The 55,453-nt window shown below is 67.9% G+C and carries 56 protein-coding genes (2 of these 56 only partly in view); 23 read left to right on the top strand and 33 right to left on the bottom strand.

Translation table 11 applies throughout. The features are described from left to right. Together KVT39_RS16385 and KVT39_RS16380 are read right to left on the bottom strand one after the other, a co-directional pair. Positions 1–154, bottom strand: the 5' portion of a protein-coding gene (locus KVT39_RS16385) for an organic hydroperoxide resistance protein (RefSeq protein ID WP_034184286.1). It extends 266 nt beyond the left edge of the window; the window shows 154 of its 420 coding nt (coding positions 1–154); the start codon lies at positions 152–154; its stop codon lies beyond the left edge, outside the window. A 276-nt stretch (positions 155–430) separates the two neighbouring features. Next, complete coding sequence (locus tag KVT39_RS16380; RefSeq protein WP_105390146.1) at positions 431–895, bottom strand: RidA family protein; 465 nt, start codon at positions 893–895, stop codon at positions 431–433. Positions 896–1,110: 215 nt separating this feature from the next. On the opposite strand from KVT39_RS16380, the gene KVT39_RS16375 reads away from it, so the two are divergent. After that, entirely contained in the window at positions 1,111–2,076 is a 966-nt protein-coding gene (locus KVT39_RS16375) for a LysR family transcriptional regulator (protein WP_034184215.1), read from the top strand. Positions 2,077–2,107: 31 nt separating this feature from the next. Here the strand turns inward: KVT39_RS16375 and KVT39_RS16370 are convergent, their stop codons facing one another. From KVT39_RS16370 to KVT39_RS16355, 4 genes are all read right to left on the bottom strand, one after another. Further along, positions 2,108–2,815, bottom strand: coding sequence for an SDR family NAD(P)-dependent oxidoreductase (locus tag KVT39_RS16370; protein WP_131948844.1), 708 nt, complete (start codon positions 2,813–2,815; stop codon positions 2,108–2,110). A gap of 533 nt (positions 2,816–3,348) precedes the next feature. After that, positions 3,349–3,912, bottom strand: a complete 564-nt coding sequence (locus KVT39_RS16365) for a shikimate kinase (protein WP_217589598.1) — start codon at positions 3,910–3,912, stop codon at positions 3,349–3,351. After that, the gene (locus KVT39_RS16360; protein WP_217589596.1) at positions 3,909–4,556 is read right to left on the bottom strand and encodes a hypothetical protein; all 648 of its coding nucleotides are present in this window, start codon (positions 4,554–4,556) and stop codon (positions 3,909–3,911) included. The genes KVT39_RS16365 and KVT39_RS16360 overlap by 4 nt, the downstream gene beginning before the upstream one ends. A gap of 28 nt (positions 4,557–4,584) precedes the next feature. Beyond that, positions 4,585–4,995 carry a thioesterase family protein gene (locus KVT39_RS16355; protein ID WP_034184218.1) on the bottom strand — a complete coding sequence of 137 codons (411 nt, stop codon included), beginning with the start codon at positions 4,993–4,995 and terminating at the stop codon, positions 4,585–4,587. Between the two features lie 383 nt (positions 4,996–5,378). On the opposite strand from KVT39_RS16355, the gene KVT39_RS16350 reads away from it, so the two are divergent. After that, positions 5,379–6,491, top strand: a complete 1,113-nt coding sequence (locus KVT39_RS16350) for a 3-deoxy-7-phosphoheptulonate synthase (protein WP_063835079.1) — start codon at positions 5,379–5,381, stop codon at positions 6,489–6,491. A gap of 19 nt (positions 6,492–6,510) precedes the next feature. Here the strand turns inward: KVT39_RS16350 and KVT39_RS16345 are convergent, their stop codons facing one another. Continuing rightward, the gene (locus KVT39_RS16345) at positions 6,511–7,878 is read right to left on the bottom strand and encodes a glutamate--cysteine ligase (protein WP_217589594.1); all 1,368 of its coding nucleotides are present in this window, start codon (positions 7,876–7,878) and stop codon (positions 6,511–6,513) included. Positions 7,879–8,001: 123 nt separating this feature from the next. Further along, entirely contained in the window at positions 8,002–8,838 is an 837-nt protein-coding gene (locus tag KVT39_RS16340; RefSeq protein ID WP_034184220.1) for a helix-turn-helix domain-containing protein, read from the bottom strand. Between the two features lie 103 nt (positions 8,839–8,941). Here KVT39_RS16340 and KVT39_RS16335 point away from each other — a divergent pair, with 103 nt between their 5' ends. The 5 genes from KVT39_RS16335 (at position 8,942) to KVT39_RS16315 (ending at position 14,662) form a co-directional block, all read left to right on the top strand. Further along, on the top strand, positions 8,942–10,441 hold the full coding sequence (locus KVT39_RS16335) for an efflux transporter outer membrane subunit (RefSeq protein WP_051983821.1): 1,500 nt from the start codon (positions 8,942–8,944) through the stop codon (positions 10,439–10,441). A gap of 9 nt (positions 10,442–10,450) precedes the next feature. Next, a complete protein-coding gene (locus KVT39_RS16330) occupies positions 10,451–11,818 on the top strand; it encodes an efflux RND transporter periplasmic adaptor subunit (protein WP_034184221.1) in 1,368 nt (455 codons plus the stop codon). Next, the gene (locus KVT39_RS16325) at positions 11,815–13,353 is read left to right on the top strand and encodes a DHA2 family efflux MFS transporter permease subunit (protein ID WP_217589844.1); all 1,539 of its coding nucleotides are present in this window, start codon (positions 11,815–11,817) and stop codon (positions 13,351–13,353) included. The genes KVT39_RS16330 and KVT39_RS16325 overlap by 4 nt, the downstream gene beginning before the upstream one ends. 59 nt (positions 13,354–13,412) lie before the next feature. Further along, positions 13,413–13,841, top strand: coding sequence for a hypothetical protein (locus KVT39_RS16320; RefSeq protein ID WP_217589592.1), 429 nt, complete (start codon positions 13,413–13,415; stop codon positions 13,839–13,841). A gap of 86 nt (positions 13,842–13,927) precedes the next feature. Continuing rightward, the gene (locus KVT39_RS16315; RefSeq protein ID WP_081938595.1) at positions 13,928–14,662 is read left to right on the top strand and encodes an autoinducer binding domain-containing protein; all 735 of its coding nucleotides are present in this window, start codon (positions 13,928–13,930) and stop codon (positions 14,660–14,662) included. Here KVT39_RS16315 and KVT39_RS16310 read toward each other — a convergent pair. The 7 genes from KVT39_RS16310 to KVT39_RS16280 form a co-directional block, all read right to left on the bottom strand. Further along, the gene (locus KVT39_RS16310) at positions 14,585–15,367 is read right to left on the bottom strand and encodes a glutamine amidotransferase (RefSeq protein ID WP_105390137.1); all 783 of its coding nucleotides are present in this window, start codon (positions 15,365–15,367) and stop codon (positions 14,585–14,587) included. The genes KVT39_RS16315 and KVT39_RS16310 overlap by 78 nt on opposite strands. 21 nt (positions 15,368–15,388) lie before the next feature. Further along, complete coding sequence (locus KVT39_RS16305) at positions 15,389–16,033, bottom strand: glutathione S-transferase family protein (RefSeq protein ID WP_034184223.1); 645 nt, start codon at positions 16,031–16,033, stop codon at positions 15,389–15,391. Next, positions 16,027–17,265 (bottom strand): cystathionine beta-lyase, encoded by a 1,239-nt coding sequence (gene metC, locus KVT39_RS16300; protein ID WP_254640521.1) that lies wholly within the window; start codon positions 17,263–17,265, stop codon positions 16,027–16,029. Before metC ends, KVT39_RS16305 begins: the two co-directional genes overlap by 7 nt. After that, entirely contained in the window at positions 17,256–17,909 is a 654-nt protein-coding gene (locus KVT39_RS16295; protein ID WP_165948145.1) for a pyridoxal 5'-phosphate synthase, read from the bottom strand. Before KVT39_RS16295 ends, metC begins: the two co-directional genes overlap by 10 nt. An 8-nt stretch (positions 17,910–17,917) precedes the next feature. Further along, positions 17,918–18,820 carry a CoA ester lyase gene (locus KVT39_RS16290; protein ID WP_034184225.1) on the bottom strand — a complete coding sequence of 301 codons (903 nt, stop codon included), beginning with the start codon at positions 18,818–18,820 and terminating at the stop codon, positions 17,918–17,920. A gap of 49 nt (positions 18,821–18,869) precedes the next feature. After that, a complete protein-coding gene (locus KVT39_RS16285; RefSeq protein ID WP_105390133.1) occupies positions 18,870–20,012 on the bottom strand; it encodes an acyl-CoA dehydrogenase family protein in 1,143 nt (380 codons plus the stop codon). A gap of 459 nt (positions 20,013–20,471) precedes the next feature. Beyond that, positions 20,472–21,347, bottom strand: coding sequence for a lipid A biosynthesis lauroyl acyltransferase (locus tag KVT39_RS16280; RefSeq protein ID WP_217589590.1), 876 nt, complete (start codon positions 21,345–21,347; stop codon positions 20,472–20,474). A 140-nt stretch (positions 21,348–21,487) separates the two neighbouring features. Here KVT39_RS16280 and KVT39_RS16275 point away from each other — a divergent pair, with 140 nt between their 5' ends. The 4 genes from KVT39_RS16275 (at position 21,488) to KVT39_RS16260 (ending at position 23,499) form a co-directional block, all read left to right on the top strand. Then, a complete protein-coding gene (locus KVT39_RS16275) occupies positions 21,488–21,742 on the top strand; it encodes a hypothetical protein (RefSeq protein ID WP_217589588.1) in 255 nt (84 codons plus the stop codon). 336 nt (positions 21,743–22,078) lie between these two features. Continuing rightward, entirely contained in the window at positions 22,079–22,552 is a 474-nt protein-coding gene (locus tag KVT39_RS16270) for a universal stress protein (protein ID WP_105390131.1), read from the top strand. Between the two features lie 49 nt (positions 22,553–22,601). Beyond that, on the top strand, positions 22,602–22,877 hold the full coding sequence (locus KVT39_RS16265; protein ID WP_034184230.1) for a DUF1488 domain-containing protein: 276 nt from the start codon (positions 22,602–22,604) through the stop codon (positions 22,875–22,877). A 187-nt stretch (positions 22,878–23,064) separates the two neighbouring features. Then, positions 23,065–23,499, top strand: coding sequence for an Hsp20/alpha crystallin family protein (locus KVT39_RS16260; RefSeq protein ID WP_034184231.1), 435 nt, complete (start codon positions 23,065–23,067; stop codon positions 23,497–23,499). Positions 23,500–23,600: 101 nt separating this feature from the next. Here the strand turns inward: KVT39_RS16260 and KVT39_RS16255 are convergent, their stop codons facing one another. Further along, positions 23,601–24,266: a nitroreductase family protein gene (locus KVT39_RS16255; RefSeq protein ID WP_175749441.1), complete on the bottom strand. Its 666-nt coding sequence runs from the start codon at positions 24,264–24,266 to the stop codon at positions 23,601–23,603. Between the two features lie 230 nt (positions 24,267–24,496). Here KVT39_RS16255 and KVT39_RS16250 point away from each other — a divergent pair, with 230 nt between their 5' ends. Next, complete coding sequence (locus KVT39_RS16250; protein ID WP_034184294.1) at positions 24,497–25,147, top strand: BON domain-containing protein; 651 nt, start codon at positions 24,497–24,499, stop codon at positions 25,145–25,147. A gap of 55 nt (positions 25,148–25,202) precedes the next feature. After that, positions 25,203–25,442 (top strand): hypothetical protein, encoded by a 240-nt coding sequence (locus tag KVT39_RS16245; protein ID WP_034184233.1) that lies wholly within the window; start codon positions 25,203–25,205, stop codon positions 25,440–25,442. 86 nt (positions 25,443–25,528) lie between these two features. On the opposite strand, the gene KVT39_RS16240 is transcribed toward KVT39_RS16245, so the two are convergent. The 5 genes from KVT39_RS16240 to KVT39_RS16220 form a co-directional block, all read right to left on the bottom strand. After that, a complete protein-coding gene (locus KVT39_RS16240) occupies positions 25,529–27,277 on the bottom strand; it encodes a SulP family inorganic anion transporter (RefSeq protein ID WP_217589586.1) in 1,749 nt (582 codons plus the stop codon). Positions 27,278–27,463: 186 nt separating this feature from the next. Continuing rightward, positions 27,464–27,715: a hypothetical protein gene (locus KVT39_RS16235; protein WP_105390127.1), complete on the bottom strand. Its 252-nt coding sequence runs from the start codon at positions 27,713–27,715 to the stop codon at positions 27,464–27,466. A gap of 144 nt (positions 27,716–27,859) precedes the next feature. Next, positions 27,860–28,798, bottom strand: coding sequence for a TIGR00730 family Rossman fold protein (locus KVT39_RS16230; protein WP_105390126.1), 939 nt, complete (start codon positions 28,796–28,798; stop codon positions 27,860–27,862). A gap of 27 nt (positions 28,799–28,825) precedes the next feature. Then, on the bottom strand, positions 28,826–29,161 hold the full coding sequence (locus KVT39_RS16225) for a c-type cytochrome (RefSeq protein WP_105390125.1): 336 nt from the start codon (positions 29,159–29,161) through the stop codon (positions 28,826–28,828). A gap of 42 nt (positions 29,162–29,203) precedes the next feature. Next, a complete protein-coding gene (locus KVT39_RS16220) occupies positions 29,204–30,205 on the bottom strand; it encodes a nitroreductase family protein (RefSeq protein WP_217589584.1) in 1,002 nt (333 codons plus the stop codon). A 176-nt stretch (positions 30,206–30,381) separates the two neighbouring features. On the opposite strand from KVT39_RS16220, the gene KVT39_RS16215 reads away from it, so the two are divergent. Beyond that, positions 30,382–31,371 carry a zinc-dependent alcohol dehydrogenase family protein gene (locus KVT39_RS16215; RefSeq protein WP_217589582.1) on the top strand — a complete coding sequence of 330 codons (990 nt, stop codon included), beginning with the start codon at positions 30,382–30,384 and terminating at the stop codon, positions 31,369–31,371. A 34-nt stretch (positions 31,372–31,405) separates the two neighbouring features. On the opposite strand, the gene fnr is transcribed toward KVT39_RS16215, so the two are convergent. Both fnr and KVT39_RS16205 read right to left on the bottom strand, forming a co-directional pair. After that, positions 31,406–32,179: a fumarate/nitrate reduction transcriptional regulator Fnr gene (gene fnr, locus KVT39_RS16210; protein WP_217589581.1), complete on the bottom strand. Its 774-nt coding sequence runs from the start codon at positions 32,177–32,179 to the stop codon at positions 31,406–31,408. Between the two features lie 301 nt (positions 32,180–32,480). Continuing rightward, positions 32,481–33,128: a response regulator transcription factor gene (locus KVT39_RS16205; protein ID WP_175749511.1), complete on the bottom strand. Its 648-nt coding sequence runs from the start codon at positions 33,126–33,128 to the stop codon at positions 32,481–32,483. Between the two features lie 346 nt (positions 33,129–33,474). On the opposite strand from KVT39_RS16205, the gene KVT39_RS16200 reads away from it, so the two are divergent. Then, complete coding sequence (locus KVT39_RS16200; RefSeq protein WP_175749445.1) at positions 33,475–33,933, top strand: universal stress protein; 459 nt, start codon at positions 33,475–33,477, stop codon at positions 33,931–33,933. Positions 33,934–33,985: 52 nt separating this feature from the next. On the opposite strand, the gene KVT39_RS16195 is transcribed toward KVT39_RS16200, so the two are convergent. The 3 genes from KVT39_RS16195 to KVT39_RS16185 form a co-directional block, all read right to left on the bottom strand. Beyond that, entirely contained in the window at positions 33,986–34,819 is an 834-nt protein-coding gene (locus KVT39_RS16195; RefSeq protein ID WP_034184240.1) for a universal stress protein, read from the bottom strand. Beyond that, positions 34,816–35,319, bottom strand: a complete 504-nt coding sequence (locus KVT39_RS16190) for a universal stress protein (RefSeq protein WP_105390122.1) — start codon at positions 35,317–35,319, stop codon at positions 34,816–34,818. The genes KVT39_RS16195 and KVT39_RS16190 overlap by 4 nt, the downstream gene beginning before the upstream one ends. A gap of 191 nt (positions 35,320–35,510) precedes the next feature. Continuing rightward, positions 35,511–36,350, bottom strand: a complete 840-nt coding sequence (locus KVT39_RS16185) for a universal stress protein (protein ID WP_034184242.1) — start codon at positions 36,348–36,350, stop codon at positions 35,511–35,513. Positions 36,351–36,559: 209 nt separating this feature from the next. Here KVT39_RS16185 and KVT39_RS16180 point away from each other — a divergent pair, with 209 nt between their 5' ends. The 4 genes from KVT39_RS16180 (at position 36,560) to KVT39_RS16165 (ending at position 40,802) form a co-directional block, all read left to right on the top strand. Next, positions 36,560–37,057, top strand: a complete 498-nt coding sequence (locus tag KVT39_RS16180) for a hypothetical protein (protein WP_034184243.1) — start codon at positions 36,560–36,562, stop codon at positions 37,055–37,057. Beyond that, positions 37,047–37,793, top strand: a complete 747-nt coding sequence (gene phbB, locus KVT39_RS16175) for an acetoacetyl-CoA reductase (RefSeq protein ID WP_217589580.1) — start codon at positions 37,047–37,049, stop codon at positions 37,791–37,793. The genes KVT39_RS16180 and phbB overlap by 11 nt, the downstream gene beginning before the upstream one ends. Then, positions 37,790–39,604: an alpha/beta hydrolase gene (locus KVT39_RS16170; protein ID WP_105390119.1), complete on the top strand. Its 1,815-nt coding sequence runs from the start codon at positions 37,790–37,792 to the stop codon at positions 39,602–39,604. Before phbB ends, KVT39_RS16170 begins: the two co-directional genes overlap by 4 nt. A 157-nt stretch (positions 39,605–39,761) precedes the next feature. Continuing rightward, positions 39,762–40,802: a zinc-dependent alcohol dehydrogenase family protein gene (locus KVT39_RS16165; RefSeq protein ID WP_034184245.1), complete on the top strand. Its 1,041-nt coding sequence runs from the start codon at positions 39,762–39,764 to the stop codon at positions 40,800–40,802. Positions 40,803–40,881: 79 nt separating this feature from the next. On the opposite strand, the gene KVT39_RS16160 is transcribed toward KVT39_RS16165, so the two are convergent. Further along, positions 40,882–42,285 (bottom strand): MBL fold metallo-hydrolase RNA specificity domain-containing protein, encoded by a 1,404-nt coding sequence (locus KVT39_RS16160; protein WP_034184246.1) that lies wholly within the window; start codon positions 42,283–42,285, stop codon positions 40,882–40,884. 320 nt (positions 42,286–42,605) lie between these two features. Continuing rightward, positions 42,606–43,118: a lecithin retinol acyltransferase family protein gene (locus tag KVT39_RS16155; protein WP_217589579.1), complete on the bottom strand. Its 513-nt coding sequence runs from the start codon at positions 43,116–43,118 to the stop codon at positions 42,606–42,608. A 396-nt stretch (positions 43,119–43,514) separates the two neighbouring features. Here KVT39_RS16155 and KVT39_RS16150 point away from each other — a divergent pair, with 396 nt between their 5' ends. Beyond that, entirely contained in the window at positions 43,515–44,078 is a 564-nt protein-coding gene (locus tag KVT39_RS16150; protein WP_368858927.1) for a hypothetical protein, read from the top strand. A 40-nt stretch (positions 44,079–44,118) separates the two neighbouring features. On the opposite strand, the gene KVT39_RS16145 is transcribed toward KVT39_RS16150, so the two are convergent. The 5 genes from KVT39_RS16145 to KVT39_RS16125 form a co-directional block, all read right to left on the bottom strand. Beyond that, a complete protein-coding gene (locus tag KVT39_RS16145; RefSeq protein WP_034184247.1) occupies positions 44,119–45,243 on the bottom strand; it encodes an ABC transporter permease in 1,125 nt (374 codons plus the stop codon). Positions 45,244–45,245: 2 nt separating this feature from the next. After that, positions 45,246–48,050 (bottom strand): ribosome-associated ATPase/putative transporter RbbA, encoded by a 2,805-nt coding sequence (rbbA, locus tag KVT39_RS16140; RefSeq protein WP_254640520.1) that lies wholly within the window; start codon positions 48,048–48,050, stop codon positions 45,246–45,248. Further along, complete coding sequence (locus KVT39_RS16135) at positions 48,047–49,120, bottom strand: HlyD family secretion protein (protein ID WP_034184249.1); 1,074 nt, start codon at positions 49,118–49,120, stop codon at positions 48,047–48,049. Before KVT39_RS16135 ends, rbbA begins: the two co-directional genes overlap by 4 nt. Continuing rightward, a complete protein-coding gene (locus KVT39_RS16130; protein WP_217589578.1) occupies positions 49,117–50,616 on the bottom strand; it encodes an efflux transporter outer membrane subunit in 1,500 nt (499 codons plus the stop codon). Before KVT39_RS16130 ends, KVT39_RS16135 begins: the two co-directional genes overlap by 4 nt. A 165-nt stretch (positions 50,617–50,781) precedes the next feature. Beyond that, on the bottom strand, positions 50,782–51,387 hold the full coding sequence (locus KVT39_RS16125) for a LemA family protein (RefSeq protein WP_217589577.1): 606 nt from the start codon (positions 51,385–51,387) through the stop codon (positions 50,782–50,784). A 391-nt stretch (positions 51,388–51,778) separates the two neighbouring features. On the opposite strand from KVT39_RS16125, the gene KVT39_RS16120 reads away from it, so the two are divergent. The 3 genes in view from KVT39_RS16120 to KVT39_RS16110 are tightly spaced (at most 11 nt apart) and all read left to right on the top strand, a layout consistent with a single transcriptional unit that may run on beyond the window. Next, a complete protein-coding gene (locus KVT39_RS16120; RefSeq protein WP_368858926.1) occupies positions 51,779–53,806 on the top strand; it encodes a PAS domain S-box protein in 2,028 nt (675 codons plus the stop codon). 11 nt (positions 53,807–53,817) lie between these two features. Further along, positions 53,818–54,270 carry a response regulator gene (locus KVT39_RS16115; RefSeq protein WP_175749453.1) on the top strand — a complete coding sequence of 151 codons (453 nt, stop codon included), beginning with the start codon at positions 53,818–53,820 and terminating at the stop codon, positions 54,268–54,270. Further along, positions 54,267–55,453, top strand: the 5' portion of a protein-coding gene (locus KVT39_RS16110) for a PAS domain-containing protein (RefSeq protein WP_217589576.1). The gene runs 292 nt beyond the window's last position; only the first 1,187 of its 1,479 coding nucleotides appear in the window; its start codon is at positions 54,267–54,269; its stop codon lies off the right edge, out of view. The genes KVT39_RS16115 and KVT39_RS16110 overlap by 4 nt, the downstream gene beginning before the upstream one ends.

Raw genomic sequence — 55,453 nt, 5'->3', positions numbered from 1 at the left:
CGAACAGTTGTTCCGGGTTGGTGCCGGTGCCGGCGCTGCCCGGCGACGACAACTGGATGTCGAGGCGGCCGTCGGAACTGCGTGCCGAGCCGTCGCGGCCGCCCGAAGTCGTATGCGTCTTGCCCGTGTACAGCACTTTTTCGATCTTGCTCATCATTTGCTCCGTCAGTTGGCAGGTTTTTCTCTGATGCGATTCGATCGCATGCGATGGAGTTTCGTCGAGGCGACCACCCATGTCAAGCGTATTCGATTAAATCGCACGCGATATTTTGTATTTCAATGTATCCGGAGCGTGTCGGGCTTTGCGGGACAAGGCTTTCGGCCGATCGAGCCCCGATATGCAAGCTAACGGGGCGGGTGACGAACGCCGGGCAGGGCGGGCGGAAACGCCCTTGGAAATGGATTGCCGCCCCGCGAGACGGCCGATACGTCACGCCGGCTCGATCTCGGCGATCACGACGAGGATGACGGCCGCGTCGGCCGGCAACTGGCGCTGGGAGAACGCCGAGCGCGCGTGTCCCGCCTTGCCGCCCAGCGCGGCGGCGAACAGGTCGGACGCGCCGTCGATCACGGCCGGCTGCCCGTAAAAACCGTCGGCCGAGCTCACATGCCCCTCGACGCGCACGATCTTGCGCAGGCGGTCGAACCCGCGCAAATGCCTGCGGATCTGCGCGAGCACGTTCAGCGCCGCAAGCCGCGCGGCATCGCGGCCTTCGTCGACGCTCAACTGCTCGCCGACGCGGCCGGTATAGGCGATCCTGCCGTCGACGAGCGGCAGTTGTCCCGATACGAACAGCAGGTTGCCGGCTTCGCTTGCTGCCGTATAGCTGCCGAGCGGGTTCGGCGGTTCGGGTAATGCAAGGCCGAGTTCGGCCAGCTTCTGTTCGACGGTCATGTCGTTCTCCTTGCGGGAAAATGGATCGGGCGATCGGTGTTGCCTGTCGGTCACTCTAGTCATGCGGCCGAAGCCGGTAAATGTCAGCGGCGCAATTGATTCGGGACACGATGTAACGAATCACGCCACGCGCGCTCGCTGGTTTCCCGCGCGATCTTCATGCACACTCGTTGCTTCATCGCGCGCCCCACACCGGAGACGGCAGGAACCGCACCATGCAACGCAAATTCGACGACTTGCTGCTGGGCAGCATCGAGCTGTTCTGTCTCGCCGCCGAACTCGGCAGCTTCACGCTGGCGGCAACCGCGGCGAGCGTCACGCCGGCCGCGGTCAGCCGGTCGGTGGCGCGGCTCGAGGAGCGTCTCGGCGTGCGGCTGTTCGTGCGCACGACACGACAGATCCGCCTGACCGATTCCGGCCGGCGCTATTTCGAGCAATGCCGCGATGCGCTGTCGCAGCTCGTCGACGCGGAACGCGAAGCGACCGGCCAGCAAGCAACGCCGGCCGGCGTGCTCCGGATCAGCATGCCGACGCCGTACGGGCACTACCGCGTGCTGCCGCTGCTGCCCGCGTTTCGCGAGCGCTATCCGGACGTACGGGTCGAAACCCACCTGAGCAACCGCAACATCGACTTCGCCGAAGAGGGCTTCGATCTCGCGATCCGCGGCCGCGCGCCGGCCGATTCGAACCTGGTCGCGCGCAAGCTGGAGGATGCCGAACTCGTGATCGTCGCGACGCCCGGCTATCTGAAGCGCGCGGGCACGCCGACCGCCATCGACGATCTGCATGCGCACGAATGCATCCAGTTCGAGCTGCCGAGCAGCGGGCGGCCGATTCCCTGGCTGTTCGACGACGGATCGGACGAGATCGATATCGCGACGACCGGCAGCTACAGTACGTCGGGCGACGTCCTCGCCGGCGTGACGCTCGCGCGCAGCGGTGCCGGCCTGTTCCAGACCTACCGCTTCATCGTCGAACAGGATCTGCGCGCCGGTACGCTCGTGGAGGTACTGCCCGGCCTTGGCGGCCGGTCGCGGCCGTTCATGCTGCTGTACCCGCATGCGCGCTTTCTGTCGTCGCGCGTGCGTGTGTTCGTCGACTTTCTCGTCGAGCATCTGGAGCGCGCGCCCGCCGGGCAGGCGCGCGGTACACGCACCAAACGAGCCGCCGCATCGCGCTAGGCACGCCGGCTCGTTCTTTCGATGCCGATGCTCAGTGCCCGGCGCTCTGGCCGCCGTCGACGTGCAGGATCTCGCCGGTGACGAATGGCGCCGAGTCGAGATACAGGATCGCGTCGACGATGTCGCTCATCTCGCCCATGCGGCCGACCGGGTGCAGCGACGCGAGCGTCGCATGCGTTTCGGGCGCATGCATCGGCGACTTGATGATGCCCGGCGACACCGCATTGACGCGGATGCCGGCCTTTGCGTACTCGATCGCGAGCGATTTCGTCGCCGCATTCAATCCGCCTTTCGTCAGCGATGCGAGCACCGACGGCACGTTGCTGTTCGCGTGATCGACCAGGCTCGTCGTGATGCTGACCACGTGCCCGCTGCCGTGCTGCTGCATCGCGGCGATCGCGCGCTGCGTGACGTAAAAGAAGCCGTTCAGGTTGACGCTCGTGACCTGCGCGTAGTCGTCCGCGGTGTACTGCGTGAACGGCTTCGCGATGAACACGCCGGCGTTGTTGACGAGCGTGTCGACGCGGCCGAAGCGTTCGATCGCGGCGTCGACCACGCGACGCGCGACGGCCGGATCGCCGATGTCGCCCGCGACGGTGACGAGATCGGGATCGTTCGACGGCCCGATCGAACGGGAAGTCGCGACGACGCGATGGCCGCGTGCGCGGAACGCGTTGACCGTTTCCGCGCCGATGCCTTGCGATGCGCCGGTGACGATGATGACTCTGGATGTGCTCATGACATGCCTCGACAGGTGAATGGTGTTCGGCTGCAGTGCCGACCGGATCGATGAATCCGATGGGCGAACTGTAGGCGCGCCGATCGCGATTTCGAACACCCACCGTGGAGCAACAGTCTTGCGTCGCGGGAACAAATGCGGGGAGGGCCGGTTTTCTCGGGTCAGAGCGGCCGATCGACATGCAGATGCAGGCGACGCAAAGCGGCGCCCGACGTCGCGCGCAAGCGCGTCGATGCGCTGCACACGAGTTTTGAAGCGTGGCGCGATCTCACCTGGGGACCGACTTTCCCGCGGCTTGACGAGCCGATTTGTCGGTCACGGCACACGCAGTTGGATAAATCGATGCACGCATCCGGATAACTTTTCTTATCACAACAGCACTATTGCGAATAAAAACTCGCTGTTTCAGAAACGTGCCTGACGTCACCGTCCAGACCATTCCGATGCGACGCTCCATCGATTCGACGGCGGGGAAGCGGTCGTCAAGGCGCGGCTGCCCCGGCCGGCGACGGTCTTGAAACGAATGCACGCATTCAACCCGGTGCGCGCATCCGCGCCTGCAACACCGTCAACACTTCGGCCGTCGCACGCGCGACACCCTGCGCGGTCGTATCGACGAACGCATGCGCGCATTCGCGATACAGCGGGTCGCGCATGCGGTACAGCGCAGCGAGCGTTTGCCGCGGCTCGGCCACCCGCAGCAGCGGCCGCCGCGCGTCGTCGCGCGTACGGCGCCACAGCGTGTCCGGATCCGCATGCAGATAGATCACGCAGCCGCGCTCGCTCAATCGCGCGCGGGTGCGCGGATCCAGCACCGCGCCCCCGCCGGTCGCCACGATGACGTTCGGGCGCTGTGTCAGCTCCTCGACGATATGCGTTTCGAGCAGCCGGAAGCCGCCTTCGCCGACCATGTCGAACAGCACGGCGACCGAACGGCCGGTACGCCGCTCGATCTCGTCGTCGCTGTCGGCGAACGTCCAGCCGAGCGATGCGGCGAGCGCGCGGCCGAGCGTCGATTTGCCCGCGCCCATCATGCCGACCAGAAAGGCGCGCGCGGGCAGCGCGCGCACCTCGGCCGCCGCGACGACGGCGCTCATAGCCGCCGGGCGAGCGGCCAGCCGGCCCGCGTCGCCAGGCAGATCCGCCGCGCGCGCACCGCGTTCGACAGCGTGTCGAGCGCCGCGCCGGTCGACACGTCGTCGGCGTCGAGCAGCGCGCCGAGCACCTGCCCGTCCGGATCGCCGGTCGCGATGTGCTCGGCCGCATCCGCCGCGATGCTCCGCGGCGTACGCTCGGGCGTCCCGTCGCGTTCGGGCCGCCGCGCTCCGTTGCGCAGGTCGAGCCAGCGCACGACGAGGCCGCAGAACAGCGTGCCGCTCGGCACGGCTGCGTCGGCGCGCGGCTCCGCCATGTCGCCGGGTGCCGCGCACCGCGTGATCCAGCTCGCGAACTCGAGCAGCGACGCATCGTGCGCGAGCGTCGCCGCGTCGAGCGCGACGGTCACGCCGGCGTCCCGCAACCGGCCGAGCAGCGGCCGCACGCCGTCGTGTGCGCCACCGCACGGCTGCAGCAACACTTCCAGCTCGTCCTCGTGGCGGCTTGCGAGCGCACGGTGCCGGTCGAGCGCGGCCGGTTCGAGCAATGCATGCGCGGCATGCCGGACGATGACGATCGCGCGATCGTCGCGCCGCTCGACGATCGCGCCGATCCGGCGCCGCGCGCGCGCCACCGCGCAGCTCACGTGTCGCTCCCGACATGGCGCACGCGCATCACAGCGAACCCTGGAATTCGAGCACGCGCGTCTTGAATTCGTCGGGCACGGCCAGCGTCGTGTTGTTCGCGTAATCGAACATCACGTGCGTCGACATGCCGCGCGCGACGATCGTCTGGTCGTCGCGCTCCATCAGGTGCTCGAGATCGAAGCTCTTGCTGCCGAAGCGCACGATGCTCGACCGGATCGTCAGGTTGTCGCCGAACTGCGCCGGTGCGAGGTACTCGCACTGCGTCTTCACCATGATGTGCGGCAGCTTCTCGCTCCGCGGCAAGCCGAGGAGGTCGAACATGTAGCAGAGGTACGAATGCTGCAGGTAGTCGTAATAGACGGGACTGCTCACATGCCCCATCGAATCCGTATCGCGATACTTGACGTGAATCGGTGTTTCGTAATGACGCTTCGACATGGTGACTCTCCGGGATAACTTGGTTGATTTATATATTCGAACCTGACTGGCCTGTCAGGCACCAGAAAATTAATCGAATGCCTATCTGGCCGCCACTATCAGAACGAATAGCAATCTGCCGCCGAAGGCCGTGAAATCCGGCTCTCCGATTCCGCCAAAGCGCTCCCTTATTTCCATGTAAAACCGAATGTCCGACCCGACCCGCATTGCGAAAACAGCCGCGACTCATGTCGGAAAATATCGAATAACGCCCTTATTTCCGTCATTCATAAGGTTATGAATTAGAAACTGATAACTATGTTAGTTGCGCCACGAAAGAACCATTCAATAAAGTCGCGTTGTAGTAAAAAATCACCCGAATTATCGACAGGAGGGCAGTCCCCATGCATGCAAACGCCTGGACGACCGACCGTGACGCCGTGCTGCGCTTGCCGACCCCCGCGGATCTGGCAGGCACGCTGCAGCCGGCGTTGCGCGCGGCGCGCACCGTCCATACGACCCGCCGCGCGATCGCCGACGTGCTGAACGGTGCGGACGACCGTCTCGTGGTCATCGCCGGCCCGTGCTCGGTGCACGACCCGGCCGCCGCGCGCGACTATGCGGCGCGGCTCGCGCTGCAACGCGCGCGGTTTGCGGACGAGCTGGAAATCGTGATGCGCGTGTACTTCGAGAAGCCGCGCACGACGGTCGGCTGGAAAGGGCTCATCAACGATCCGCTGCTGGACGGCAGCGAGCGGATCGACGCCGGGCTGCATGCCGCCCGCGCGCTGCTGTGCGACATCAACGGCGCGGAGATGCCGGCGGCGACCGAATTCCTCGATCCGCTGTCGCCGCGCTACCTGGCCGATCTGGTCGCATGGGGCGCGATCGGCGCGCGCACGGTGGAGTCGCAGGTGCATCGCGAGCTCGCGTCGTCGCTGCCGATCCCGATCGGCTTCAAGAACGGGACCGACGGCAACGTCCAGGTGGCCGTCGATGCGATGTGCGCGGCCGCGCGCGCGCACCGTTTCCTGTCGGTCGATGCCTGCGGCCGGCTGTGCGCGACGGCGTCGTCCGGCAATCCGCATACGCATGTCGTGCTGCGCGGCGGACGCGAACCGAATTTCGACGCGGCCGCCGTGAATGCCGCATGCGAGCGCATGGCGGCCGCGCAATTCGCGCCGCGCGTGATGATCGACGTCAGTCACGGCAACAGCCGCCGCCAGTTCCGGAACCAGTTGGGCGTCGGCGCGGACGTTGCCGCGCAGGTCGCGGCCGGCGATACGCGCATCGTCGGCGTGCTGATCGAGTCGAACCTGATCGAAGGGCGGCAGGACCTGGTGCCCGGCGTTCCGCTGCGCTACGGGCAGAGCATCACCGACGCGTGCCTGTCGTTCGCCGACACCGCCGGGCTCTTCGAAACGCTCGCGCACGCGGTCCGGGCACGGCGGCGGGGCCATGCGCCGATGCCCGGCATCGAGTTCGCGCACGAGCCGCTACTTGCGTGCTGCGCATGAGCGGCCCGGCGCGACGTCATCAGATTTCGGCTTCGTCGTAGATCCGCGTCGCGTCGCCGGCCCACGCGTCGCGGTAGCGGGCGAGCCAGTGTTCGGCCTGGGTCGGCGCGCCGGCGACGATCTCGTCGAGCGGTGCGAGATACACCGATTCGTCGCGGCCGGCCGCGTCCAGGCGCGCCCGCGCGCGCAGGCCGCGATGCGCGATTGCGAGCGCATCGGCTGCGAACGCACGCAACAGGCGGCCGTCGACCGGTGTATCGAGCCCGAGACGCGGCACGTCGCGACGCAATGCCAGCAGCGCGCCGCGATCGATCGCGGCGGCCAGCGTCTCGGCGTCCGACAGCGCGGCCGGATCGTACAGCAGGCCGGTCCAGAATGCGGACAGCGCGATCATCATGTCGGGCGAGCCGGCATCGGCGCCGCGCATCTCGAGATAGCGCTTCAGCCGCACCTCGGTGAATACCGTCGTCAGGTGGTCCGCGAAATCGCCGAGCGTCGGCGTGTCGCCTTCGAGATGCGGAATGCGCCGCCGCATGAAATCGCGGAACGTCCGCCCGGTCGCATCCGCGTAGCGGTCGCCGCGCCGCACGAAATACATCGGCACGTTGTCGAGCAGCCAGCTCACGTAGCGCTCGAAGCCGAAGCTGCGCGACAGGAACAATGCCGGCGCGCCGCAGCGATCCTCGTCGGTATCGAGCCACGTATGTGCGCGCGTCGACAGCAGGCCGGACGGGCGGCCTTCGCAGAACGGCGAATTCGCGAACAGCGCGGTGGCGACCGGCTGCAACGCGAGCGACACGCGCATCTTGCGCGCCATGTCGCTTTCCGATGCGAAATCGAGATTGACCTGCACGGTGCAGGTGCGCTGCATCATGTCGAGCCCGCGCGTGCCGACGCGCGGCATATAGCGTCGCATGATCCCGTAGCGCTGCTTCGGCATCCACGGCAGCGCCGCGCGCGACAGGTGAGGGTGAAAGCCGAGCGGCGCACAGCGCAGGCCGAGCGGCTCGCACGCCGCGCGAGCCGCGGCGAGGTGCGCATGCAATTCGGCATGCGTGTCGTGCAGCGTGTCGAGCGGCGCGCCCGACAGTTCGAGCTGGCCGGCCGGTTCGAGCGAGATCGCCGCGCCGTCGCGCTGGATCACGCCGACGATCCGCCCGGCATCGACGATCGGCGTCCCGTCGCCGCGCAGCCGCTCGAGCACCGCGGCGATGCCGGACGGCCCGTCGTAGGGCGCGGCCGCGTGCGTCGCGCGAGCGACGACGAACTTCTCGTGCTCGGTGCCGATCCGGAATTGCGCGGCCGGCTTGCAGCCGGCGGCCAGATGATCGGCGAGTTGCTGCTCTGAGACGATCGGCGTGTTGTCCGATCCGACGGCATTCGACATCGACACCCTCCACATGGCGTATTGGGCGACCGACCGGCCGGTCGCACGGCGACTATAGCGGCGTCGATGCAGGCGCAGTACTGGCAGGGGTGATAGGGGGGGGCGGTGCGCAGCCGTGTCGTGCTACGGCTGTTTGCGCTTCGCGAAGTAATGCGCGGGCGAATCGCCGAACGCGCGGCGAAACATCGCGATGAAATTGCTCGGCGTCGCGTAGCCGAGCGCGTCCGCGATGTTGGCGACGCTGTCGCCGCTCGCGAGACGTTCGAGCGCATGCGTGAGACGCGCCTGCTGCCGCCATTGCGCGAAGCTCGTGCCGGTTTCCGCGACGAACAGCCGGCTCAATGTGCGTGCGGACAAGCCGGCCCATTCCGCCCACGCTTCGAGCGTGCGGCTATCGTGCGGCTGCCCGAGGATCGCGTTGGCGATCCGCAGAAGCCGCCGGTCGTGCGGCATCGGCAAGTGCAGCGGTTCGTGCGGCGCGCGGCGCATCTCGTCGAGCAGCACGACGCTGATGCGCGCCTGCTCGATGTCGAGCCGGTCCTGGTCGGCCCACGACACCGCGCGCCGCACGAGCGCGCGCATCAGGTCGGTAATCGCGATCACGCAGGGCTGGCCCGGCATCCGCCGGCTCGCGGCCGGTGCGATCACGACGCTCCAGCCGCTCAACGCACCGCTGATGCTGACCTTGTGCTGCTCGCCCGGCGGAATCCAGCCCGCGCGATGCGGCGGCAGCAGCCACGAACCGTGCGGCGTGCGCACGTGCGCGAAGCCGCTTTCCACGCAGAACACCTGGCCGCGCAGATGACTGTGCCAATCGACCTCGCGGGTGCCGAGCTGATACGCGTTGCTGCCGTCGTCCTCGCCCCAGACGGCGATCAGCGACGGGCCGTCCGCACGTTCGCTCGGATCGATGTCGGCGCGCTGTATGGCGCGCGGCGGAGAAGCATCTCGGATGGGCATGGCCGGAATTCATTATTTTTTGTCTAAACAACATTATCAGCTTTGTCAGGGTGCGTCCAACAATGCATGTCGTGTTCAAACCGATACGAAGCAGAGGAATGCGATGCATGCAGCACTTGCTCCCTGGACACGCGATGCCGGCGCGCTGCGCGTCGTGTCGCGGATGGCCGTCGCCGCGGCGCTCGCCGTGCTCGGCGCGTGCGCGAGCCGCGACGGGCTCGCGCCCGCCGGCACGCTGCGCGGCGCCGATACGCTTGCCGCGTCGCGCAGCCTCGCGCATGCGCCGGCCGCCGACTGGCCGGCCGCCGACTGGTGGCGCACGCTGAACGACGCGCAACTGAATGCGCTGATCGACGAAGCGCTCGCCGGCAATCCCGATCTCGCGACCGCCGATGCGCGCGCACGCGAAGCGCAGGCGCTGGTGATCGAGGCACAGGCCGCGCGCGTGCCGCACGTCGTCGGCCGCGCGAGCGCGAAGGGCGAACGGATGTCCGGCACGCAGTTCTCGGCGGGCGAAGGCGGCGGCTTCTTCAGCCACACGCGCGAGATGAATCTCGGCTTCAGTTGGGATCTCGATCTGTGGGGCGGCCGCCGCGCCGCATGGGAAGCCGCGCTCGGCGAAGCGCGTGCCGCGCGGATCGACGCGCAGGCCGCGCGCGTGTTGCTGTCCGTCAACGTCGCTCGCGCATACGTGAACCTCGCGTACGCGTTCGATCAGCAGGACGTCGCGCGTGCCGAATACGAGCGCGCCGACGAGGCGCTCACGCTGACGCGCCAGCGCGTATCGAAAGGCATCGACAACGTCGCGCAACAGCGCCAGGCGGAAAGCGAGGTCGCGGCCGCGACGCGCGAGCAGGCGCGCGCGGCGCAGACGATCGACAGCGCGCGCATCGCACTCGCGATCCTGCTCGGCGCGGGCCCCGATCGCGGGCTCGAACTCGTGCGTCCCGCGCCGCTGCCGGCCGCCGCGCTGGCGGTGCCGGCCGATCTGCCTGCCGCGCTGCTCGGCCGGCGCGCCGACCTCGTCGCCGCGCGCTGGCGGGTCGAGGCGGCGAGCCGCAACGTCGCGGCCGCCCGCGCGGAATTCCTGCCGAACGTGAGTCTCACCGCGCTGATCGGGCTCGCGACACGCGGCGGCGCATCGCTGTTCCAGGCCGCGTCGCGCACCTACAACGTCAGTCCGGCCGTGAGCCTGCCGATCTTCGACGGCGGCGAGCGGCGCGGCGTGCTGCGCAGGCGCGACGCGCAATACGACCTCGCGGTCGCCGGCTACAACAAGACGCTGATCGGTGCGATCGGCGAGGTGGCCGACGATCTGCACCGCCTGCGCTCGCTCGCCGTGCAGGCCGATGCACAGCAGCTTGCGTTCGACTCCGCCACCGATGCGTGGCGGCTCGCGGACGCGCGTTACCGGGCCGGCGTCGGCAGCTACCTCGACGCGCTCGTCGTGCGCCAGCAACTGCTGATCGCGAGCCGCGAGGTCGCCGCGCTGCGCGCGCAGCGCGCGGACCAGTCGCTGCAGCTCGTCGCCGCGCTCGGCGGCGGCTTCCGCGCCGAGCCGGACGACGCCGCGCTCGCCGCCACTCCTTCCCACCGTCCTTGACATCGAACCATGAGCAGCGACAACACCCTGCAGACTCCCGCGCGGCCCGCAGCCGCCGACCCCGCCAGCGCCCGCCAGAACCCGGCGGCCGACCACACCGGTGCGCCGCGCGCGCCGGGCGGCCCGGACGCGCGCACGCAACCGGCACCGGGCGGCGCCGCGCCCGCGACACCGCCGCCGCCCGCGCGACGCAAGCACCTCGTGCGCGCGCTCGTCGCCGTGTTCGCGCTCGGCATCGTCGGCTGGGGCATCTGGTACGTGCTCGTCGGCCGCTGGTACGAAGCCACCGACAACGCATACGCGCAAGGCAACGTCGTCGAGCTGACGCCGCAGGTGACGGGCACCGTCGTGTCGATCGACGCGGACGACGGCAATCTCGTGCGCGCCGGCACGCCGCTCGTCCGTCTCGACGCGAGCGACGCGCAGATCGCGCTCGCGGCCGCGCAGGCCGACCTCGCGGCAACGGTACGCAAGGTGCGCGGCCTGTACAGCAACGAGCGCGGGCTCGCGAACAGCATCGACGGCGCGCGCGCCGAACTCGACGCGCGACGCACCGCGCTCGACAAGGCGAAGGCCGACTACAGCCGCCGCGAGGATCTCGGCCGCTCCGGCGCGATCTCGCGCGAGGAACTCGCTCACGCACGCGATACGCTGACGTCCGCGCAAAGCGCGTACGCTGCCGCGCAAAGCGCGCTCGCGACGTTGAGCGAGCAGCATCAGACGAGCAAGGCGCTCGTCGACGACACCGCGGTCGCGTCGCATCCCGACGTGCAGGCCGCGGCCGCACGGCTGCGCGCCGCATACCTCGCACGCGCGCGCACCGACATCGTCGCGCCCGTCACCGGCTATGTCGCGAAGCGCACGGTGCAGGTCGGGCAGCGCGTGTCGCCCGGCGTGCCGCTGCTCGCGGTCGTGCCGCTGCGCGAGCTGTGGGTCGACGCGAACTTCACCGAGAAGCAGCTCGAGCACATGCGCATCGGGCAGCCGGTCGAACTGAGCGCCGACCTGTACGGCGACGCGGTGCGCTACAGCGGCCGCGTGCAGAGCCTCGGCGTCGGCACCGGCAGCGCGTTCTCGCTGCTGCCCGCGCAGAACGCGACCGGCAACTGGATCAAGATCGTGCAGCGGCTGCCGGTGCGCATCGAACTGACGGATCCGGCCCAGCTGGACGCGCATCCGCTGCGGATCGGCCTGTCGATGCACGCACGCGTCGACCAGCACGACCGCAGCGGTGCGATGCTGTCGCATCGCGAGCAACGCGCGCCCGTGTTCCGCACCGACGTGTACCGCGACGAGCTCGCGCGCGCCGACAGCCTGATCGCCGACGTCTTGCATGCGAACCAGCCCGCGGCGGTGCGCGCGGAGCGTGTGCGATGAGCGGCCCGATGGCGGCCGCCGATGCCGGCTTTCGTCCGTCGAGCGTTGCGCTGACGACCTTCGGCCTCGCGCTCGCGGTCTTCATGCAGGTGCTCGACGGCACCGTCGCGAACGTGTCGCTGCCGACGATCGCCGGCAACTTCGGCGTGAGCACGACGCAGAGCGCGTGGGTCGTCACGACGTTCTCGGTCAGCAATGCGATCGCGCTGCCGCTGACCGGGTTTCTCGTCAAGCGCATCGGGCAGGTCAGGCTGTTCGTGTGGGCGACGCTCGCGTTCACGTTCGCGTCGCTGCTGTGCGGCCTCGCGCAAAACCTGCCGCAGCTCGTCGCGTTCCGCGCGCTGCAGGGCCTGGTGGCCGGGCCGATGATCCCGACCACGCAGGCGCTGATGCTGTCGATCTACCCGCCGCAGCGGCGCGGCTTCGCGCTGTCGATGATTGCAATGGTCACCGTCGTCGCGCCGATCGCGGGCCCCGTGTTCGGCGGCTGGGTCACCGAGCATTACTCGTGGCGCTGGGCGTTCCTGATCAATTTGCCGATCGGCGTGTTCGCCGCGATGTGCGTATTCGCGCAGATGCGCGCGCGCGTCGAGACGACCGTCGCCGCGCGCGTCGACTACGTTGGCCTCGCCGCGCTCGTGGTCGGCGTCGGCGCGCTGCAGATCGTGCTCGACAAGGGCAACGAAGCCGACTGGTTCAACTCGACGTTCATCGTCGTGATGTCGGTGGTCGCCGCGTTCGGCATCGCGCTGTTCCTGATCTGGGAACTCAACGAACCGAATCCGATCGTGAACCTGCGGCTGTTCGCGCATCGCAACTTCGCGGCCGGCACGCTGACGCTCGTGCTCGCGTATTCGGCATTCTTCGCGGTCAACGTGATCGTGCCGCAATGGCTGCAGCGCACGCTCGGCTACACCGCGTTCTGGGCGGGGCTCGCGGTCGCGCCGATGGGCGTGATCCCCGTGCTGATGACGCCGTTCATGGGCAAGTACGCACCGCGCTTCAACATGCGCGTGCTCGTGTGCTGCGCGTTCGCGATCCTCGGCATGTCGTCGTTCCTGCGCGCGGGCTTCGTGCCGGACATCGACTTCACGCACATCGCGCTGATCCAGCTGCTGCAGGGCCTCGGCCTCGCGCTGTTCATCATGCCGATCAACAGCATCCTGCTGTCCGACCTGAAGCCGGACGAGATCGCCGCCGGCTCCGGCCTGTCGACGTTCCTGCGCACGCTCGGCGCGAGCTTCGCCGTGTCGATCACGTCGTTCCTGTGGGACCGGCGCGCGATCCTGCATCACGCGCAGCTCAGCGAACACGTGAGCGCGTTCGATCCGGCCGTGCGGGCCGAAGTCGCGCGGCTCGGCGGCGGCGATCCGCAGCGCGCGGCGACGCTGCTGGGCAACCTGGTCGATGCACAGGCCTACCAGATTTCGTTCAACGACATTTCGTTCGCGCTCGGCTGCGTGTATCTCGCCGTGATCGCGGTGGTGTGGCTCGCGCGCCCGCCGTTCGGCCCCGGCGCCGCCGCGAAACGATGAAGCGGGTGCTGCGCGGCCCGTTCCGACCCATGCTGTTCAATTCGATGGAGGTTGACCCGATGCATACCCACCACGCTGGAGAAACGCCGTCCGACCTGGCGACGCTTGCCGTGTTCGACGTCACGGAATTTCCGCTCGTCGTCGTGCGCAACGATGCGATCGCGGCCGGCTACGCACAGCGCTGGCTCGACGACATGCACACGCTGATGCGGCACGGCGAGCCGTTTGTCATGATCTTTCCGCCGGCCCGCCCGGACGAACCGCACGACGACCGCAAGGCGCGCGGCATGTGGCTCAAGCAGAACCGCGCCGCGTTCGCCGAGGTCTGCCGCGCGCTCGTCACGATCGAACCGGACCCGAAGGAACGCGACGCGGCCATCGCGAACGCGGCCGGCATCGAAAAGGCGTTCGGGATTCCGCTCGACGTGACGGCCTCGCTCGAAGACGCGAAGCAGGCGGGCCGGCGACGCCTGACTGAGGCGGTCTAGCGCGGTCCGTTCGCGCGCAACGCCTCGAACCGGTTGCGCAAGTCCGCCTGAATGCAGATTCCAACTAGATAAACGGGGTGGCTTGTATGAATGGACTGGATTGTCTGAAATGGTTGGTACCCGGCGACACGGATGCGTCATGGCAGCGGATGACCGACGCGGCCGCCGGGATGGGGTTCGACAAGGTCGTGCTGATCGTGTTGCCGTTTACCGGCGCGTCGTTCGATCTCGCGCGCAAGTGGAGCAGCGGCGTGCCCGGATGGACGGCGCTGTACCGGCAGCGCCAGTTCGACCGCGTCGACCCGATGCTGCGGCATTGCTTCCGCTCGGCGCTGCCGCTCGTCTGGGACGACGCGCTGTTCGCGCTGCCCGAGCAGCGGCCGTGCTACGAAGCGGCGTCCGCGTACGGCATGCGCAGCGGCGTCGTGCTGCCGGTGCGCGGCGCGAAAGGGGAGGTCGGCATGCTGTCGTGCGCAAGCGCGGACGACCTCGGCCGTACGCGCGAGCGCTGCGACCGCCATCTCGCGGCGCTGACGCTGCTGCGCGACATCGCGTGCGAAGCGATCGCCGGCACGCGTTGCCATGCACCGCCCGACAGCGTGCCGCGGCTCAGCCGGCGGGAAGTCGAATGCCTGCGCTGGCACGCGGCGGGCAAGACGTCGTGGGAAATCGGCCACATCCTGAACGTGACCGAGTCGTGCATCAATTTCCACTTCATGAACATCCGCCGCAAGTTCAACGTGTCACGTCGGCACGAAGCCGTGCTGCGCGCGGTCGAGTGGGGGCTGATCAACATCTCCGACGTGACGGTGCCCACCTGATGCGGGCATGCCCGCGAGCCAGCGATCGAGAAACGCGCTGAGCCACGCCGCCGTCGCGCGGTCGTGCCGCCGGCCTTCGTGCGCCTGCGTAGCGAGATCCTGCGCGCCGGGCGCCGACAGCTTGTGCGCGGCGGCCGTGCTCCAGCGCCGCATCATCGGATAGCTCACTTCCGGATGAAACTGGACGCCGTAAGCGTGCGGCCCGTAACGAACGGCCTGGTTCTCGAAATGCTCGCCGGTCGCGAGGATCTCGAGCCCGGCGACGCGCTCGAAGCCCTCGCGATGCCACTGGTAGACATGCGACGGCCATGAACCGAACCGTCGGCCGGCGGGCGTCGCGGCGATCGGCCAATAGCCGATTTCCGCGCGCCCGTCCCGATGTGCGCTCACGCGGCCGCCCAGATGGCGGATCATCATCTGTGCGCCAAGGCAGACGCCGAGAAAGGGCGCGGCCTCGCGCAGCGGCACGCCGATCCAGTCGATCTCGTCGCGAATCCAGCGATCGCCGTCGTTGGCGCTCATCGGGCCGCCGAACACCACGGCGCCCGCATGATCGGCCAGTGTCGCCGGCAACGGATCGCCGAGCGGCGGGCGCCGAATGTCGAGCGGATGGCCGCGGGCCGCGAGCAGCCGCCCGATCCGGCCGGGGCTCGACTGTTCGCGATGCAGGACGATCAGGATCGGACGAAGTGCGGAGTGCGTCATGTCGTGTGATTGAGTAGGAAGTCAGCCCGGCTGGCCGCGCAGCGCGTCGAACGACACCATCACCTGTTCGCGGTAGGCGGGCCGTCGGCACAGGCGGGCGTACCAGGCCTCGACGTGCGGCAACGGCGGCCGCTCGACGTCGAGCGAGAAATAGCGGAACAGCGTCGCGCCGGCCGGAATGTCGGCCAGGCCCGGCGTCGCGCCGCCCAGAAACGGTTGCGTCGACAACAGCCGGTCGAGCAGCCGGTAGTGCGTGGCGCTGCGCGCGGCCTTGTCGCGCACGATCGCGTCATCGCGCCGCTCCGGCGGTGTTCGCACCAGCGCCCAGAACAATCCGGTCATCACGTCGGGCTCGAGCGAGGTCTGCGACCAGTCCATCCAGCGCTCCGCGCGCGAACGGGCGAACGTGTCGCGGCACCAGAACGGATTGTTCGGCACGCGCGCGGCGAGATAGCGCAGGATCGTGTGCGACTCCCAGACGACGTCGCCGTCCCAGTCGATCACCGGGATCCGGCAGGTCGGGTTCAGCGCCGCGAACGCGGGCGTCTGCAGCGAGCCGTGCTCGCCGCCGGCCGGGATGTGCCGGTACGGCAGTCCCAGCTCGCCGATGAGCCATAACACCTTCTGCACGTTGAACGACGTGCGGCGGCCCCAGACGGTCAGCATCGCGCGGCATCCCCGCAGGCACCGGCATCCGCGCACGCCGCGTAGCGGTCGAGACCGGCGGAGAGATCGGCGATCAGGTCGTCGGCATCCTCGAGCCCGATGTGCAGGCGCACGCCGCGGCTGCCGGGCGGCCAGCGCTCCGCGAGACCGTGCGCATCCAGTTCGAACGGCAGCGCGAGGCTCTCGTAGCCGCCCCACGAATAACCGAGCCCGAACAGCGTCAGGTGGTCGAGAAACGCTTCGATCGCGTGCCGAGGCGCAGGCCGCAGCACGACCGAGAACAGCCCCGATGCGCCACGAAAATCGCGGCGCCACAGCGTGTGGCCGTCGTCGCCGGGCAGTGCCGGATACAGCACGCGCTGCACCTCGGCGCGCGTCGCGAGCCAGCTCGCGACCGCGAGCGCGTTGCGCTGGTGCTGCCGCAGCCGCACGCCGAGCGTGCGCAACCCGCGCAGCGCGAGGTAGACGTCGTCGGGGCCCGCACACAGTCCGAGATCGCCGTGCAGCTGCTTCAGCGCGGGCCACGCGCGCTCGTTGGCCGATACCGTGCCGAGCATCGCATCCGAATGCCCGACCAGATACTTGGTGCCGGCCTGGATCGACAGGTCGATGCCGAATGCATGCGGCCGGAAGAAGAGCGGCGTGGCCCAGCTGTTGTCCGCGATCACCAGCGCGCCGTGCGCATGCGCGAGCCGGACCAGCGCGGGGATATCGTGCATGTCGAACGTATAGGACCCCGGAACTTCGACGTACAGTGCCCGCGTGTTCGCGCGGAATGCGGCTGCGACGGGCGTGCCGGCGTCGTACCAGGTCGTCTCGACGCCGAGCCGCGCGAGCACACCTTCGCACGCATGACGCACCGGGCCGTAGACCGATGTGGTCATCAGCAGGTGATCGCCGGGTTTCAGGCAGGACAGCAGCGCAAGCGTGCACGCGGACAACCCCGACGGACACAGCACCGCGCCGGCGCCGCCCTCGAGGCTCGTCACCGCGCGCTCGAGCGCGTCCGTCGTCGGCGTGCCGCGGCGGCCGTAGATATACGGCTGCGTGCGGTTCAGCAGATCCGACACCGTCGGGCTGAGCACCGTCGACGCATGGTAGACGGGCGGATTGACGAAACCGTGCCACGCGGCGCTGTCGCGGCCCGCGTGCGCGAGCCGCGTGTCTTCGTGCAGTCGGTCATGCATGCCGTCGCGCGGCTGCGACGCGTGTGCGGCGGACTTCACGGCCATAGCGCGCACCGTTCCCAGCGCTGACCGGCGCGACGGTAGGCCTGCCGCGCGAAGCGCCGCGCGCTGTCCGCACGCCAGAATTCGGCTTCGTCCGGCGCCAGTGCGTACAGGTGCCAGTCGTCCGACGCGAGGGCCGGGTCGGCGGCCAGCCGCGCGAGCTGCGCGTCGATCGCGCGCGTCAGGTCGGCGGGATCGTCGAGCCGTTCGCTTTGCCGTCCGGCCAGGATGCTCGCGCGCGACCGCTCGGGGCGGCCCGCGAAATCGGCGCGGCCTTCGGCGGCCGGCAGCCGTTCGACCGGGCCGCTCAGCCGGATCTGGCTCGCGATCGCCGGCCAATAGAACGTCAGCGCGGCGTACGGCCGATTTTCGAGCTGGCGCCCCTTGGGGCTGCGCGTGCTCGCCGCGAAATGCCAGCCGCGCGCGTCGACGTTCAGCAGCACGACGGAGCGCGCATCGGGCCGGCCGTCCGGGCGGACCGTCGACAGCGTCATTACCTGCGGTTCGACAGCGCCTGCGTTAACCGCCTCGTCGAGCCAGCGCGCGAACTGCGCGTGCGGCGTGTCGGGCCAGTCCTGGGCGGGCACGTGCGGCGCCGCGTGCGCGAGTGTTTTCAGCGCCTTCAGGCGCGTTGCAATCGTATCCATGGCGTGGCTCATGCGATGCCGAATCGGGTCGCGCGGGCGATCAGCCGATGCGCGGCGAGATAGTCGGGGACTTCCGCGAGGAAACCGTCGACGACGGCCGCGGCGACGCGGCGGCCGCCGGATTCGCGCCGCGCCGTGTCGAACGCGTCGATCACGCGGCGGGCGAGGGCGACTTCGTCGGCCGTCGGCGTGAGCACGCGATTGACGACCGGCACGAACTGCGCGTTGACGATCGCTTTCGCCTGATAACCCAGGCCGCGCGACACGCGCATGTCGAGCTCCGCGCCTTCGTTGTCGGCATAGCTGTACGGGCAGTCGATCGCCGTGACGCCTACCGCCGCGCATTCGACGCGAAAACGCGAGCGCACATAGTCGAGCTCGCGGCCCGCGCGTGTGCGCTCGGCACCCATGTCGGCCACCATGTCCTCGGTCGCGACGAGCACGGCCGTCACGCGCGGGCTCGAACGCGCGATCGCCATCGTGTTCACGAGACCGAGCGTCGTCTCGACGTTCGGCACCAGTTCCGTCGAACCGGGCGCGATATCGTATTCGCGCTCGAAACGCGTTACGGCTTCGTCGAGCGCGACGACCTGCTCGGGCGTCGCGACATACGACATCATCACGATGTCCGGGCGGCCGCGCATCGCGGCGCGCAGGTCGTCGATCCCGCCCGCGTCGAGCGGGTTCACGCGCACGGACGCCAGTATGCCGGCGTCGCGCCAGCCCGCGAGCACGCGCTCGCTGAGCTCGCGCGCGGCCGGACGCCGGTCGGGCGGCGTAAAGGTTTCGAGTTCCTGGATCAGGACGTCAGCGCCGCTCGCGGCGCCGTCAACGAGTGCGTCGTGATCGGCGCCGGCGAGAAACAGCCAGGAGCGGCGCAGGCGGGAAGGGCGTCGGTTCGTCGGTGTCATGCGTGGTTTCCTGTAGGGCGCGTGTTGCGCGTATCGATGGCGCGGGCGTTCAGCCGGCGCGCATCATCTGGTTGAAGATGTTCTTGCGATGCATTTCCTCGGTCCCGCCGACGCTCATGAAGCCGAGCGCATCCGACGCGAACGCGGCCACCGGCCCGGCCTGGTAGCCGAGGCTGCCGTACAGCCGCACGAGGCCGAGCGCGCCGTCGACGAGATCCTGCGCGCCGACCAGCTTCGCGATCGAGCAGGTCATCAACGCGTGCGGGTGATCCGTCAGCAGCTGCGCGAGCGCGCCGCGCGCGAGCCACGTGCCGCGCTCGATGCCGATCTGCAGGTCCACGAGACGGCCCTGCACGTACTGATGCGCGTCGATCGTGCTGTCGAAGCTGCGCCGGTTGCGGCAATAGCCGATCGCGTCGCGCAGATACGGCGCCGTCACTTGCGCGGCGACGAGGCCGTAGTAGAGGCGGCCGAGCGAAATGATGTCGATCAGGTTGCCGAGCCCGGCACCGGGCTCGCCCAGCAACTGGCTGCGCGCGATCGGGCAGTCGTCGAAATGCAGCGCGCCGGTGGGCAGGTCATCGAGGCCGAGCTTGCGGTCGGGCGCGGCGACGGTCATGCCCGGCTGGTCGCGATCGACGATCACGAGCGCGGTATTGCGCCGGCCGGGCGTGTCGATGCGCGTGACGACGAGGATGAAGCGCGCGAGCGGCGCATGCGCGATATTGAATTTGCTGCCGGTCAGCCGATAGCCGTCGCCGTGCTCGACCAGCTTCGTCGCGATGCTGCGCACGTCGGTGCCGGTGCCCGGTTCGGCAATCGCGGTCGCGCTCAGCTCGCCGCGCAGGATCGCGCCGAAATAGCGGTCCTGCTGCGACGCCGTGCCGTATCGTTCGAGCGCGCGCACCATGCCGGCCTGCGCGATCACCGACAGCAGCAGCGCCGGGCGGCGGATCGCCGACGCGAGCCCCTCGAGCGCCGCGGAAAAGTGCCACCAGCCGTGACCGTCGCCGCCGTACGTCTCCGGCACGATCATGTCCCACAGTCCTTCCTGCCCGAGCCGCGCCCAGCCGGCTGCGTCGAAGCCGACAGGCGCGCTGCCGTCGTGCTCCGCGGCAGCGGCGATCTCCGCGCCGATCCCGCGAAAACGCGCGAGCGTCGCATGCTGTTCCTGCGTCCAGTCAAATGGCATCTGTCGTGTCTCCGGTCGAAGCGGCGCGGCCTTCGACGGCGCGCCAGCGATGTCGACAAGATTACGGGGGCACGGACAGCGGGGGTACTGGCAGTAGTGGTAGTTGCCGGGCGCTTGCATCGCGCGGGTGCGTGCTCTGCACGCCGTCGAAGATCGACGGCGGTGTCGCGGATCCGGCCCCGTGGTTTCCCGAGCGCGGATTTCGCAAACCGGCGTCATGGCGGTCATCGCGTTTCGGATTGCCGCGGTGGTCATGCCGCAAGCGATCAACAGCGCTGCATCGATCGGCAGGCCTCGGCGCTGGTCGGCAAGAACAGCGGGGCATGGCAGCCGCTGCCGCCGGATTTACCGCCCCGGTCGTAGGGCAGAGAGAAGTCGGCCCGTCATGGCGCGACAAATATCATTCAAATTCGCATCTGTGCGTGAGCGCCGGGTTTTGCCGCTCATGCCATGCCGCAGTCAATAGACCCCTGGCTCGCCTGCCGGACGATGCTTGAACCGTCGGTGCACCCAGTAGTACTGCTCGGGAAATCGAAGGATCTGCTCCTCGAGAAAGGAATTCATCGTGCGCGCGTCGAACGACTCGCTAGCGGTCGGATAGCTGTCGAGCGGCTCGAAGATGGTCAGCTTGTAGCCGCGGAATGCCGGCAGCACTTCGGTCACGAACGGTACGACCCGCGCGCCGCTCAGCTTCGCCAGCCGCGATACCGACGTCAACGTGCAGGCCTGCACGCCGAACAGCGGCGCAAACACCGACCCCGTCGTGCCGTGATCCATGTCCGCGGCGAGCATCACCGGGGTGCCCGCGCGCAGCAGTCTGACGAGGTGTTTCGCGCTCGCACTGCGTTCGATCATCTCGGCGCCGAAGCGCCCGCGCTGACGTTTGGCGAGATCGCACACGCGACGGTTCGACATGCGCGTGTAGAGCGCCGCAACGGGCAGCGACGACGAATAGAGCATGCAGCCCACCTCGATGCCGACGAAGTGAAAACCCATGAAGATCGTCGGCGGTGCATCCGGATCGTGGAGATCGATGCGGCTGTCCAGCTCGACCAGCCGACCGAGCGACCGCGCGCTGCCGAACCACTGGAACCCGCGCTCCAGGTAGCTCCGGACGACGTGTTCGAAATGGGCACGCGCGAGCACATCGCGTTCCTCGGCGGTCTTCAGCGGAAAGCAGAGTTGCAGGTTGACATGCACCACGTGCTTGCGTCGGCTCGGTATCCGGTAGAGCGCAGCGCCGATGCCGCTGCCGGTTCTCGCGACCAGCGAGTACGGAAGAATGGCCAGGAACCGTAGGAGGCCGAACAGCAGCCAATACCCGAGAGCGTTCATGATGATGATGGACTTCCGTCTGATGACTGCCCGGCGCCGCTCGAGTCGAGTGATGGGGTACGGGGAAATCGGGTTGTGTCGAGACCACGCAAGGCAGGTGCTTCCGCGACCACCTGTGACGGCGGCCGCGCGCCAGGCCGATGATGGCCGACCGCTTCGATCCGACGTTCGAAGCGATACATGATGGCGGGCGGAAAATTCATCCACGCGATGCCGGCTCGGACGGCGCGGATGCGCATGGCCTCCAGATAGCGCGCCGGGTTCGGGCCGCGCGGCACATACGTGAATCGATGGAACACGCCACCGGCAGCCAGGTGGCGCGCGAAGGCGCAGGGAACGATCGCGGCGGCCGGTTCGACCGGCATCGCGACGATGTGGCAATCGGCTCACGATAACACGTGCGCGCGCCCCGCCGAAGAAGTCGCCCGTCATGCCGAGTCGGGCCGCATTCATACGCACGATCCGCGACACGGGAAACCGATGCCGAAGGGCGTTCGCGAAAGCGGGTCGGCTCCTCCTGAAACTCACGGCCTCGCCAATCTGCCTTCATCAAGGCCGGTCCCCGCAGGGTGCCGCATCTCGTTCGGCAGCCCTGCATCGTTTCGTGATCCTCAATCCATTTTGTCGATTTTCGCACCGTTGATTTCGGTCAACGTCCGATCCCGTCGCGCGCCGATGATGGAGGCAAGTCCAAACGTCGCATGTACGCCAGTCCATCCCGCGAGGTCCGTATGTACACGAATATCATGGTCGCCGTAGACGGTAGCGTTTCGTCCAGACAAGCCCTCGACGAAGGCCTGAAGATGGCCCGCCTGCACCAGGCCCGCCTGTTCGCCGTTTTCGTCGTCGACAAATCCATTTTGCTCAGCTACGCCGGGCGACTCGACCCGAATGCATTGATCGAGGAGGTCAGACACGACGGTGTAGCAGTGCTGCGAGATGCCGAGCGGACGATTGCGCGCGCGGGGGTGAACGGCGATACGGAAATCGTCGAAACGGAGCTCGGCCAGGATGTTGCGGAACGCCTGCAGCGCTATGCAGCCGAACATGCGATCGATCTGGCCGTACTCGGCACGCATGGTCGGCGCGGCATCCGCCGCGCGATGCTCGGCAGTGTCGCGGAACGCTTCCTGCGCACGTCGAGTTGCCCGGTACTGCTCGTGCGCGGCGACGACGCGACGCGTGCAGCCGTTGCGGCCGCATAGCGCAACTGCGCAAGCACCGTTCGGTGCGCGATCCCGTCAGGAGACCGTCATGGAAATCTCGTTTCCCGTCGAACCACCGGCGTATTCCGGGCAGGAGCCCGCGCTGGCCTTTCCGGCACTGGTAGAAGGCCGGCGCGTGCAATGCGCGATCACGGCCGCGGCACTGGAAGATCATTTCCTCGCCGCGTCACCTCGGGAGCCGGATCTCGTGGCCGCGTTCTCGTGCAATCGTCCCGCCATCGAATGCGCGGCGCGCCGCATGCTCGAGGAGGTCGGCGGCCGGCCGATCCTGCTCCACAGTGGATTTTTCCGGTTCTGTACGTAACCGGCTCGCGCCGTTGACGCGTATCAAACCGCAGCCGGCTCGCCCGTCTACGCTGGATTCCTGACAGGACGGTTCGTTCCCCGCGCGACAGGCGCATGTCGCAGCGACGCGTCCCGCATTCCGGTCCGGCACCGTCAGGACGAACGCGCCGGGCCGACTCAACTCAACCGTTCGAGGAGTGCACATCATGAGCAATCTGACCCGCTACGATCCGTTTTCGATGGACCCCGTCTCCGACCTGTTTCAGGGGCTGTTCAGGCCGTTGCGAGGCATGACGCTGACGGACGAACCCGATCTCGCGTCCGTGAAGATCGACGTCACGGAAAGCGACGATGCCTATAAGGTCAACGCGGAACTGCCGGGCGTCGCAAAGGACGACATCGACGTCCAGGTGACGGGCCGGACCGTATCGATCAACGCGAAGATCGAGCGCAACGCCGAGCAGAAGGAAGGCGAGCGCGTGATTCGGCGCGAGCGCTACAGCGGCGCGATCAGCCGCTCGTTCTCGCTGCCCGGCGAGATCGACGACGCGAACGCGACGGCAGCGTATCAGGACGGCGTGCTGTCGCTGACGCTGCCGAAGAAGACGCCGGCCGGGCAGAAGAAACTGACGATCAGCTGAGCGGGCGGCAGGCGCCGGACGATGCTTGCATCGCCCGAAGCGGGAAACCGGCGCGCGGGCAATCCGCGCGCCGTTTCATCGTGAAGCGGCCGCAGGTCCGCTCACGCATCCGACACCGTGCCGCCAGCCCGGTAACCGACGGTCTGCGCGAGGATCGGGAGTTCGTCCTCGTTCAGGCACAGCGCGTCGGCGAGCGCGCGATGGTTGATCCAGCCGCGCACGACCGTCCCGAGGCCGGTCGCCGCACAGTAGAGCGAAACGTTCTGCGCGATGGCCCCGGCCGCGACCGCCGAAAATACGTCGCGTTGCTGCGGCGGCATGTCGAGTATCGCTGAGGTCCGGACGACGTAGACGAGATCCAGCGGCGCGCGTCCGACGAAGTCCTGGTAACCCGTCAGGTTGCGGGCATCGACCGCGTGTTTCAGCACGAGTCGATGCGCGGGCGCGTCGTAGCGATAGACGCCATGCGGCAGCGCGACATAGATGTCGATTTCATTGGATGCATGCGCGGACGGCGCCGTACGACCGCCGCTTGCCGGCCGGTTGACGCCGTTCGCGGCCCACAGCATCGTGCCGAGCATCCTGGGCGGGAGCGGCGTGGCGGCGAATTCGCGGGAACTTATTCTCGTCGCGAGTGCGATCGTCAACGGCATGCCGTCGTCGAGGTTCGGGCGCGGCAGATCGACGATGGCCGGCGACTTTCCTTGTGGCGACGCCGGCAGTGCCGGGGGCGCCGGCGAATAGGTCAACAGTTGCTGTTCCGACAATTGAGTCTCCTTCGAGCATCGTTGCGCGTGCCTGGAACGTCACGCATCGGCGATCACACGATAAGGCGGCCGGGCCGCCCCGGCTTGACCTTCGTCAAGCGACGCATGCGCAGCCTGCGACGTGCGGCGCGAGATATCCGTTGACCTGCATCAGCGATCCGGCGCCGTGCGTGTGCAAATCTGGCTGCATGCGGCGGACAGGCACGCCGCGGCTCACAGGAGTGCACGCGATGAAAACCGACAAGCAGTTGAAGCAGGACGTTCAGGATGAACTGGAGTCGGACCCGGCGATCGACGCGACACGCATCGGTGTCGAGGTAGCCGACCGGATCGTGACGATATCGGGTCACCCGCCAAGCTACGCGGAGAAACTGGCGATCGAGCGCGCGGCGAACCGCGTGGCCGGCGTCAAGGCGCTCGTCGTCGACATGACTGTGCATCTGCCGAACGACGACGTCCGCACCGACGAGGACATCGCCAACGCAGTGCGTTCGGTGCTGCACTGGACGGTCGGTCTGAACGACGATGCGGTCAAGGTGCAGGTCGAGCACGGCTGGATCACGCTGTCCGGCAAGGTCGACTGGGCATACCAGAGCCATGCGGCCATGCGCGCGATCTCGCAGATGCGCAGCGTGACCGGCGTGACCGACCACATCAGCGTGCAGGGGGCGGTCGGATCGGCCGACATCAGCGGCGACATCAAGCGCGCGATCATGCGTCACGCGGAGCGCGAGGCGAAGCACATCGCGATCGAGGTGCGCGACGGCACCGTGCGGCTTTCCGGCAAGGTCGGCTCGTTCTCCGAGCGCAAGGCCGTGCGCGGTGCAGCGTGGTCCGCACGAGGCGTGCGTGCCGTCGTCGACGACCTGGTCGTCGAGTGAACCCGAGCAGCGGCGGCCGGATACGCAGTCGGCACGGATGAAGGAGGGAAGTCAGATGACAGTGTCGGGCGAGGTACATGACGCGGACTGGTCGGTGGCGATCGAGACGATCGCCGTCGAAACGGGCGGCTATCGTTGCAGGATCCATGTGACGCTCACGTCGCCGGATGGCGCATGCGAACACACGTTCGCGCATAACAGGACCCACGCCACCGAGCGCGAGGCCGCGGTCGAAGGGCTGCGAGCCGGGATGACGTGGGTCGAGATGAGGAAATCGAACACCTTCACGGTCTGAATCGCCGGCCGTCGCGGGCGTGTCGCATCGATGCCGACTTCCCGGGTCATTCGATGCGGCACGCGCCATCGCATGCATTCATGTGGCTAGTCGTCCGCTGGATCTCGTGCGGGACCCGGTGACGACGGACGCGCGACGGGTTCGCCTTGCCGCTGGACATGATGCGCGACCGCGTCGGTCACGGTCGGAAAGAAGCTGGCCGATCCGAATACGTCGAACAAGCCGTAAGCGCGCAGGCGATCCTTCACCGGGCCCTTCATTTCCGCGAAATTCAGCGCGATGCCTTGCTCGCCGAGCTCCTCGCGAAGCGCCACGAGCCGGTCCGCCGCGCTGACGTCGATATCGGTGACGGGTTCTGCCGCGACGACGATTCGATCGACCGGGCCCGCCGCTTGCGTGAGCGCAGCGTGCAGATGCTCGCAGAAAATCTCGACATTGGCATAGAAGAGCGGGGCATCCCAGCGGAACAGCACGAGCCCGGGTGTTTGCACGGCGTCCGGATGTCGCGCAATGTCGTGATAACCGCGAACGCCCGCCAGCCGGCCAAGCACCGCATCGTACGGATGCCAGGCCCGCCAGACGAACGACAGCAGCGACAGCGCGCTCGCGAGCAGGACACCCGGTACGACCCCCATGCCGACGACGCCCGCAAGGCACAGCACCGAAATCAGGCATTCGCCGCGGCGCATTCGATAAAGTCGTACCACGCCGCGGACGTCGGCGATGCCGAACGCGGCGTAAATCACCACGGCGGCCAGCGCCGCACGCGGGACGAGCGTCAGCAGCGCCGGCGCGACTATGAGCAGCAACACGATGCAGGCCGCCGCGACGAGATTCGTGACCTGGCTTTGCGCGCCCGCGGCAATCGCGACGGGCGTGCGGGACGCGCTGCTGCTGACCGCGCAGCCCTGCATCACGCCGGCCAGCAGATTGGCCGCCCCCAATGCGACCAGTTCCTGATTGCGGTCCGGCGCATCGCCCGCACGAGCGGAAAGGGCGCGCGACAACATGCTGATGTCGGCGAACGACACCAGTGCCACGGCGACCGCGCCGGACGCGAGCGCGGTCACGTCGGCGAGCGACACGACCGGAAGATGGGGCGTGGGCGCGCCGGCGGGCAACGCGCCGACCGTCGCGACCCCGTGCAACGGCAATACGCGTGCGGCCAGGGTCGCCGCCAGCACGGCGATCAATACGCCGGGCCAACGCGGCGTCACGCGCTTCATGGCCGCAATCGCCGCCAGAACGCCCACGCCCAGCACACACGCATCGATCGAAAACCGGTGCTCGAAGAGGGCACGCACGATGTGCGACAGGCCGGAGAACACGTCGTTGCCGGGGACGGACATGCCGAACAGCTCCGGCAGTCGGCCGACTGCAAGGGCGATGGCGATGCCGTTCAGGTAACCGTACTGGATCGGGCGCGACAGCAGATCGGTGACGAACCCGAGGCGGAGCGTACCGAGCAGGATGCAGATCGTTCCGGCCGACAGTGCCAGCGCGCCGGACAGCGCGACGGCCCGCTGCGGATCATGACCGGCGAGCGGTGCGATGGCCGCTGCGATCAACGCGGCCAGCGCGGAATCCGGGCCCAGCACGAGGATCCGGCTCGGGCCGAGCACCGCATAGGCGAGCAACGCGGCGATCGATGCGTAGAGCCCGGTGACGGCGGGCAGGCCGGCCGCCTGCGCGTAGCTCATGCCGACCGGAACCAGCACCGCGGAGAGTGCCAGGCCCGCATACAGGTCGCGCGAGAGCCACACCCGCCGGTAGTTCGCGAGCAGCGCGATTCCCGGGAGCATGCGTGCGATGTGTCCGGAAAGAGGCCGGATCATCGCGGTTTCGTCAGGGAAAAGCCGGGGCGACGGACATGGTTTGCTCCGGCAAGCGTGCATTCGACGGGATGCCGCCGGACCGTAACAGGCGCGCGAAACGCAAGAGCGGGAAGCGCCATTGCGCCGGATGACGGGACCGCTGCCGCCTGACCGGATACCGGCGTCGCGACACGACGGCGCTCGACATCACGCAGCCTGGAGCGCCGAAAGCTGCAGCGCCTGGGCAAAACGGGCCAGCGACGCAAGCGATCCCGTCACGCTTTCGTAGCGTTCGCGCCCGATCTGCGCATCGAGCATGACCATCATGCCGGCTTCGCGCGCAAGTGCGAGGAGCGCCTGCGTATCGGGTACCGTGCATCCCTGCGCAGCGGACCTGGAGGTGCCGGTGCGGCCGGCTGCCCGGCTTCCCGGTTCGAAACAAGACATCGCATGTGGCATGACGGCTCTCCTGAGCGAACGGCCGGGAATCGATGTGCGGTACAAGCGGTCGTCGTGCATTCAGTATCGTTTCCGCTCCCGCGGGATTCAATCAGGCAGCCCCGAACCGCGTGTAGGAAATGGGCAAATGAAATCGGCCGATTCCTACATCGCGCGGCTCGTCCGTGAAGTCACGCGCCGCGGCGGCCGCGATCGCCGCTGCGCATACCAGCAGCCGATTGCGTGCCAGATGTCCTGCGCGGATTCGCAATAGACGAACAAGTCGAGATCGCTGCGATCGATCATCCCGTCGTCCGCGAGAAAGGCGAAATCGACGACGCGGCGCCAATATGCCTCGCCGACGAGTATGACCGGCAGCGGCGCGATCTTCCGGGTTTGCAGGAGCGTCAGCACCTCGAACAACTCGTCGCAAGTGCCGTACCCGCCCGGGAAGAACACGGCGGCTTTTGCGCGCTCGAGCAGATGCAGCTTGCGGATCGCGAAATAGTGAAAGCGGAAGCACAGGGCCGGCGTGAGGTAGGGATTGGGCGCCTGTTCGCGCGGAAGTTCGATGTTCAAGCCGATGCTCGGTGCACCGTTTTCGTAGGCGCCTCGATTGGCGGCCTCCATGATGCCCGGGCCGCCGCCGGTGATCACGGCGAGCCTTGCCGTGCGGGTGCGCCGGTCGGCACGGCCGACGATGCGCCCGAATTCGCGCGCGACGCGATAGTAGGCGCTGTATTTGACCAGACGGCTCGCGACCGCGACGGCGCGGCGCCGGCGAGCGTCGTGCGGCCGCTCCGCCAGCGCACGGCTCGCTTCGCGCAGCCGCGCATTGGCTTCGGCGGGCGCGACGATGCGCGTGCTGCCGTAGATCACGATCGTGTGACCGATGCGTTCCTGTTGCAGGCGCTCCTCGGCTTTCCAGTAGTCGAGTTGCAGCCGGATGCCTCGCATGCCGGGGCGCTTCAGGAGCGTCGTGTCTTCATCGGCCTGTATGCAGTTCGCGGTCTCGGCCCGGCGCCTTGGCGGCCGCGAAAGGGCGCGCGAGGGCCGCGCGCGACGTTGCCGGGCCCTGACGGCGGTCGGTTTGACTACGCTCATGGTGGAGAGGGGGGCTGACAAGGCCGGTTACTGACTCAGGACCCATTGCACCAGTTGGCGGGCGTCGTCACGCGATAGCGGCCCGCCTCGCTCGGCGGCGGAAGGCATCGGCGTATCGCCCCAATGCGCGCGGCCGCCGTGGCGCAGCTTGATTTCGAGTTTCTCCTGCGCGTGCGGCACGCCCCGGTAGCGTTCCGCGATCTGGTGGAACGATGGCGCGAGAAACGGCATGTCGGATGTATGACAAAACATGCAGTGCTGGGCATCGACGAGCGCGGTCGGTTCGGGCACCACCGTCTGGGCGGCCGCGATGCCGGCCGTCGCGGCGAGCATGCAGGCGGCGAGTAGGCGCGTGACGTTCATGGTTTTTTTCCTCGTCAGGACGAAAGCGGGCGCGGCGCGCGATCAGGAAATCACTTCATCGAGCGGTCGGCGCGGCGAATGCGGCACATGCGGGCCGCGCCCGATGCGCAGCAGCAGTTGCGGATGCCCGCGAAGCGCGAGCATGTCGCGCAGCTGCGCGCGCAGTCCGGCCGTCTCGATCGGCTGGTTCAGGTACGACGCCGTGTAGCCCGCACGCGTCGCGACCAGCAGCATGCGCTCGAGCGCTTGCCCGGCGGCGAGCCAGGCCTCGCGATCGTCGCGAGCCGTCGCGATGCAGACGATCAGCGGCGACGCACCGACGAGCTGGTGGTGCAGCGCGGCCAGGCCGTTGCCGAGATCGAACGTGCGCACCGCGGTCGTCACGATCGGCGCCGCGAAATCCAGCAGTGCCGGCACGCCGGCCGCGAACGCGGGCATGCCGTCGACGTGCCGGCGCGGATCGATCCAGCTCGCCAGTTCGCGCCGGAACCGCGGGTCGGCAAACTGCTGGCGATCCGCGTCGGCGATCACCTCGGCCACCCGCGCGCGCCGCGCGATCGAGTCGGCACAGGCCACGTCGGCGCCTTCCGCGGCGCCCGCCGCGATCAGCGCGTGCTGGAGCGCGTCCGGAACGGGTTCGGATTCGAACGGGGCGCGCGTCGTGACGCGCTCGGGGATCGCGGCGAACAGCGTACCCAGCTCCGCATCGGTGTAGCCGTCGTCGCACACGCGCACGAGCGCCAGGACGTCGGGATCGATGTCGGACGGGAACGCGCTGATCGTATGCGCGATTCCGGCATGATTGAGCGCGACGCGGAGGTTGAGCAGCGCCGCGCCGCAACTGATGATCAGTTCGCGATCGTACGGATCGACCACGGGCAGCGCGCGAACCCGGTCCGCGCAGACCGCGATCGTCGTGCCGTCGACGATGAACCGCCACGGCTGGGAATTGTGGCTCGACGGCGCCAGCACCGCGTAGCCCAGCAGCGACCGCAGTCGATCGTCGAGACGGGGGCTTGCAGCAACGGGGGTATCGGATGTCATTCGGCAATCTCCAGGGAGCCGGCCAGCGGCGGTACGCCATTTCATCCTGTCAGCAACCGGCCGGCGGCCGTTGACCCACGTCAAGCCCGCGTCAGCGAGTCGTACGGACACGGTTCCATGCGTCTACGCTTGGAACAGGCGAAGCGCGCGACGCCGATCGCGCGGGGGAGATCCAGATGCTGGCAATGATGTTCGACGGGACGACACCGGAGTTGCGCGAGGCACACGTGCCGGACCCGCGGCCCGCGGCGGGCCAGTTGCTGATCGACGTGCACGCATGCGGCGTATGCCGTACCGATCTCCACGTCGTCGACGGCGATCTCGCGCATCCGAAGCTGCCGCTGATTCCGGGGCATGAAATCGTCGGGACGGTGCGCTCGCTGGGCACCGGCGTGACGGGTTTCGCGGTCGGCGACCGGGTTGGCGTGCCATGGCTCGGCCGGACCTGCGGGCATTGCGCGTATTGCACCGCCGGGCGGGAGAATCTGTGCGACAGCCCCGGATTCACCGGCTATACGATCGACGGCGGTTATGCCGAGCGCACCGTCGCGGACCACCGTTATTGCGTGCATCTGCCGCAGCGCTACGCCGACCAGGAGGCCGCACCGCTGCTTTGCGCGGGCCTGATCGGCTACCGTACGTTGCGCATGGCCGGCGACGCACGGCGAATCGGGATCTACGGGTTCGGCGCGGCGGCACATCTCGTCGCGCAGATCGCACATCACGAAGGGCGCCGGGTGTTCGCGCTGACGAAACCCGGCGATACCGCTGCGCAGCAGCTTGCGCTGTCGCTGGGGGCGGCATGGGCGGGCGGCAGCGACGAAGCGCCGCCCGAGACGCTCGACGCCGCGCTGATTTTCGCGCCGGTCGGCGCACTGGTGCCGGCGGCGCTGCGGGCGGTCGACAAGGGCGGGATCGTCGTGTGCGGCGGCATTCACATGAGCGACATCCCGGCTTTTCCGTACGCGTGGCTGTGGGGCGAGCGCCGCATCGCATCGGTGGCCAACCTGACGCGCGCGGATGCCGTCGCGTTCATGCGGATCGCCGACGCGACGCCGCTGCGGGTCGAGGCAACGCGCTATGCGCTGACCGACGCGAACCGCGCGCTGTCGGACCTGCGCACGGGGCATCTGTCGGGCGCCGCCGTGCTCGACACGCGCGGCTGAACCGCGCGATGTGCGAGCCGGGAAATCCGCGGCGTCAGATGCGCGCGAGCTCTTCCGAATCGACGATGCGGATCTGCTTGCCCTGCGCCGCGACGAGCCCTTTCTGCTGGAACTTCGACAGCATGCGGCTGACCGTCTCGAGTTTCATGCCGAGATACTCGCCGATCTCGTCGCGGGTCATCCGCAGCACGAACTCCGCGGCCGAGTAGCCGCGCGCCTTGAAACGCGTGGAGAGATTCAGCAGGAACGCGGCCACGCGCTGTTCCGCGCTCATCGTACCGAGCAGCAGCATCAACGCGGACTCGCGGACGATCTCGCCGCTCATCATCTGGTAGACGTGGTGCTGCATCGTCCGTACTTCGCGGCAGACCTGTTCGAGCTGGCCGAACGGAATGATGCAGACGGTGCTGTCTTCGAGCGCGATCGCATCGCCGTTGTGATGGCCGGTGTGCACACCGTCCAGTCCGAGCGATTCGCCGACGATCTGGAAGCCGGTCACCTGCTCGTCGCCGTCGCGATGCATGACGACGGTCTTGAACGATCCGGTTCTCACCGCGTAGATGCTGTTGAACGTATCGCCGGCCCGATACAGGGTGTCGCCGCGCTTGACGTGACGCGTCGTGCAGATCATCGCGTCGACCCGCGCGAAATCGTCGGGTGTCAGTTCCTGGGGCAGGCAAACGGCGCGCAGCGCGCACGAAGAACAGCGGGACGACGCGCGCTTCGGCTGGTCCGACCGCTCGACGGGGTGCAGCGGAATAAAGGGGCGCGACTGCGGCGACATCGACACTTCGGCATGGCTCTGCATGATCTGCTCCGGTTTGTTGGGGCGGCGGCGAATCGCGTGGGCACGGTCGCGCTGGCCGCTACGGGCGGCGTGAAACTCCGCCGCCTTCATCGAGGACGTGCCGCATCGGGGTGCGGGACGACGATGCAGTCGATGCAGGACTGCGCCGCCGGCCGCGCCAGGAGGCACGCGTGTTTGTTTTTCTTGACCGTGAGTATGGACAGCCGGGCGCGCGAATGAAATCAGCGGAAATTGAAGATCAAGTAGGTGATGAAGAAGGGCTGTAGGGCAATTCCTACAAACGTGCGGCGTCTTGTCGCGCTCAAAGTTCGTCCGGGTCGTCGAACAGCTTGTGGCGTACGGCGTACCGCACGAGTGCCGCATCGTTCGACATCTGCATTTTCTCGAGGATGCGCGTCTTGTAGGTGCTCACGGTCTTGACGCTGACGCACAGCGTCTGCGCGATGTCGGAGATCGATTCGCCGCAGGTCATGCGCCGGAACACGTCGAACTCGCGATCGGACAAGCGCTGGTGCGGCTGCAGCTCCGCCGGCTCGTTGAGGCTTTGCGCGAACTGCTCCGCCATCGTGAGGCTGACGTAGACGCCGCCGGATGCAATCTTGGCGAGCGCGGCCACCAGCTCCGCGCTCGCGCTTTCCTTCGTCATGTAGCCGGACGCGCCGGCGCGAAACGCACGCACCGCATATTGCTGTTCGGCATGCATCGTCAGCACGAGGATATGCAGGGCCGGCTTTTCGTCCTTGATCTGCCGGATCAGTTCGATGCCGTTGCGGCCGGGCATCGACAGATCGAGCACCAGCACGTGTGCCGGGGTGCCGCGGATCAGCGTCACGGTCGACGCGCTGTCGCGCGCCTCGCCCGCGACCTCGAACCCGTTTGCGTTCTGCAGGATGTGCCGGAGGCCGTCCCGGACGAGCGCGTGGTCGTCGGCGATGAGTACCCTGATCATGCGACATGCCCCTTGCCGGATCGCGCGGAACGGCTGCGCAGCGGCGATCGTTGATCCTGCCCCGATTCGTACATCCCGGTCGTCCGGCGTCTGGCTGCGCTCATGACGACCGCCTTCGATGCCCGGACGCCGTTCCGGCAAATGCGCTTGCATGCGCCGATCCGCCGTTGCGGACGTTGAATGGAATTGTGCGCGTTTTGCAGGGGTTCGCCAATCGGCGCACGTGCACCGTGCCGCCGTGCCTGGCGCGAGGCCTGCTTGATCGGTGTCAACCGGCCGGGCGGCGGCGGGCCCAGACTGAAGATCCCGATCCGGCCGGAACGGGGTGGATAAACCGGGAGGCGCCATGTATGAACGGATCTTCGCCGCGCTCGACGACAGTCGCGGCGCGCGGCTCGCGCTCGACGAGGCGATCGCGCTCGCCCGCGCGTCGGGCGGCCTCGTGGTCGCCGTGTGCGTCGTGACGGATACGCCGCCGCTGACGAATATCGGCAGCGCTTATGTCGATCGGATCGCCCCGGGCGGGGTAGATGCAAACCGCGCAGCGGTGGCGGTCGCCGATGCCGAAACCGCATTCCGGCTGTGCGGGGTGCGCGGCACCGCGCAAACGATCGATGCGTGCGGCGAGAACGTGTCGTCGGTGCTGGCGCGCGCGGCCACCGACTGCGATGCCGACCTGATCGTGATGGGGACGCACGGCCGGCGGGGTGTTCGCCGGGCGTTGCTCGGCAGCGTCGCCGAGTCGCTGCTGCGCACCGCGGACCTGCCCGTGCTGCTGGTCCGCGACGATTCGGGCGCGCCGTGATCCGCCAGGACGACGGGGCGGCCGACCGAGGCCGCCCCGTTCGCGTTCATGCTCAGTGCGACAACAGCACCGGCACCGTCATGGTTTCGAGGATCGTGCGCGTCGCGCCGCCGAGCACGCGCTCGTGCATCCGGGTATGGCTGTACAGGCCCATCACGATCAGGTCCGCGTGAAGGTCGGTGGCCCGGTTCAGCAGCGTCGCGCCGACGCCGACCGTGCTTGCGCGTGTCGTCGTCGAGAACGATGCGCGGATGCCGTGGCGCTCCAGGTATGCGGCGACATCCACGCCTGCCGGCGTCTTGTCCGGATCGGGTTGCCCGTGGCTGACCGTCTCGACGTTGACGAAGCGCGCACGCGCGAGCAGCGGCAGCGCGTCGGCCATCGCGCGTGCGGCTTCGCGCCCGCCGTCCCAGCCGATCAGCACGTTCTCGCCGATCTTGCGCACGTCGCCCGCGTACGGCACGACGAGCGCCGGACGGCCGCTGCCCATCACGACGTCCTCGATGAAATGGCGCGCGACGTACGTCAGGCGGTCGTCCGGATCCTCCTGGCCGAGCACGAGCAGGTCGGCATGACGCGCATGCAGGATCGCGGCGTCGGTCGCGGCGCCGGCGGGCGCCTGCCATTCGACGCTGCGCCCCGCGCGCTCGGCGGTTGCGAGGAATTTCTCCTCCGCGTCCTTGCGCCGCTGTTCGCACAGGCGCTCGTACACCGCGAGCTTGAGCGGCTCGTCGGGCCGCCGCAACGGTTCGAAAAGATCCTGGCAGACCACGTACAGGCCGATCAGGTGCGCGTTCCAGCGTCCTGCGAGTTCGAGCGCCAGTTCGACGCGCGTCGCGCAGCGATCGCTGTCGTCGAGATGGACGAGCAAGGTCTTGTAGCTCATGACGGCTCCTTTTCGGTAGACGCAGCGCCGGGCGCCGCGGCGGGCACCGGCGCACAACTCGCCGGAATCATCAGCACGGGGCACGCGGCGCGCCGCAGCAAGCGCTCGGCGACGCTGCCCAGGACGAGGCGGCTGAAGCCGCGCCGGCCGTGGGTGCCCATCACGATCAGGTCGGCGCCGGCTTCCTTCGCAACGATCAGGAGCCGCTGCGCGACGTCTTCGCCGCCCGGCTCGACATTGGCGATCCGCGGCGTGCCGGTGACGCCGCGCGCAGCCATGCGCTTGGCCGCGTCGTCGGTGACGCGCAGCCCTTCCTCGCGGAACGCGTCGATCAGGATCGACGGATCGTAGCCGTACATGTCGTAGGCCGGCACCAGGAAATCGACGACGTAGACCGGCGTGAGCCGCGCGCCCGATTCCGACGCAAGCGCCAGTGCGGCGTCGAGCGCGCGGGACGACGGTTCGCTGCCGTCGAGCGCGACCAGAATGTTCGAGTACATGGCGGTTCCCTCTGAACGCGTGTCAACGATTTCATCATCGGCGCACGCGCGCCGATCGCGCTGATCTGGATCAAGCGGCGCCGTCGCGTCGCAGTAGCCGCACCGCATCGCGTGCCGCAATCCACGCTTCGTCGGCCGGCTCGACGACGAGCAGCGCGAGCGTACGCAGCGGCGCGCTCAGTGCGACATCCTCAGTGCGACATCAGTACCGGCAGCGTCATCGATGCCAGCACCGTGCGCGTGGCGCCGCCCATCAGCAGTTCGTGCCAGCGCGGATGGCCGTACGCGCCCATCACGAGCAGATCGCTGCCCGTTTCGTACGCGCGCGACAGCAGCGTGTCGCCGACGGACGTGCCGGCGCCGCTATCGATGTCGAGCACGTTGACGTCCGGCGCGTGGCGCGCAAGCATCAGCGCGGCATCCGCGGCCGGAATGCGGGTGGTCGCCGCTTCGGAATCGCCGTCGACCACCGCGGCGACCGTCGTGCGTTTCGCGTGCTCGAGAAAGGGCAGCGCATCGTGCGCGGCGCGCGTGGCCTCGCGGCTGCCGTCCCACGCCACCAGCGCGCGTTCGCCGATCGACGGGAATTCCCCGGCATACGGCACGAACAGCACCGGACGCCCCGCGGACATCACGAGCGTTTCCGGAAACTGGTCGTCGATATAGGTTTCGGGATCGTTCGGGTCGCTCTGGCCCGCGATCACGAGATCCGCGAGACGCGCGAGACGCGGCACCGCGACGTTGGCGCGCTCGTCGGCGCGAATCCAGGCCGCCGATACGCCGGCCCGTGCCGTTTCGGCATGAAACAGGCGCTCGAGTGCGGCGAGACGTTCGTCGCGCTGGTCGCGCTGCTCGCGAAAGTAATCGGCGGAACCGGCCATCACGTAGAACGAAGTCGGCTCCGGTGTGTAGATCGCGAACACCCCGGTCAGGTGCGCCTTGAAGCGCCGCGCGAGACGCAACGCGAGCTCGAGGCGCGAATGCGCGCGAACGCTCGTATCGAGATGCACGACCATGCTCTTGTAGCTCATCTGGATCGCTCCATCGACGGTGTATCCGCCATTGCAATCCAGTCTACGAAGCGGGCTTCCCGCGCGCTTGACGCAGATCAACGGCCGCCGTGCCGCACAGCCGCACAGTGAGGCGGTCGCGGCCGGTACCGGGCAGGCGGCGCAAGACGGGTGCCGCCCGGGGTGCAGCCGGGGGCCGACCCTTCGACCGAATCGACAGAGGGAAGACGATGACCACCGACGCTTTGACGACACCGAACGGCGCGTGCCGGGCAGCCTGCGACATCGCGCTGCGCCTGTTCGCGCTGAATCGAGACTGGCAGCACGAATGGCATGCGCTGACGGGACGGCGCATCGAGCGGGATCGCGACGCGGCGCGGCAGTTGCAGCAGGCGCTCGCGGACACGCGGGAATGGGCCGAGTTCGGCGCGGCGGCACAGCGCGTGATGCGCGATTACGCGATCGCGAGCGCGGCGATCTGGCAGGACGCCGTCGAATGGGGCATGCGCACGCAATACGAGGAGGCGGGGGTCTGGCGCACCTGGCTGCGCGAGTATGGCGCGGACATGCTGTCGCGCTACCAGACCGACTGGCTGCCCGACGTGAGCCGGCTGGCCGTGGTCAACGAAGCGAGCATGCCGTGGCATGAATGGATGGCGGCGTTCGGACGCGGCATGACGGACATGGCCGGCGCGAATGCGACGCGGGAGCACGATCATGTGCGCTGACCGTGTCGCATTCGTGACGGGCGGCACGGGCGGCCTGGGCGCCGCGATCAGTCGCCGTCTGCATGCCGCGGGCATGACCGTCGCCGTGTCGCACACGGAGCACAACGACCATATCGCGACCTGGCTGGCGCACGAGCGCGAAGCAGGGCGCACCTTCCATGCGTTCGAGGTCGACGTCGCCGACTACGACTCGTGCCAGCACTGCGCGGCGCGCGTGCTCGCGCAGTTCGGTCGTGTCGACGTGCTCGTCAACAACGCCGGCATCACGCGCGACGCCAGCTTCGTGAAGATGACCAAGAGCATGTGGGACGCGGTGCTGCGCACCAATCTCGACAGCATGTTCAACATGACGAAGCCGTTCGTGCCCTCCATGATCGAAGCCGGCTTCGGCCGCATCGTCAACGTCGGCTCCGTGAACGGCTCGAGAGGCGCGTATGGGCAGGCCAACTATGCGGCCGCCAAGGCGGGCATTCACGGTTTCACGAAGGCGCTCGCACTCGAGCTCGCGCGACACGGCGTGACGGTCAACACGGTGTCGCCCGGCTATCTCGCGACCGCGATGGTCGAGTCGGTGCCGAAGGACGTGCTCGACACGAAGATCCTGCCGCAGATTCCGGTGGGCCGCCTCGGCAACCCCGACGAAATCGCGGCGCTCGTCGCGTGGCTGTGCTCGGATACGGGCGCATTCGCGACCGGCGCGGAATTCGACGTCAACGGCGGCATGCACATGCGATGAATGATTCCGTCATCCGCGTGCCGGTCACGCGCCGTCCGGCTGCCGCCGCCGGTGAACTCGCGCAGGCCCCGCGTCCGTGCGCGGGCGCACGGCCCGACGTGTCGCCGGCCGAACAATGGGATCGCGCGGCGCGCGCGAGCCTGGCCACGATGACACTCGGCTTGTCGCCGGTGTCGCTGGCGCTGGCCATGATCGACTGGGGCGCGCATCTCGCCGTGTCGCCCGGAAAGTGCTTCGAACTGGCGTGGCAGGCATGGCTCGCGGCCGGTCCGTTGCCGGCGGCGAACGGCGCGGCCGACGCCCAGGACGAGGCCGGGCTGGCGGTGCATGCCGGGCAGGCCGATCCGCGCTTCGCCGCACCGGCGTGGTCGAACTGGCCGTTTTGCGCATATCGCGACGGCTTCCTGTCGATCCAGCGCTGGTGGCGCGATGCGACGCACGGCGTGCGGGGCGTCGAGCGGCATCACGAAGCACTCGTCGGGTTCGCCGCGCGGCAATGGCTCGACGCCTGCTCGCCGGGCAATTTCATCGCGACCAATCCGGTCGTGCTCGACGCGACGATACGCAGCGGCGGCGCCAATTTCGCGGCCGGTGCGCGGCACTGGCTGGACGATCTCGGCGCGCAGATCGATCGCGCCGGCGGCGCCCGTCCGCGCGATGCGCAGGCCTATCTGCCCGGGCACGACGTCGCGATCACGCCGGGCCGGGTCGTATGGCGCAACGCACTGTGCGAATTGCTGCAGTACGAACCGACGACGGCCGGCGTCGCACGCGAGCCGATCCTGATCGTGCCGTCGTGGATCATGAAGTACTACATCCTCGACCTGCAGCCGCACAATTCGCTGATCCGCTTCCTGGTCGACGCGGGCTACACCGTGTTCGCGATCTCGTGGCGCAATCCGGGCGCGGGGTCGCGCGATCTCGGGCTCGACGACTACCTGCGCGACGGCTGCCTCGCCGCGCTCGACGTCGTTCGCGAGCAGTGCGGCGAAGCCGTCCACGCCGTGGGCTACTGCCTCGGCGGCACGCTGCTGGCCATCGGCGCGGCGGCGCTCGCGCGCGACGGGCGGCAGCACGACACGTTGCGTTCCGTCACGCTGCTGGCGGCCCAGACCGATTTCAGCGAACCCGGCGAACTCGGCCTGTTCGTCGACGCGAGCGAGCTGTCCGCGCTCGACGCGCTGATGTGGCGGCAAGGCTACCTGGACGGCTCGCAGATGTCCGCCACGTTCGAGCTGCTGAATGCGCGCGACCTGATCTGGTCGCGCATGATGAGCGAGTATCTGCTCGGCAAGCGCACGAAGCCGAACGACCTGATGTCGTGGAATGCGGACGTCACGCGCATGCCGTACCGCATGCACACGGAATACCTGACGCGGCTGTTCCTCGACAACGACCTCGCGGCAGGCCGCTATTGCGTCGACGGCCGGCCGGTCGCGCTGTCGGATATCGACGTGCCGATGTTCGTGGTCGGAACCGAGCGCGATCACGTGTCGCCGTGGCACTCCGTCTACAAGCTCCACCTGCTCACGCACAACGCGCTGACTTTCGTGCTGACCTCGGGCGGCCATAACGCCGGCATCGTGTCGGAACCCGGCCATCCGGGCCGCCACTATCGCCGCGCCACCCGCGAACCGGGCGCGCCTTACCGCAGCCAGCACGACTTCGTGAACGAAACGCGCGCCGTCGACGGGTCGTGGTGGACGTGCTGGCGCGACTGGTTGCGCGCGCACGCGTCGGGCGACGTGCCGGCACGCACGCCGGATGCCGGCCTGGGGGCGGCGCCCGGCACTTACGTGCTCGAAACTTGAAGAACCTGACCGGCGGCGTGCTCGATCGCGCCGCTCATCTTCGCGGCGGGATCGGGCCTGCGCATCGACAGCGCTGCCGGCGCATGCGACGCCTGCCTGCAACGTGCACGCCGGGCCCGATCAACGAACGAACCTCCCTTTCGATGGAGACAACGCAATGAAAGCACTCGTATACCAGGGGCCGCGGCGCAAGGCGCTCGAACGGCGGCCGATGCCGGAGCTGCAGGCGCCGACCGACGCGATCGTCCGCGTGACGCGCACGACGATCTGCGGCACCGACCTGCACATCCTGAAGGGCGACGTGCCGTCGTGCGAACCCGGCCGCGTCCTCGGCCACGAGGGCGTCGGGATCGTCGAGCAGGTCGGCGCGGCGGTCGACACGCTGCAGCCGGGCGATCACGTGCTGATCTCGTGCATCACGTCGTGCGGCCGGTGCGAATACTGCCGGCGCGGCCTGTACTCGCATTGCACGACGGGCGGCTGGATCCTCGGCAACCGGATCGACGGCACGCAGGCCGAGTACGTGCGCATTCCGCACGCGCAGACCAGCCTGTACCGGCTTCCGCCCGGCGCGGACGAGGATGCGCTCGTGATGCTGTCCGACATCCTGCCGACCGGGTTCGAATGCGGCGTGCTGAACGGCAAGGTGCAGCCGGGCTGTACGGTCGCGATCGTCGGCGCGGGGCCGATCGGGCTCGCGGCGTTGCTGACCGCGCAGTTTTACTCGCCCGCGCAGATCATCATGATCGACCCGGACCGCAACCGGCTCGAGGTCGCGCGGCGCTTCGGCGCGACCGACTGCTTCGACGGCGCCAGTGGCGACCCTGTCGCGGACGTGATGAAGCTGACCGACGGCGTCGGCGTCGATTGCGCGATCGAGGCGGTCGGGATTCCGGCGACGTTCGAGATGTGCACGTCGCTCGTCGCGCCGGGCGGCGTCGTCGCGAACGTCGGCGTGCATGGCGTGAAGGCCGACCTGCATCTCGAGAAGCTGTGGGATCGCAACATCGCGATCACGACCCGGCTCGTCGATACGGTCAGCACGCCGATGCTGCTGAAGACCGTGCGCGCGGGGCGGCTCGATCCGAAGCGTCTGATCACGCACCGGTTTTCGCTCGACGACGTCGAGCGCGCGTACGACACGTTCGGCCGCGCCGCGGAAACGCATGCACTGAAGGTCATCATCGAAGTGGCGTGATGGCGGCGCGCGGCGGGAGCGGGTGCCCGCCGCGTCGGATGACGCGATGCGCGCGGCGTTCGTGCGCCGCGCGTCGTCGTCAGGATGACGGCGTTGCCGGTTCGCGCGTGTCGTCGCGCTCGGCTTCGTCGAGATCGACGGTCTGCCCGTAGGTCGGCACCTCGCACGGCCAGTGCAGGGTCTCGGCGATGCGCCGCCGCAACGCATCGGCCGCCGCCGGCTCGCCGTGCGTGACGAAGGTCCGGAACGGCGCGCGCTGCATCGTGCCGAGCCATCGCAGGATTTCCTCGTAGTCGGCATGCGCGGACAGCGACGCGATCGACTCGACCCGGGCGCGCACGCGCACGTACTCCCCGTGAATCTTCAGCGTCGGCTCATGCGCCGCCAGCGCGGCGCCGCGCGTGCCCGCGGCCTGGTAGCCCACCAGCGCGATCGTGTTGCGCGGATCGGGCGCATAGCGGCTCAGGTGATGCAGCACGCGTCCGCCCGTCGCCATGCCGCTTCCCGCAATGATGACCATCGGCCCCTGGTGGTCGGCGATCGCCTTCGACTGGTCGACCGTTCGGATCATCGTCGCCGCGTGGCCGAGCGCGTTCGCTTCCGACAGGGTCAGCCGGTGCTCGAGGATGTGATGGCGATAGATCTCCGTCACGTCCGTCGCCATCGGGCTGTCGAGAAACACCGGCACGCGCGCCATGCGGCCGGCCGCCTTCAGGCGCGCGACGTAGTGCAGGATCTCCTGCGCGCGGCCGACGGTGAAGCAGGGGATCACGACCACGCCGCCGCGCGAGAAGGTGTTTTCGAACAGCGTTGCCAGCTCGGCCTCGGGGTCCGATGCCGGATGCAGCCGGTCGCCGTACGTCGATTCGACGACCAGGTAATCCGCATGCGCCGGCGGCGTCGGCGGCTGCATGATCGGGTCGTGATAGCGGCCGAGATCGCCGGAGAACGCCAGTACCTTGTGATCCCAGTGCATCACGACGCTGGCCGCGCCGAGGATGTGACCGGCCGGCAGCAGCCGGAACGACAGGCTGCCGCCCAATGCGACGCATTCGTCGAATGCGACGGGTTTCATCAGGTGCAGCGCGCGTTGCGCATCGTCGGTCGTGTAGAGCGGCTGGGCCGGGTGGTGCTTCGAATAACCGTGCCGGTTCGCGAAATCGGCTTCTTCCTCCTGCAGCCGCGCGCTGTCGCGCAGCATGATGTCGCAGAGTTCGGCCGTGGCCTGCGTGCAGTACACCGGGCCGCGAAACCCGTCGCGCGCGAGCACCGGCAGGTAGCCGGTGTGGTCGAGATGCGCATGCGTGAGGACCACCGCATCCAGGGTGTCTGGCGCGACCGGCAGCGGGTTCCAGTTGCGCAGCCGCAGGTTCTTCGTGCCCTGGAACAGGCCGCAATCGACCAGGATGCGCCGGTCGCGATGTTCGACCAGATACTTCGATCCGGTCACGGTTTCGGTCGCACCGAGAAAAGTCAGCTTCATGGCTTGCCTCGCCGGGAGTTGGAGAGTTCGATGTTCCGATTACATCGCGTGTGCGCGCAATCGCGTTGACTGAAGTCAGGGATTGCCGTATCCGCGTGAGCGACGGTGGCGATTCGACGGACGAATGGCGGCGTGCCGCCGTCGGAACGTCGCGCCGCGTGCGGTGCGGCAGGGTCGGTCAACGGTGTCCGGGAAGTCGTAGAGCGGCTGAACGTCGGCCGGCCGGCGCGATTTCTCACGCGGGTCATCCGGTTCCATTGGCGGACGAGCATCTCCGCCGCCGGAGACCTCCGCGATATCGATCACGGCGGCAGGCCAGGCTAAGCAGCACATTGCCGCGACGGGTTCCGATGCCTGGAGCTTGCATGGGGCATCGCCATGTGCAGCTTGCCGGCCATGACGCTGGCAACCAGCATCACGACGACGGCTATCCCGTGCGCCGGGTTGCGCAGACAGGCTTCCACCTGTTCGCTGCGCGCCGCGCCGAACAGGCACCACCGGCAGAAGTGTTCGCAGTTGTTCGTGAGCAGCCGATAACGGCGTTCGCCGAGGCGCGACGCCGCGCGGCGGGCAACTTCCGATCCGCTGTACGAGGCGGCCGCGTGCCGGATGATCGCCAGTTCGAAACCGGCCGCGAATCGGTCGACGGAGATGATTTCGACCGGGCCGCCGCTGAGCCGGCGCGACAGCCCCGCGTAGTGAATCACCTGGCCGTCGCCGATGTAGATGCCGTGATGCGCATAGCCTGGGCGCCGGGTCATCAGGTGCGCGCCGACGGGCCATTCGTTGCCGGCCGCAGTGCCGCCGGATTGCGCTGAAGTCGGGTGGTTCATTGGCTCCTCCTGAATCCCGCGGCGCAGGCCGGCCCGGGGCCGGCCCCGGCATGGCGGAATGCGCCGCCCGACCGCTGAATACGTGACGCCTTGTCACGCTTTCAGTATTGGCAGTGGGGCGGGATGCAGCAATCAGCGCGGTCTGAACTTGTTGTCCGACGTGCGGCCATGATGTCGGAAATTTCCGACGCGGCAGCGGACGATGGCTGACAGGCGAGACGGCTGGAGGCTGATCGGGCCGCGCGGACGAGTTGCGCCTCGTCGCGGCACGCATGACGGGCCACCGCGACATTTTCCGGTCGTGCAACGAGATGCGGCCCGAGCAGCCGGCGTGCTTGATGTGTGTCAACCGCGCCCGTCGGCATCCCCATACAGTCGACACCAAGGCTTGCGCGCGTGGTGCGCAGAGTCGACCAGCGCGGCACGTTCGGCAGCCGGATGATCCAGCCGATGCCGCGCATTTGCGTATGGAACTCACGGCGGTGCGAGGCGTTGGCGATGAAACAGCGATGGTTGGCGGTTGGCGTGGCGCTCGCGTTGAGTGCTTGTGCGGGAGAGGAGCATACCGCCGCATTCAGGAAGAAGGAAACGCAACTGCTCGAGACGCGCCAGACGGCATTGCTGCGGTGTGCGACGCAATCCGAATGCGACCGTGCGTGGAACCGCACGCGGGACTTCATCGAAAGACGTTCGTCGACCCGGATCACGCGATTCGGCCCGGACCTGATCGAAACCGCGCAGTCGCATCTGGCCGGAAACGTCTATCTGTGGGCGTCCCGCGCAGCGTCGGCAGACGGGAGCGCGACGATCCGGCTCAAGGCGATGTGCAAAGGCATGTACGACAGCAATGGCGGCCCGGGCTGGCAATACGACGGTTGCGCGGCGAAGATCCTCGAGATACAGGAAGGCTTCCGCTCGCTCCAGGATCCGTCGTCTGCACAGGGAACGCCTCCACGATAGGGCGACAGCGCGCGCGGCGCAGCGCCGCGCGCCGGGTCGGTCACGCCATTTGGCCGATCGTCTTGCGGAACCGCATCAGCGACAGCAGGAACAGCGCGCATCCGATCGCGAACAGCACCGCGAACTGTACCCAGACCGCATCGAAGCCGGCGCCGCGATACAGGATGCGCTGCGCCAGCTCGACGAAATGGGTGGTCGGCGCGGCCAGCATGATGTCCTGCACGGCCAGCGGCATGCTTTCGCGCGGCGTCAGCCCGCCCGACAGCAACTGCAGCGGCAGCAACACGAGCACGAGCAGCATCCCGAACTGCGGCATGCTGCGCACGAGCGTCGCGAGAAAGATCCCCATCGACGTCGTCGCGAACAGGTGCAGCGCCATCCCGGCGACGAACAGCGGCACGGAGCCCGGAATCGGCACGTGCAATGCGCCGCCCACCACGAACGTCAGCGATGCGACGGCCGCAACCGTGACGACGAGCCCCATCGACCAGACCTTCGCGAGCATGATTTCCGCCGCGGTCACCGGCATGACCAGCAGATGTTCGATCGTGCCGTGCTCGCGCTCGCGGATCAGCGCCGCCCCGGTCAGGATCATCGACAGCATCGTCACGTTGTTGATCAGTTCCATCAGCGCGCCGAACCATACCTCGTCGAGATTCGGGTTGAAGCGCATCCGCATCGCGAGATCGACGGGCGGCAGCGGCGTGCCGCGATAGCGCCGCACGAACGCGTCGATCTCGCCGGACACGATCTGCTGGACATAACCGCTGCCGGTGAATGCCTGGGTCATGCGCGTCGCATCGACGTTGAGCTGAATCGTCGCATGGCGGCCGGCCAGCACGTCGCGCTGGAAGTCCGGCGGAATGTCGAGCGAGAACGTGTAGTCGCCGTTGTCGAGACCGCGATCGGCCGCGACGGCGTCGATGATCGGCGGCGCCGCGAACTGCGGCGGGAAGAACGCCGCGACGATGCGCGCCGACAGCGGCGACGCGTCCTCGTCGACGATCGCGATCGGCACTTTGTGCAGCGTTTCCGGGCGAGCGGTGGCGGCGACATAGATCGACGCGCTGAACGTGTAGACGATCAGCGCGAGCAGGATCGGGTCGCGGGCGAGGCTCCAGAGTTCCTTGATGCCGAGCCGGTAAATGGCGAGCAGGCGCGACATGGTCAGCGCTCCTGTTTGCGCAGCAGCAGACCGGTCATGATCAGAATGACCGGTGCCGCCGCGAGCAGCGGCCAGAACTGGGACGACAGGTCGGCCAGCCCGAGCGCCTTGTTGTAAACGCCGCGGCTGATCGCGAGCATGTAGGTGGCCGGGTAGATCGTACCGATCCACTTGCCGCTGCCTTCGAGCGACGACAGCGGCGTGAGCAGGCCCGAGAACTGCACGACGGGGATCAGCGTGCCGATGATCGTCATGAAGATCGCGGCGATCTGGCTGCGGGTGAAGGTCGACGCGAACAGCCCGATGCCCGTGGCCACGACGTTGAATATCAGCACCGCGGCCGCCAGCGTCGCAAAACTTCCCTTGATCCGCACGCCGAACACGACGTCGGCCAGCACGACCATCAGCAGGAAATTCAGCATCGCCAGCATCACGTAGGGCGCCTGCTTGCCGAGCAGGAACTCGGCCCGCGTGACCGGCGTCACGTACAGGTTGACGATCGAACCGAGCTCCCGTTCCCGCACGACCGCGAGCGCCGTGAGCATCGCGGGCAGCATCAGCAGCAGCATCGGCATGATCGCCGGAATCATCGCCGGCAGGCTCTTGACGTCCGGGTTGTAGCGATAACGAACGGCGACGTCGACCGCGGGGACGAGCGACGCGCCGAGCCGGCGCTTCGCCTGGTCGCGCAGCCAGTTCTCGTGCATGCCGGCGACATAGCCGCGGATCGTCTCCGCGCGCATCGGCATCGCACCGTCGACCCATGCGCCGATCTCGACGCGCCGGCCGCGCGCGACATCGCGTGCGAACCCGGGCGGGATCTCGATCGCGAGCGACAGGTGGCCGCCGCGCATGCGGCGATCGATGTCGCGATCGTCCGCGAGCGGCGCGCGCGGCACGAAGTAGCGCGAGCCGGCGAGGTTCTGCGCATAGTCCTGGCTCAGGATCGACTGGTCGCGGTCGAGCACCGCGAACGTCAGGTTGTCGACGTCGAGACTGATGCCGATGCTGATCACGCACATCAGCACGAGCGAACCGAACAGCGCCAGCGTCGCGCGCAGCGGGTCGCGGCGCAGCTCCAGCACCTCGCGCCACAGATAACTGCCGGCGCGCGCCGGGCTGAACCACGCGGCCCCGTGGCTTGTGCCTGCCGCCTCGGGCGGCGCGGCAAGCCAGCCGGCGTCGGACGGTGCCTCCGTCAACGCGCCGTCCGCTTGCTGCGCATCGGTCAGGTATCCGATGAACGCCTCTTCGAGCGTGCCGGCGCCGCGCATGCGAACCAGTTCCGCCGGCGCGGCGCTCGCGAGCACGCGGCCCGCGTGCATCAGCGAGATGCGATCGCAGCGCTCGGCCTCGTTCATGAAGTGCGTCGAAATGAAGATCGTCACGCGATCGTGCCGCGCGAGCTCGATCATCAGTCGCCAGAAATCGTCCCGTGCGACGGGATCCACGCCGGACGTCGGCTCGTCGAGGATCAGCAGTTCGGGCTTGTGCACCATCGCCACCGCCAGGGACAGCCGCTGCCGCATGCCTAGCGGCAGCTGCTCGGGCAGTGAGTCGAGCGCGTCGGCGAGCCCGAAGCGCTCGACCATTTCGGCGACCCGCCCGGATACCTCCGGCTCCGGTACGCCGAACAGGCGGGCATGCAGCACGAGGTTCTGCCGGACGGTCAGTTCGCCGTACAGCGAAAACCCTTGCGACATGTAGCCGACTCGCCGGCGGGTGTCGATGTCGTCCGCGGCGACCGGTCGGCCGAACAGCGTCGCGGTGCCTTCGGATGCGGGCAGCAGCCCCGTGAGCATCTTCATGGTCGTCGATTTGCCGCAGCCGTTCGAGCCGAGAAAACCGAAGATTTCGCCGCGGCGGATCTGCAGGCTCACGTGATCGACCGCGACGAAATCGCCGAACCGCATCGTCAGCGCCTCGGCCTCGATCGCATAACCGGCGGAAGCATCGGGCTGAAAAGGCTCGATCCGGATCGGCTGGTGCCCGCGCCGGCGCGCGTCCGGGAGCAACGCGACGAACGCGGCTTCCAGCGTGTCGCAACCGGTATGCGCGAGCAGTTCGCCGGGGCTGCCCGTCGCCAGCACGCGGCCGGCGTCCATCGCGATCAGCCAGTCGAAACGCCGGGCCTCGTCCATGTACGCGGTGGCGACCAGTACGCTCATCGCCGGGCGAGCGGCGCGAATGCGTCCGATCAGTTCCCAGAACTGCGCGCGCGAGAGCGGGTCCACGCCGGTCGTCGGCTCGTCGAGGATCAGCAGGTCGGGATCGTGGATCAATGCGCAGCACAGGCCGAGCTTCTGCTTCATGCCGCCGGACAGTTTGCCGGCGGGACGGTCGAGGAACGGATGGAGGCCGGTGCTGCGCGTGAGCGCGTCGATCCGGCGGCGGCGCTCCGCCGCATCGTGGCCGAACAGTCTCGCGAAGAACTGCAGGTTTTCCTCGACCGACAGGGTCGCATACAGGTTCCGGCCCAGGCCTTGCGGCATGTACGCGATCCGCCGGCAGACGCGTTCGCGGTGGCGTCGCGACGACAGATCCCCGTCGAGGGTCCAGACCTGACCCTGCTGGACCTCGCGCGCGCCGGAAGCGAGCGCGAGCAGGCTCGACTTGCCGACCCCGTCCGGCCCGATCAGCCCGACCATGCGGCCGGCCGGAATCTCGAGCGTCACGTCGTCGAGCGCGTACTTGCCGCCGTATCGCAACGAGACGCCCGACAGCCGTACGACCGTGCCGGGCGCACCCGCAACAGGCGGGCCTTCGGTCGATCCGGCGTCGGCGCCGGCCGGCGACATCGATTTCATTGCGGCACCCTGATCGCGAGGCGCTCGGGCCACGCCATGTTCGGATCGGCCTTCAGCCACGCGACACCCGGCAGCCCGGTCTTGACGAGCTTCAGATGGCGCTGCAGCAGGTCGCGGTCGATGCGCGCCTTCACGCGGAACATCAGCTTCTGCCGCTCGGTGGCCGTCTCGACCGTCTTCGGCGTGAACTGCGCGGTGCTCGACACGTACGACACACGTGCCGGAATCACGTATTCCGGCGCGGCGTCGAGCACGATCCGCACGTCGGCGCCGAGCGGCACTCGACCGACGACCGTTTCGGGCAGGAAGAACGTCATGTAGACGTCCGACAGGTCGACGACGTTGAGCACCTTGCCGCCTGCCGGCAGCACCTCGCCCGATTCGGCCACGCGATACTGGACGCGCCCGTCGCGCGGCGACGTCAGATCGCTGTCCGAGATGTCGGCCTGCACGCGCGCGACGGTCGCCTGCGCGGCCGTCACGGCGGAGCGCGCCGCAACCAGCTGGGCCTTCGTGGCGTCGATCGCGGCCTGCGCGGCTTCCGCCTGCGCACGCGCGGCGCTCACGGTTGCCCGCAGGCTGCCGGCGCGCGCGCGATCGTCGTCGAGCTCCTGCAGCGACGACGCACCGTCGCGCGACAGGGTTTCGGAACGCGCGAGCCGCCGCGTCGCCGCGTCGAGTTCGCTTTCCCGCTGCACGACCACGGCCGCCGCGGCAGCCTTGTCGCTGCGCCGCTGCGCGACCTGCGCGTCGACGCTCGCCGCGGTGTTCACCGCCTGCTGCTCCCTGGCGCGCGCTTCGTCGAGCTGCGCCTGCAGCACGACGACGTCCATGTGCGCGAGCGGCTGCCCGGCCTTCACGAAGTCGCCTTCGTCGACGAGCATCGCGGCGACGCGCCCCGGCAGCTTGGTCGCGACGTCGATCTCGGTCGCCTCGATCCGGCCGTTGCCGCTCACCAGGCCGGCATCCGCGTGTCCGTCGCGCCAGCGTGTCCACCCGTAGTAGATCAGGCCGATCGCGAGCACGGCGGCGCCGGCACCGATCAGAAGAGGGCGCTTGATGGTTTTCATCGTGTGGAATCCGGATCGGTCGAAGTGTTGATCGGCGACGCGGCGGCCTCGTCGTCCTCGTGCGTCGCGCCGCCGAGCGCGCCGTACAGCGCGACGCGGCTCGACAGCAGCGCACGGCGCGCCATCACCCATTGCTGCTCCGCGTTCATCAGGTCCCGTTGCGCGTCGAGCACTTCGAGGAACCGTGTGGCGCCGCTGTCGTAGCGCAGCTTCGCCAGGCGCGCCCGTTCGGTTTGGGAGGCCAGCGTGGCGCGCTCGATGCGTACCTGGTCCGCCAGCCAGTAGCGGGACGCGAGCGCGTCGGACACGTCGCGGAAGGCGCCTTGCAGCGTCTTTTCGTACTTCGCGAGCGCCTCGTCGCGCTGCGCATGCGCAAGGGCGAGATTCGAGCGGTTTCGGCCGCCATCGAAAAGCGGCAGCGTCACGGTGGGGACGATCGACCATACGCCGGCGCCGGACGACAGCAGATCGTGCAACGCGCTGCTGCCCGAGCCGATCGAGCTCGTCAATGCGATGCGGGGAAAGAATGCGGCGCGCGCGGCGCCGATGTTCGCGCGCGTCGCCTGCAACTCGTGCTCGGCCGCAATCACGTCCGGACGGTTGGCGAGCAGCGACGAAGGCAGGCCGGGGGCGAGCGACGGCGTCACCGCGCCGTCGTCGAGCGCGAGCGGCGCGTCGGGCAGATCCGGCGGCCCGCCGACGAGCAGCGCCAGCGCATCGGCAGCCGACGCGCGTGCCTGCTGCAACTGGACCCCAAGGGATTCCGCCTGCTGCAGCAGGATCTCCGATTGCGTCAGGTCGAGTCGCGAAATCGCGCCGGCCGCCTGGCGAAGCCGGAAAATCCGCAGCGATTCGCGCCGCGTGTCGATCGTCGCGCGGGTTAGCGCGATGCGTTCGTCGAGCTCGCACAGGGTCAGGTACGCGTCCGCGACCGCGGTGATCACGCTCAGCGTCGCGGCTCGCCGGGCCGCATCGCTCGCCAGGTAGCGCTGCAGCGCCGCGTCTTTCAGGTTGCGCACACGGCCCCAGAAGTCGATCTCCCATTGCGTCTCGGCCAGCCGAACCTCGTAGACCTGGCCGATCATGGGCGTCGGGGACAGGAAGCCGCCCGGTGTACGAAACCGCGCGTAGGCGGCGCCCGCATCGATCGACGGCCACTGGTCCGCGCGGCGGATGCCATAGACGGCGCGCGCCTGCTCGACGCGCGCGACGGCTGCGCGCAGATCGCGATTGCCGGCCAGCGCCTGTGCGATCAACGCGCGAAGACGCGCATCGACGAAGTATTGCTGCCACGCCGGCACCTGCGCCGCGACCGGGGCGTTGGCGTTGGCGGAGGGATCCGGAAATGCGGCAGGGATCGGCGCGGCGGGACGCTCGTCGGGCGGCGCAAGCGACAGGCATCCCGAAAGCAGTCCCGCGCCCGTTGTCATCGCAACGAAACGCACGCACCGCGCAACGGCGATGTGGAAGTCAGCGGGAAGCGCGATGGCGCGCATGGAATGCCTCGGCGAATTCGGGAACACGGGATGGCGCCGCCTCGTGGCGTCGCCGCTTCGGGGTCATTTATATCCGACGATTGCGGTTCTAACCCTTGATCTGAGTCACTTCGGCGGGGATGCGTTTCGAGCGGCGCCTCGCTTGACATCTGCGCCGGGCATGTATCAAACCCACGGGTCGCTGCGTGCGCCGGGTATAAGCAAGCCACGCGGCAGCGGCGTGTGGGAAGCGATATCGGCAAACGTCCGATCTTCATGAAAGCCCAGCACACGTGCCGAGACGCGCGTCGGAAAGGCATGCAGCCTGGCGTTGTAGACGGCGACGGCGTTGTCGTATTGCTCACGGGCGATGCCGATTCGCAGCTCGATGGACCGAAGACGGACTTTCAATGCGCGGTAGCGCTTGTCGGCCAGCATTTTGCGGTCTGAATCCGACACGGCCAGCAAACGCGAGACCGCGATTTCGAGTTTGAATTGCGCGTCGTCGTAGTAGCGCAGCGCGTCGCCCTGCCGAAGCGACGCAGCCGCGGCGGGCGTGGCGGCCACCGTCGCGTAAGCGTTGCGCACGGCTGCCAGCCGCTGATTCGGAGCCTTCATTCCGCGGGATTCGACCTGCAGGAGATCGGCGACGATCGCGGCGCGCTCGTCGTACGTGCCGACGACGCCATTCAGCGCCAGCGCGACCTTGTTGTCGCCGTCTCGCAATAGCGACAGGCTGCCGCTGGTCGGCGCCAGCGCCAGGGCAATAAGCGCTACCGAAAGCGTCTTCATGTCGATTCCCGATGTACGGTCGCGTTTGTCTCGGACAGCTGGACTCGATTGTGGGTACCGAATGCCGGTTTTCGGTTGATTCGCGTCAACCCGGCCGTTCGTGTCGGGAAAGGGAACGGGAAAGGCATGCTCGAGCGGCCGATCCGGCGACATGAGCTGCCCGATGCGCGATTTCGGCGCTGCACGCGGTTTCGAAAGCGTTCGCCTGGCTTGCTTCTTGCACGATGCGTCGGCGGTTTGTATATAGTGTCAGGCACCGCATGGCAGCCGAGAGTTCGAATCCTGGCCGGCAGAATGCCGTCATCATTCCTCGGAAGACTGTGGACGTATCGGAAATGCCGGCCAACCCGAGCCCGGCCCCGGACGGTCCAACCAGGAAGGAGCATTGCGCGTGGAAACGATTGCTCGATTCTTTGTGGCTTCAGGCTTTGCGCCGCACGGCTATTGCCTCCAGTGGTCGCCCGGGCTGATCTGGACATACGTGGTTGCGGACGCAATCATCGCGCTTTCCTACTATTCGATACCCGTCGCGCTGTGGATATTCACGCGTCGTCGCACGGACCTGCCGTTCAGCTGGCTGTTCCTGATGTTCGCCGTATTCATTCTGGCGTGCGGCACCACGCATCTGATTTCGATTCTCGATATCTGGCAGCCGGTGTACTGGCTGGACGCGAGCGTCAAGACCATTACCGCGGCGGCATCGCTCGCCACCGCCGTCGTCATATGGCCCCTGATGCCGAAGGCGCTTGCGCTGCCGAGCCCGATGCAGCTGGATCAGGCGAACCGCGATCTGGTGCGAGAGATCGCGGCCCGCCAGGCAGCCGAGAGCCAGTTGCGGGCGCTCACCCATGAGCTCGAACATCGGGTTGCGACGCGCACCGCGGAATTCGAAAGCGTCAATGAAGCGCTGCGTCGCAAGGTAGCCGAACACGAGCGCGCGGAGCTGGCGATACGCGATAGTCAACAGCAGCTGCAATCCATCGTCGACAATGCGACGACGGTAATCAGCGTCAAGCAAGCGGATCGTCGCTACGCACTGGTGAACCGGCGCTTTGAAGACCTATTTCATATCCGCCGGCAGGATGCCTCCGGCAAGACCGACGATCAGCTTTTCCCGGCGGAGCGTGCGGCCATGTATCGAGAAGCCGATGACCGGGTGCTGGCCGGCGAGGTCGTCGAAACCGAGGAAACCGTGATCGTCGACGGACAGCTGCATACGTTTCTGTCGGTCGGTTTTCCGATCAAGGATTCCGGCGGCAGGATCGTGTCGATCGGCGGCATTTCCACGGACATCAGCGAACGCAAGCGGGCGGAAGAACGCCTGCGGCTGGTCGTCGAGGCCGCTCCGAATGCGATGGTCATGGTGAATCGCGGCGGCCAGATCGTGCTCGTCAATTCGCAGACGGAGCGTGTATTCGGCTACTCGCGCGACGAGCTGATCGGTCAGAGCATCGAGCGGCTGGTGCCGGCCCGGTTCCGCGACCAGCATCCCGGCCACCGCACGGCCTTCCTCGCCGCGCCGAAGAGTCGGCCCATGGGGGCGGGCAGGCATCTGACCGGGTTGCGCCGCGACGGTACCGAACTGCCGGTCGAGATCGGGCTCAATCCGATCGAAACGGACGAGGGCATGTTCGTGCTGGCGGCGATCGTCGACATCACGGAACGCATCCGTGCCGAACAAGCGTTGCGCGAACGCACCGACGAACTGGCCCGTTCCAATCGCGATCTGGAGCAGTTCGCGTACGTGGCGTCGCACGATCTGCAGGAACCGCTGCGCGCCGTGGCCGGGCCGCTGCAGTTGCTGCAGCGCCGCTACCAGGGGCAACTGGATGCGCGTGCCGACGAATACATCGGCCATGCCGTCGAAGGCGCGACCCGCATGCAGGCGCTGATCGAGGATCTTCTCGCGTATTCGCGAGTGGGCCGATCCGACAATCCGTTCCAGTCGATGCAGTGCGCCGCCGCGCTCGACAATGCGTTGAACAATCTCGCCGTGGCATTGGAGGAGGCCGGAGCCGAAGTTCACCGCGGTTTCCTCCCGACCGTGCAGGCCATTCCGTCGCAGCTCACGTTGCTGTTTCAGAATCTGGTGGGAAATGCGGTCAAGTTCCGCCGCAACGACGAGCCGCTGCAGATCCGGGTCGGTGCGGAACCGGGCGCCGATGGATGGCTGTTCCGTGTCGAGGACAATGGAATCGGGATCGATGCCCAGTATTTCGAGCGTATCTTCCTTATCTTCCAGCGCCTGCATACGCGTCGAGATTATCCCGGCACCGGCATCGGGCTCGCGTTGTGCAAGCGCATCGTGGAGCGTCACGGTGGCCGGATTTGGGTCGAGTCCGAGCCCGGAAAGGGCGCGACCTTTCTTTTCACGCTGCCCGCCGGGGCGCGGACCGGTCCGAACGCCGAAGTCATTTGAGGAGAGAGCCAATGCCAATCGAATCGCTTGACGGTCTCGTCGATATCCTGCTCGTCGAGGACAGCCCCACCGACGTGATGATGACCCGCGAGGGACTCGAGTACTACAAGGTCCTCAACCCGCTGAAGGTCGTCGAAGACGGCGTGGCCGCGATGTCGTACCTCCGCGGGGAAGGGCAGTACCAGGGCGCACGCCGGCCGGGCCTCATCATCCTGGACCTGAACCTCCCGAAGAAGAGCGGCCGCGAAGTCCTTCAGGAACTGAAGGACGACCCCGAACTGCGGAAGATTCCCGTCGTCATCCTGACGACCTCGAAATCGGAAGAGGACGTGGTGAAGTCCTACGGTCTGCACGCCAATTGCTACATCACCAAACCGGTCGACTTCGCGAAGTTCGCCGATGTGGTGCGCCGAATCAGCGACTTCTGGTTCGGCGTGGTCACGCTGCCGCCCGCCAGGCAATGAACACGCCGCTCAACGAGGTTCGGGTCCTGCTCGTCGAGGACAGTCCGACCGATGCATTCCTGATTCGGGAAACCCTGTCCGAAGTGCAGGACTTCGTGTCGGTGCTTCACCATGTCGAGCGTTTGTCGCAGGCGGTGGATCGTTTCCACGCAGAGCATTTCGACGTTGCGCTGCTCGATCTCGGCCTGCCGGATTCGCAGGGCCTCGACACGTTCAGCAGGCTTCATGCGGCAAAACCGGAAGTGCCCATTATCGTGCTCACCGGGCTCGACGATCTGTCGTCGGGATTGCTGGCGATCCAGGAGGGCGCACAGGACTATCTGCTCAAGAAAGACATTCAACCCGCTCTGCTGGGCCGCGCGATCCGTTACGCGATCGAGCGGCACCGTGTGTCGGTTGAGCTGGCCGCGAGCGAAGAGCGATTTCAACTCGCGGTGAGCGGTGCCGCAGCCGGACTGTGGGACTGGAACCTGCTCACCGGCGCCATGTATCTTTCGGCGCACTTCCACGAGATCATGGGTTACGACGATCGCGAATTGCCGAACGATGCGCGTGCGCATCTCGATGCAATCCATCCCGACGATATCGACCGCGTGATGTCGATCCTCAATCGGCATTTGTTGCACGAATGTACCTATGACGTCGAATACCGCGTCCGTACCAGGTCCGGCGAGTTCCGGTGGATCCAGTCCAGAGGGCAGGCGTTGTGGAACAGCACGGACGAGCCCTACCGGATGGTGGGCTGGATCATGGACATCTCGGATCGCAGGCACGCCGACGAGCAGTTGCGTGAATCGCGCGAGGAACTGAAGCGCCTGTCGGCCAGCATTCTGCTGGCGCGGGAAGAGGAAAAGGCTCGCATCGCACGCGAGCTGCACGACGACCTGGGGCAGCAGTTGACCGCACTCAAGATGGCGACCGCGGTTCTCGAAAACAAACTCAACGGTGCGGAAGCCGGATCGCCCGAGGCAATGGTCCGCAACCTGTATTCGATGATCGACCAGATCGTCGTTTCGGTGCGGCGCATCGCGGCGGATTTGCGACCGAGGATGCTCGACGATCTCGGGCTGGTGCCCGCCGTCGACTGGCTGATCGAAGATTTCTCGTCACGGTATGGCGTTCGCGTAATCAGGCGCATCGATGCGAACCGGATCGCATTCAACCGCGAGAGTGCGACTGCCGT

This window comes from Burkholderia sp. GbtcB21, from assembly GCF_019091065.1.
Lineage (GTDB): Bacteria > Pseudomonadota > Gammaproteobacteria > Burkholderiales > Burkholderiaceae > Burkholderia > Burkholderia pyrrocinia_C.
Note: the sequence above shows the minus strand (reverse complement) of the source record. Positions and strands in the feature narration are given on the sequence as shown.

Coding starts and splice junctions, on each gene's coding strand:
- KVT39_RS16350 (WP_063835079.1), top strand. CDS start 5,379: ATGCATGCAAACGCCTGGACGACCGACCGTGACGCCGTGCTGCGCTTG.
- KVT39_RS16245 (WP_034184233.1), top strand. CDS start 25,203: ATGACAGTGTCGGGCGAGGTACATGACGCGGACTGGTCGGTGGCGATC.
- KVT39_RS16240 (WP_217589586.1), bottom strand. CDS start 27,277: ATGATCCGGCCTCTTTCCGGACACATCGCACGCATGCTCCCGGGAATC.
- KVT39_RS16370 (WP_131948844.1), bottom strand. CDS start 2,815: ATGAGCACATCCAGAGTCATCATCGTCACCGGCGCATCGCAAGGCATC.
- KVT39_RS16125 (WP_217589577.1), bottom strand. CDS start 51,387: ATGAAGACGCTTTCGGTAGCGCTTATTGCCCTGGCGCTGGCGCCGACC.
- KVT39_RS16270 (WP_105390131.1), top strand. CDS start 22,079: ATGTACACGAATATCATGGTCGCCGTAGACGGTAGCGTTTCGTCCAGA.
- KVT39_RS16330 (WP_034184221.1), top strand. CDS start 10,451: ATGAGCAGCGACAACACCCTGCAGACTCCCGCGCGGCCCGCAGCCGCC.
- KVT39_RS16170 (WP_105390119.1), top strand. CDS start 37,790: ATGAATGATTCCGTCATCCGCGTGCCGGTCACGCGCCGTCCGGCTGCC.
- KVT39_RS16220 (WP_217589584.1), bottom strand. CDS start 30,205: ATGACATCCGATACCCCCGTTGCTGCAAGCCCCCGTCTCGACGATCGA.
- KVT39_RS16265 (WP_034184230.1), top strand. CDS start 22,602: ATGGAAATCTCGTTTCCCGTCGAACCACCGGCGTATTCCGGGCAGGAG.
- fnr (WP_217589581.1), bottom strand. CDS start 32,179: ATGCAGAGCCATGCCGAAGTGTCGATGTCGCCGCAGTCGCGCCCCTTT.
- KVT39_RS16250 (WP_034184294.1), top strand. CDS start 24,497: ATGAAAACCGACAAGCAGTTGAAGCAGGACGTTCAGGATGAACTGGAG.
- KVT39_RS16235 (WP_105390127.1), bottom strand. CDS start 27,715: ATGCCACATGCGATGTCTTGTTTCGAACCGGGAAGCCGGGCAGCCGGC.
- KVT39_RS16185 (WP_034184242.1), bottom strand. CDS start 36,350: ATGAGCTACAAGAGCATGGTCGTGCATCTCGATACGAGCGTTCGCGCG.
- KVT39_RS16230 (WP_105390126.1), bottom strand. CDS start 28,798: ATGAGCGTAGTCAAACCGACCGCCGTCAGGGCCCGGCAACGTCGCGCG.
- KVT39_RS16190 (WP_105390122.1), bottom strand. CDS start 35,319: ATGTACTCGAACATTCTGGTCGCGCTCGACGGCAGCGAACCGTCGTCC.
- KVT39_RS16315 (WP_081938595.1), top strand. CDS start 13,928: ATGAATGGACTGGATTGTCTGAAATGGTTGGTACCCGGCGACACGGAT.
- KVT39_RS16205 (WP_175749511.1), bottom strand. CDS start 33,128: ATGATCAGGGTACTCATCGCCGACGACCACGCGCTCGTCCGGGACGGC.
- KVT39_RS16310 (WP_105390137.1), bottom strand. CDS start 15,367: ATGACGCACTCCGCACTTCGTCCGATCCTGATCGTCCTGCATCGCGAA.
- KVT39_RS16345 (WP_217589594.1), bottom strand. CDS start 7,878: ATGTCGAATGCCGTCGGATCGGACAACACGCCGATCGTCTCAGAGCAG.
- KVT39_RS16335 (WP_051983821.1), top strand. CDS start 8,942: ATGCATGCAGCACTTGCTCCCTGGACACGCGATGCCGGCGCGCTGCGC.
- metC (WP_254640521.1), bottom strand. CDS start 17,265: ATGGCCGTGAAGTCCGCCGCACACGCGTCGCAGCCGCGCGACGGCATG.
- phbB (WP_217589580.1), top strand. CDS start 37,047: ATGTGCGCTGACCGTGTCGCATTCGTGACGGGCGGCACGGGCGGCCTG.
- KVT39_RS16200 (WP_175749445.1), top strand. CDS start 33,475: ATGTATGAACGGATCTTCGCCGCGCTCGACGACAGTCGCGGCGCGCGG.
- KVT39_RS16280 (WP_217589590.1), bottom strand. CDS start 21,347: ATGAACGCTCTCGGGTATTGGCTGCTGTTCGGCCTCCTACGGTTCCTG.
- KVT39_RS16320 (WP_217589592.1), top strand. CDS start 13,413: ATGCATACCCACCACGCTGGAGAAACGCCGTCCGACCTGGCGACGCTT.
- KVT39_RS16305 (WP_034184223.1), bottom strand. CDS start 16,033: ATGCTGACCGTCTGGGGCCGCCGCACGTCGTTCAACGTGCAGAAGGTG.
- KVT39_RS16180 (WP_034184243.1), top strand. CDS start 36,560: ATGACCACCGACGCTTTGACGACACCGAACGGCGCGTGCCGGGCAGCC.
- KVT39_RS16380 (WP_105390146.1), bottom strand. CDS start 895: ATGACCGTCGAACAGAAGCTGGCCGAACTCGGCCTTGCATTACCCGAA.
- KVT39_RS16375 (WP_034184215.1), top strand. CDS start 1,111: ATGCAACGCAAATTCGACGACTTGCTGCTGGGCAGCATCGAGCTGTTC.
- KVT39_RS16160 (WP_034184246.1), bottom strand. CDS start 42,285: ATGAAGCTGACTTTTCTCGGTGCGACCGAAACCGTGACCGGATCGAAG.
- KVT39_RS16225 (WP_105390125.1), bottom strand. CDS start 29,161: ATGAACGTCACGCGCCTACTCGCCGCCTGCATGCTCGCCGCGACGGCC.
- KVT39_RS16115 (WP_175749453.1), top strand. CDS start 53,818: ATGCCAATCGAATCGCTTGACGGTCTCGTCGATATCCTGCTCGTCGAG.
- KVT39_RS16285 (WP_105390133.1), bottom strand. CDS start 20,012: ATGCCATTTGACTGGACGCAGGAACAGCATGCGACGCTCGCGCGTTTT.
- KVT39_RS16355 (WP_034184218.1), bottom strand. CDS start 4,995: ATGTCGAAGCGTCATTACGAAACACCGATTCACGTCAAGTATCGCGAT.
- KVT39_RS16135 (WP_034184249.1), bottom strand. CDS start 49,120: ATGAAAACCATCAAGCGCCCTCTTCTGATCGGTGCCGGCGCCGCCGTG.
- KVT39_RS16290 (WP_034184225.1), bottom strand. CDS start 18,820: ATGACACCGACGAACCGACGCCCTTCCCGCCTGCGCCGCTCCTGGCTG.
- KVT39_RS16365 (WP_217589598.1), bottom strand. CDS start 3,912: ATGAGCGCCGTCGTCGCGGCGGCCGAGGTGCGCGCGCTGCCCGCGCGC.
- KVT39_RS16130 (WP_217589578.1), bottom strand. CDS start 50,616: ATGCGCGCCATCGCGCTTCCCGCTGACTTCCACATCGCCGTTGCGCGG.
- KVT39_RS16325 (WP_217589844.1), top strand. CDS start 11,815: ATGAGCGGCCCGATGGCGGCCGCCGATGCCGGCTTTCGTCCGTCGAGC.
- KVT39_RS16165 (WP_034184245.1), top strand. CDS start 39,762: ATGAAAGCACTCGTATACCAGGGGCCGCGGCGCAAGGCGCTCGAACGG.
- KVT39_RS16340 (WP_034184220.1), bottom strand. CDS start 8,838: ATGCCCATCCGAGATGCTTCTCCGCCGCGCGCCATACAGCGCGCCGAC.
- KVT39_RS16260 (WP_034184231.1), top strand. CDS start 23,065: ATGAGCAATCTGACCCGCTACGATCCGTTTTCGATGGACCCCGTCTCC.
- KVT39_RS16215 (WP_217589582.1), top strand. CDS start 30,382: ATGCTGGCAATGATGTTCGACGGGACGACACCGGAGTTGCGCGAGGCA.
- KVT39_RS16145 (WP_034184247.1), bottom strand. CDS start 45,243: ATGTCGCGCCTGCTCGCCATTTACCGGCTCGGCATCAAGGAACTCTGG.
- KVT39_RS16195 (WP_034184240.1), bottom strand. CDS start 34,819: ATGAGCTACAAGACCTTGCTCGTCCATCTCGACGACAGCGATCGCTGC.
- KVT39_RS16295 (WP_165948145.1), bottom strand. CDS start 17,909: ATGGATACGATTGCAACGCGCCTGAAGGCGCTGAAAACACTCGCGCAC.
- rbbA (WP_254640520.1), bottom strand. CDS start 48,050: ATGAAATCGATGTCGCCGGCCGGCGCCGACGCCGGATCGACCGAAGGC.
- KVT39_RS16155 (WP_217589579.1), bottom strand. CDS start 43,118: ATGAACCACCCGACTTCAGCGCAATCCGGCGGCACTGCGGCCGGCAAC.
- KVT39_RS16275 (WP_217589588.1), top strand. CDS start 21,488: ATGATGGCCGACCGCTTCGATCCGACGTTCGAAGCGATACATGATGGC.